Below are 57,671 nucleotides of genomic sequence, written 5' to 3'. Positions count from 1 at the left end.
CATTAATTTTAGCAATCGCCCCACCAAACGCGCATTACTTGCAAGCCCAGCCATCGCAGCGACTTGTCCATAACTTGCAACGCAGCCAAGGGGAATATTCGCCATTACGGTATAAATTTTATCTTCTTTGCTTGCTTGGCTGTCATCCATTTAAAAACTGCTCGCTTGCTTGCTTAAAACCCTGCCAGATTGCGCGTGCAACTGGCCCGTGATGCACTGAATACTGCCTAAACACTCTAATTTGAGCACTAAATGTATGCTCTCTATCAAATATTTCAACACGTTGTAATAGCCCTGAGTCAAGCTCTGTTTGGCAATGAGCTAAACTTATCATCGCCCAACCTGCGCCTGAAATTAAAAATGATTTTAACGTAGCGATGTCGTCTATTTTCATTATCGCAGAGCCTTTTGAATAAGATAACCGCTCGGAGTCAAAACTCATCTCGCTTTCAAACATAGCTAAACAAGGATAATGCTGAAGCTGTTGATAATTAAGTTGCTTAGGCATTAAGTTATTTGCACACACCAGACCAATATCGAGCTTTCCAATAGGCATACTTTCTAAGTCCCCTGTGGCATGAAATAAATCAAACCACGGACCAATACCTAAATCAGCCTGTGACTTATTCACTTGCTCCAAAGAAGCAAAGCGTTTTCCACTGCTTACGCTAAACTCTGTACTTTGGTACTGGGTAAAAGCATCACAAATAATATCGTTATACTGTGACGCATGACAAAGTTGTTCGTAACAAATTTTAAAGTTAGCTTCATTACCAAGCGCTAATTCACTGGCTAGCTGCGTTAAATGAGATTGCGCATTGAGCAACAGTTGTGCTTCTCGATGAAACAATCGACCTTTTTCTGTAAGTGCTAACCGATATTGGTTACGATCGAGCAATTCAAATCCAAGCTCTGCTTCTAATTTTTTGATTGCTAACGTCAACGCAGGTTGCGATTTATGTAATACACTCGCCGCTTTTGAAAGGCTTTGGGTACTTACAATGGCATCAAGCATCCTTAATTGAACAAGATTCATAGCGTACTCTCGCAAATTTCATAAATTTTATTTATGATCTTTTTAAAATTTAATAATTTTTATTTTATATGTTTGCGGCGTATGCTGCACTCAATTTATGTTTTCATAACCACGGAGAAGACCATGAAACTGTCGCCAGTTTTAATCATAACGACATTAATGCTGAGTTTAGTCGCCTGTAAGGAAGCAAATATTGATACAGAGGTCGAGCAACCAGTTCGCCCTGTAAAATTATTTGCCATAAATAGCAATTCCGACGAGACAATTCGTAGTTTTCCAGCCGAAGTAGTGGCAAATCAAGGCTCTTACTTAGCCTTTCGGGTCAATGGTGAGTTATTAAAGTTCCCTGCACTGTCAGGTCAACACGTTGAAAAAGATCAGTTACTCGCTAAGCTCGATCCTGAAGATTTTCAACTGCAATATGAAGAGCGTAAAGCGCGATTTGAATTAGCGCAATCGCAATTAGAGCGCGTGGCGACCCTATTTGATAAATCTATCACTAGTCAATCAGAGCTTGATCAAGCCCTCGCTAATAAACAGGTAGCAGAATCAGCCTTAAAAATAGCGAAAACAAACTTAGATAACAGCGAATTGCGCGCACCTTTTAGTGGCACCGTGGCAAAAGTATTTGTTAAAAACTATGAAAACATTCAAGCCAAGCAAAATATACTGCGCCTAGAAACCCGTGATTTAATGGATGTTATTATCCAAGTACCCGAAAAACTTATTGCTCGCATAGATAAAGATGCTATCTATCAACCAAGTGTTGTTTTTGACGGTTTCCCCAATAAATCTTATACATTAACAATCAAAGAATTCGATACACAAGCAGATCCTGCCACACTGACTTACAAGGTGGTTTTTTCATTACCTGTCCCAAAGGATTTTAATTTACTCGCAGGTATGACAGGACGTGTCGATATTGATTTGAGCAAAATAACCCATTCCCAATCACGCTATGTTTTATTGCCTGTTGAAGCGGTGTTTTCTGAGCCAACTGAATCTGCAAATAACAGTTATGTTTGGGTATATGACCCAGAAACGGGCAAAGTAAATAAGCAAGCTGTAGCTGTAGGCCAATTGCACCGTAGTGGCATTGAAGTACTCTCAGGTATTAAGCAAGGGCAAACTGTAGTTGCCGCTGGGGTTCACTATTTAGAAGAAGGTATGCAAGTTCGTCCATGGCAAAAAGAGCGAGGCTTATAACAATGAGTTTTGCAGAAATTGCCATTAAACAAAAAGTGGTTAGCTGGATGTTTGCACTGCTGTTATTAATCGGTGGTGCGGTGTCTTATTTTGGCCTTGGACAACTAGAGGATCCAGAGTTCACACTCAAAAAAGCCATGGTGATCACCTTGTACCCCGGTGCGTCACCTCAGCAAGTGGAAGAAGAAGTTACTTTCCCAATAGAAAATGCAATTCAACAATTACCCTACGTTGATTATGTAACCAGTATTTCATCTCCTGGTAAATCCCAAATCACCGTAGAAATGAAAAATACCTATCGTAAACAAGACTTACGACAAATTTGGGATGAGTTGCGCCGTAAGATTAACGATAATGCTGCAACACTGCCCAGCGGCGTTTACCCAAGTACTATCTTGGATGACTTTGGTGATGTATACGGAGTAATGTATGCGGTAACGGGTGATGGCTACTCATACGATGAATTAAAAGATTACGTGGATTTCTTAAAACGTGAGCTGGTGCTCGTTGAGGGGGTCAGTAAAGTGACTGTCAGCGGCGAACAACAAGCGCAAGTAATGGTAGAAATATCAACCCGCAAACTTGCCCAGCTAGGCATTGCACCCAATAGAATTTATCAATTATTACAATCACAAAACACGGTATCGAACGCAGGTAAAGTACGTGTCGGTGATGAATCAATCAGGCTACACCCAACGGGCGAATTTAAAGACGTAAAAGAGCTTGAAAACCTATTGATCTCAAAACCAGGTGCCAGTGAGCTTATTTACTTGGGTGATGTGGCAACGGTATACCGTGAATACGCAGAAGTGCCGAATAATGTAATGCGCTTTAATCAGCAGCAAGCATTAATGGTGGGTATTTCTTTTAGCACGGGCGTTAATGTGGTCGATGTTGGCGATAACATCCACACGCATTTAGCATCACTAGAATACCAGCGTCCTCATGGCATGGAAATAAACACAGTTTATAACCAACCCGTTGAAGTAGAAAAATCAGTCAGTGGCTTTATTGTTAGCTTGCTTGAAGCCGTTGCGATTGTGATCATTGTACTACTCGTATTTATGGGGTTTAAAAGTGGTGTACTGATTGGCGCAATTTTACTACTTACCGTACTCGGTACTTTCATATTCATGAAACTATTTGCCATAGATTTACAACGTATCTCGTTAGGCGCGCTGATCATCGCCTTAGGTATGCTGGTTGATAACGCTATCGTGGTCACCGAAGGTATACTAATAAACCTGAAACGAGGGCAAACAAAAGTCCAAGCTGCGACAAATATTGTACAGCAAACAAAATGGCCTTTACTTGGTGCAACCGTGATTGCGATAACCGCATTTGCACCTATTGGTTTAAGCTCTGATGCCAGTGGAGAGTTTGCGGGTAGTTTATTTTGGGTACTATTTATCTCGTTATTACTGAGCTGGATCACTGCTATTACGCTAACCCCATTCTTTGCTGATTTAATGTTTAAAGAATCTGAGTTAAAAGAGCAAAGTCACGCTGAAGATCCATACCAAGGCATCATATTTAACTGCTATAAAAGCCTATTAAGCACCGCAATGCGTTTTCGTAAAACCACTTTATTGCTGATGGTGGTACTACTTGTCAGTTCCGTGTTTGGTTTCAAGTTTATTAAGCAAGCCTTTTTTCCAGCCTCTAACACCCCGATGTTTTACGTAGATTATTGGCATACGCAAGGCGCTGATATTCACGCGACATTAGATGGCGTTGCCAAACTCGAGGCCTTTTTACAAAAAGATGAACTGGTCGAAGAAGTAACATCAACAATCGGCCAAGGCGCACCGCGCTTTATGTTGACCTACGCGCCCGAAAAATCATACCCCGCCTACGGCCAATTGATCATTCGGGTTAAAGACCGTGAAGCCGTTGCAACCATGATTGCCAAAGTAAGAGACTATGAGCACAGCCATGTTTTTGATGCCAAACTTAAAATTAAACGCATGGAAATTGGCCCATCTACTGATGCAAAGATAGAAGCCCGTTTTTCGGGAGCGGATCCAGTGGTGCTACGACAATTAGCAAAACAAGCCAAACAACTCTTTAGCCAAGATGCGGGAGCGTATAATGTTCGTGATGATTGGCGTGAACGCTCAAAACTTATTCGACCACAATTGAATGAGCAAAAAGCACGACGCTTGGGCATTGCTAAGACAGACTTAGATCAACTGTTGTTAACCAGTTTATCGGGTAAAAAAGTGGGGGTTTATAAAGATGGCACTCAACAATTACCGATCATAGCCCGCTCCCCTGCTGAAGAACGCTTAAATGTTGAAAGCCTGCGTGACTTACAAATCTACAGCCCTGTATTAGGTGTATTTGTGCCCGTTACTCAAGTGGTTGATGACTTTGTTGTTGAATGGGAAGACAGCCTAATAATGCGTCGTGACCGCAAGCGTACCATCACAGTGATGGCCGATCATGATGTCATTGGCGATGAAACACCCGCAAAGCTATTTGCTAGAGTAAGAGCTGGCGTTGAAGCGATTGAGCTTCCCCACGGTTATGAATTGCAATGGGGCGGCGAGTTTGAATCTTCCACTAAAGCGCAAAAAGCTATTTTTGGCTCTTTACCACTGGGCTATTTAGCGATGTTTGCTGTCACTGTGTTGTTATTTAACTCAGTTAAAAAGCCATTAGTGATTTGGGCAACCGTACCTCTTGCCATAATTGGTGTCAGTGCTGGCTTGTTATTAATGAATGCAGCTTTTAGCTTTATGGCACTGCTAGGCTTACTCAGTTTAAGCGGTATGCTTATTAAGAATGGAATTGTGTTAGTAGATCAAATAAACCTAGAACTTAGTGAAGGGAAAGCCCCCTACCAAGCGGTATTTGATTCAGGTGTCAGCCGTGTACGCCCTGTTGCCATGGCAGCCATAACCACTATTTTAGGCATGATCCCATTATTATTTGATGTGTTCTTCCAGTCTATGGCGGTAACAATTATGTTTGGATTAGGCTTTGCAACCGTGCTGACCTTAATCGTAGTGCCAGTGCTTTATACGGTACTATTTAAAATTGAAGTGCCTAAAAGGCAAGATACCTAAGGTTAAATATCACTAAGGAGCACAATGAGTACTCCTTAGTGATATGCTTAGTAGTTAATAGCATACAACTTTATTTAAATTACCGGCTAAGATATGACTGCAACCACTGAAAATAAGCACTAACCTTAATTTAATAGTTATAGCTTGTGTCTACTAGTACTGTTAGCAGATATATAATAAAGCAAACAATACCTAAAACTCACAGAAATGCCCCCTCCCTTAATTGCACCTTAGAGAAAATCCGCTACACTTGGAAATATATTGTAAATATACAATGCTTTGTAAGTATCGGGGCATTTGGAGAGCGTTAAATGATAGTAAAAATAAAATCTATTCTTAGTTTATCTATGCTTTTATTTTTCATAGTATTGATAGTGCTAACTATGACCATACTTAACAAACTTGTTACGCCAAAGCTTATTAAAATTGAGTCTAAATTGGTCGAAAATGAAATATCACAGATCAGTAATTATATACTTCGTGAGTTAGATCAAGTTAAAGCCCAGCAAAGAGCAATCACTCAGTTAACCCCTACTCTGCAAAGCTCTGAAATTGATAAATTACTTCCACATCTTTTAGATCAATACGGCGAGAAGAAAGTGTTCGGCGGCGGAATATGGCCTTTGCCCAATAAACGAGAAAAAGGAAAAATTAAATTCAGCACTTTTTTTCACAGAGATGACCAAGATAAAATGAGTAAAAACACTTATTGGAATTCTACTGAAGCTCCTAACTACTTCGAACAAGTTTGGTACAACAATGGTAGCAATGCACCAAAAGGTGAGTGCGCATGGGCTAAAGCGTATCGTGATGATGCGAGCATAGAAGCAAGAACTAATTGCGCTATGGGTATTTATAATAGCATGGATCTTTATGGCGTAGCGACAATAGATATCACACTCGGTTTCTTTAACATTCTTGCGGAAAATAGTGAAAAAAAATTAAATGCACAAGTCATGATTTTAGAACGCGATGGTACGATTGTCAGTAATTCTAGTGCTATCGACGGATCAATTCTACTTCATAATATTCAAGAATTTCAAGACTCCTCTAGCTTTGCTAGCCAACTCGTAAAAACTCAGTTGTCATCGGTTACTTCATTAATAAATGAATATAACGGTATTAATGATGAGGAACTGACCATACTTATTATGGAAGTTTCTGGTACACCATGGCTTGTGGCTGTAAACATCCCTAGTAGTGCCTTGAGACAACAAACGTCAGCATTAATGAGAATATTGCTCTCAATTCAGATCCCTCTATTGCTTTTATTATTTTTTATTGTCGCCATCGGCGCTTGGAAACTACTTGACAGGTTAGCTAGACTAAAACAAAGCATTGACGAGCTTTCTGCAGGGGAGGCAGATCTAACTCGGCGTTTAAATATTGGCAGAGGTGATGAGATTGATGAGATATCCATCTCAGTTAACCGCTTTATTGAGTACCTTCAATCCATGGTTGCTAATATTTCAGCATCAAGCGATGCTATTACCCAATCATTGAACCAATTGTATTCAGGATCCGAATACAGTAAACAAACATTACTTTCTCATGCTGAGGAAACGGACCAAATAGTGACTGCAATCACCGAAATGAGTGCAACTTCAGACGAAGTGGCGAACAATTCAAACAGCACAGCCGAATTTATAGAAAAAGTTAAAGAACAAGCATTGAGCTCTAAAGGTTTAGTCCGCAAGGCATCCGTCTCGGTTGATGAGTTATTTCAAACTGTGGAGTTAGCGACAAAGGAAGTAACGCAAATGAGCCAACATGTGCAAGACATTACCCCGATCCTAGATGGCATATCAAGCATTGCCGAGCAAACGAATTTACTGGCTTTAAACGCAGCAATAGAATCGGCTCGTGCTGGTGAACAAGGGAGAGGTTTTGCTGTTGTAGCCGATGAAGTCAGAGCCCTTGCAGCTCGAACACAAGAAAGCACAGAGGAAATTAATACGAAACTTAGTCAATTAAATGGTGGAGTAGCCTCGGTGGTCAGCTCTATTGAAAAAACCAGAAGCTGTACAGATATAACTGCCAAGCATACTTCATCCGTTAATCAAGGCTTGGATGATGTTGCTGAAGCAATTAACCACATACATGAACTTAGCTTTCAAATAGCAACAGCAGCAGAGGAGCAAAGTGCCGTCTCCAAGCAGATTGATAGCAGCATGGTCAATATCAGAGAAATCGTGAACACACTTGTTGAGCAAGACGGTACTAATTCACACTCTATGCAATGTTTGACTGATACAAACACACAATTAGTGCATATTATTAAAGGGTTCAAAGTCAAATGAGAATAATCTGGAGGTGTTTAAGAGCGATGGCACCTCTGACGACTGTATTCACCCTCAATGCAGCAGCACTTGAGCATGCTCTTGCAAACAATACGCAAGTTCTATCCCAACACAACGCTGCACTAATTGAATCAGTGCAGCGACAGTTACCACATACTTCTTTAGACAAAAATCAACAGTATGAAGAGTTAGCATGGTTTGTTGCAGCATCTAAATCATTGCGAGGCACGTCCATCCGTGTCGTAGCTGAAGATCTAGCCGTACATAGATACGAAGCGGATATTCTTACAAAATTATTTTATGAGCTAACTGGAATTAGGGTTAACTTTGAGATCACCGAAGAAGACGATTTAGTAAAAAAGCTTCAAGTACAAATGGATATGGGTCTTCATATTTATGATGCATACGTAAACGATGCGGACTTTCTTGGTACTCACTACCGTAGAGGTGTCACAGTTCCAATTTCAGACTACATATCTAACCAGTGGAAACAGTATACCCTTCCAACCTTAGATTTAGCTGACTTCATTGGTACAAAATACACAACGTCACCTAGTGGGGTGCTCTATCAGCTTCCAAGTCAACAATTTGCATCTCTATATTGGTATCGACATGACTGGTTTACCAGAGCCGAATTTAAAGAAAAGTTTATTGCTAAATATGGTTATCCGCTAGGTGTAGCAAAAGATTGGCAAAGCTATGAGGACATTGCAAATTTTTTTACTAACGATATTAAATATATTGATAGCATCAAAGTGTGGGGACACTCTGATTACGGTGGAGCAGACCCCTCAGTTGGTTGGCGGATCTCCGATGGATGGCTGAGTATGGCGGGGGCATCAGATATTGGGTTACCTAATGGCCAACCGGTAGATGACTGGGGAATAAGAGTCGAAGGTTGCCAGCCTGTCGGCGCTTCAGTTGAGCGCGGCGGTGCTTTGAACTCACCTGCCGCAATTTACTCACTAAAAAAGTATTTATCTTGGCTAAAACTATATGCTAACCCAAACACAATAAAAAATAGTTTTAAACACACTGCCATCACTTTAGGTCAAGGAGATGTTGCACAACAAATATTTTTCTATACGGCTTTTGTTCCTGAGCTAATGTCGAGAAGCAAATTAACTTCTCCCGACGGTGAACCTTTATGGAGACTCGCACCATCTCCTGTAAGCTCATATTGGAAAGCAGGGATGAAAAATGGTTATCAAGACATCGGGGCTTGGACGTTCTTAAAAAACACCCCTGAAGAAAAGCTTATTTCTGCATGGCTTTTTGCTCAATTCACCGTATCTAAATCTGTCACTACGGAAAAATTCTTAGTTAGCGGCAGTTTTATTAGACAGACAGATATTCAGAGCGATTTTGTTACAGAAAACGCACCTCGATTTGGTGGTTTAGTTGAATTTTATCGCAGTAAAATTAGTGACTTGTGGACACCAACTGGCACAAATGTACCAGAATATGCCTATCTTGCTAGTGCATGGTGGCAACATATTATCCCTGCTCTGAATAACTTAGTTACCCCCACTGAAGCCATGAATAATTTAGCTCATGAAATTGATGAACGACTTATACAAATTGCCGAAAAATACCCAAATATGGAATGCCCCCCGAAACTAAATAATATCCAAAAAGCCGAACTGTGGTTAAAAACAGATAGTGCACCTTGGCCAAAATTACCCGAGCAATACATAAAATGAATATTATCAGCGCACTCATTCTCACAAGTCATATTATAGCTACAACAATTACTACCCCTAACTCTGACCTCACGACTATTACATTAATAACTTATCCGGTTCCACCATTAGTTAATGTATCCAGTCATCACTCAGTAAATGGATACGCGGTCAATCTAATTAGGCGTTTATTTGAGATAGCTGAAATTAACTATAAAGTAGTCGTCTTTCCCCCTGGACGAGCAATGAAAACGGTCTTATCTTCACCACTGACATGTACATTTCCTATTGAAAGATCTCAGCAGCGCGAAACTGACTTCATTTGGATCAGCCCGATTAGCATCAGTAGATATGGCTTGTACAGTAATAAAAATAAAAATTACAATATACAAACACTTGAAGATGCTAAGGGGTATCGTATAGCCAGTTACATAGGTAGTGGGATCTCGGAATACTTAAGCTCGATGGGACACAATATATATTTAACTCCAAAGCTTGAAATGGGGTTGGGTATGCTTGCTAAAAATCGCGTCAATTTCACAGCTGCAGATATTAGTTTTTCTAGCACTGATAATGGGCTAAACATGAAAGAAAACATTCAATTAGAGCTAGTTTTTTTTACCATGATACGTTCTTTAGCATGTAATAAATCGCTTTCAAAACACCTATATCAAAAGCTGCTAAGAGCTTTGGACGTTTTAATAAAAAATGATGAGTTCAACCAAATTATGAATAATCTCAATACCGACTTAGATGCAAAATAATACAAAAATAAAACGCTTCATACTCCTTTTTATTAAATAAATAACCTGAACTTTATCTCAGCTTCTGTGTTATGGCCCAAGGAGTATTATTTCAGCGTTTTACTTTTTAAGGCTTAATGTGCCTGTGCGCGTGGTGCTATTTCTTCTAGCTGGCTTAGCAGCTGATTGACCATTTTTAGACACAAAACGACCTTGTTTGACATGCTTTGCAAACTCATTCTTTTTATCATTTTCTTTATAAGGCATGCGTGTTTGCTTTAGTTTGCTGGTATTCGTAGGCTGTTTGTTTTCATCCACAGATAACTCTTCTGTTTTACCTGAATCGGCAATCGAATTATTAATTTCTGCCATTTCTTGCTCAGTTAAATGACGCCACTGCCCTATTTTTAAGCCTTTTAATGTAACATTCATAATACGAGTACGCTTTAACGTCACCACTTCGTAGCCTAAATACTCACACATACGGCGAATTTGACGATTCAAACCTTGCGTTAATACAATAGTAAATTGCTGCGAGCCTGTTTGTGTAACTTTGCACTTTTTGGTCACGGTATCTAGAATTGGAATGCCACCAGCCATTTTATTTACAAACTGACGATTTAATGGTTTATCTACTGTTACAACATATTCTTTTTCGTGGTTATTGCCAGCACGTAGGATTTTATTAACGATATCGCCTTCATTGGTTAAAAATATTAACCCCTCTGATGGTCTATCTAGGCGACCAATTGGAAAAATACGGTCAGGGTAGTTAACCGCTTTAACAATATTACTTTGAATTTTACGCTCTGTCGTACAGGTGATGCCAACAGGTTTATTGTAAGCAATGTACGCACGCTTAGGCACATTTTTAAGTGCTTTACCATCAACTAAGACTATATCGCTACTTGCAACCTTTACACCCATTTCCGGACATATACCATTGACAGTAACACGACCATTTTCAATATATTTATCCGCTTCGCGTCGTGAACAAAAACCAGTGTCACTAATAAATTTATTTAATCGTTTTAAATCTGTCATTGTCATTTCATCTTAATTTCAAAGGCCAGTAGTTTAAACTAGTGCCACATTTTTTGCGCGGTTAATTTTGCCTTGTAAGCTAATCTTTGCGTAAATTTTTTACGTTAAACTGGTAGCTTACATTTCCTTTGCTTTGTAACCGATAGCGAGAAAAATCAATAAATGACCAATCCTGCACATCAATCAAATGCTCATACTGCGCAATATTTTTTGCGGTGATCACATCTAAGTCAATTGCGATGGCGGTGTGCCTTTGCCAATAATCAATACCGTCGTGCAAGTCAACTAGCGTTATTAGCGCCCACCCGCCCATCATAAAATGGCCGCCAACGCTTGCGGTGATTTTTCCTTGCTTGATCAAACGTAAATTATCATTTAGCCAATCAAATCCACCAATAATATAATTTTTTTGATCTGCATTTTTTACCGCAGAGTAGGCACCTAACGCCATTAAATCTGACGCGCTCCATATAATATTGGTTTGAGGGTAACGCTGAATGAGCTTGCGGGTTTTTTCCATCGCTTCTGGTTTTGACCAGCTGGCATACACAGTTTGACTCAGTTCAAGCTTATTTTCAGTTAAATACGACTTTAAGCCATCGCTACGGGCATCAGACTCTGAGCCATAGTGGCCATTTATAGCAATAACATGAGGTATTATATTACGTTGTTGAGCACTCGTAATCAGCGTTTGCGCTAATTTTTTACCTGCAATAAAATTGTCGTGATATATCTCTCCTAACCAAAACTTATAATGCTGCTTAGGATCACCGATAGTGTTACGTTCTTCACCGATAATGGTTTGCTCGAGCGTAATAAATTTCACTTTGTATTGCTCTAAAAGGTTCAGTGATTGTTCTGCGCCTCCGGGATAATTAAGCAGTACCACATAATCAGGCGACGCACGATACTGTAAATATTTCTTAAGTTCCGCTAGTTGTATATAGCGGTTTCCCTCACCATAAATCACATCCAAGGCAATGTTATTTTGTTTTGCTGCAACCGTCATGATGTTTTGTACTTTGCCCCAAAAAGGGTCACCTTCAACGGAGGGGTTTACAAAAAGTACTGAAAAAGATTTATCCTGCGCATTTAAATGGAATGTAAAGCCAACTAGAATAATGATCAGAAAATATTTCATATGTGACTCCGACTAAGCTGACTTATTAGAGAGCATAGCCCACTTAAAACTAGCGTGATAACTTTCTCCAAATAAATTCCATTGGACCTTGCTTAAAATAACATGAATAAATCACACTAAAACTAAGTTGAAAAATGACTAAACCACTCACTAATACATAATATTCTAAATGATTAAAACTTAACACCCAGTGTGGATAAAAAACTTTAAACAACAATAACAAGCAAATAGTTTGCATTAAATATAAAGTCAGTGCGAGCCTTCCTACACGCTGAAAAGTGATAAGTTGGAAGTTATATTTTGTTGTCAGCGTCACCACAAAATGAATAATTAGTAGAGCTGTGAATAATGCTGCAAACCAACTTACAGGTTCTTTTAATGCACTAATAAATAAGCTAGATTGATATTCAAAACTGATCCTTATAGCACTCAACAGCAGCGCAATTATCAATACTCTGATCTTGTATAATTTAGTTAAACCAGTCTCAAACAGTTTATTTTTATAGCCATAGATACCGAATAGCATTAATCCTGCTGTCATCCATAAAGTGATCAGCGGAAGCGCAATGAGCATCACGAGAAACATCACACTATTATTGACAAAAATAGCGAATGCAGATCCTCGTGAAGCATTGTAGCTTGCTAAAAAATCAGCCGAATCTCGATATATCGTCAATTTTGGTTCAACTAGGGCGATCAAAAAAGTTATCGCTGCGGCTAATAATAAAAATTGCCAACCGCGTTTTAATAACATCTCGTCACTCGCGTCAAGGTATCTTATAACCAACCAGCCCGCACACGCATAGATAAATAAAATATCACCGGCCCACAACAAAAAGCCGTGTAATAAGCCAAACACGGCTAATATTTTTAAGCGCTTTTTTAATTGCTCAACTTGCTGATAACGTTGCCACTGAATGTATAAACCAGCACCAAATAGTAAGCAAAATAAGCTGCGAAAGCGACCGTCAATGACACTAAGACTCAACCATTGAATAATATGATCAGAAAAAGGTGGGGACTGTAATGGTACATAACCAAATTCAAATAAACCAAAGAAATAGGCATTCATGTACATTAAGCCAAGCACAGCAAGACCACGAATAATATCCATATTTTGGTTACGCATTATTGATAAACTCGACTTATTTAATTGTGCTGATGTGTACTTGACCAGTCTAACGCATCCCGATAAAGCTTAGGCAGTAAATCGCTATTTAGATTAATAAATACAACTGCTTGCTCCATAGCCCACCAACTACCAGATTCATACGCTTTCACTGTTGCAAGGATATAATACAGGGTGTTTTTTTCTTCCATTAAAGCGTCCTTGATTGGTTCTGGGAACGGTAAGCGTATAAGTAATTGCTCCATTGGTCGATCTAATATTGCATCTAACAACGAAAAAAGACCGATTAAAAAGGCGCTATTTGCTTGTGAAGGCGCTATCTTTTTCGCTATCAGCTCACAAAATCGCGCGCGAATAATACACATTTTGATCAACTCGTTAGGTTTCGTTTGTGCAACATGAGCGGTAATAATCAAACTAACAAACTTCTTTATATGATCATGGCCTAAATAAACTAAAGCCTGTTTGAGTGACTCTATTTCTTTTTGGACAGGAAATACACCGCTGTTGATCAATCTTAATAACTTAAATGCTAACGCCGTATCTAATTGAAACAACCGCGAAATCGCATTGATATCAGGATGCTCTTTCATAACTTGTGCATAAAGCGTCAACGCGAGTGCGTAATTTATATTAATGTCTTTTTGTTGAATGACTACCGGCTTGGCAAAAAAGTAACCCTGAAAATAATCAAACCCCATCTGATGAGCTATTTTAAAATCATCGATAGTTTCAATTTTTTCAGCTAGCAACTTTAGCTTTTTATATTTTTGTAGCCTTTTTATTAGCGGTTCAATTTGCTGAAAAGGAGTTATTTGAATATCAAATTTGATTAATTTAACGAGTTTTAAAAACCTTTCCCATTTAGGCTCATATACAAAGTCATCAAGTGCTAACACAAAATTTTTTTGAAATAGCGCACGGCATAGCTGATAGTTTTCTTCAGTCGGCTCAATTGTTTCGAGCAGCTCAAGTACCACATCTTGCGAAGGTAAAAATGCACATAAGTCCATCTTTAAGGAATCAGGACCAATGTTAATCAGTGCTTTTTTACCTGATGTAATATGACGCGTGCCAAAATTAAGCTGATTTTCCATGATCAGTTTTGCTGTTGCGACACTTTCATCAATATCCGGAAAATAATTATCACTGCTATTACGAAACAACAATTCGTAGGCAACAACATGTTGACGACGATTAAATATTGCTTGGCGCGCAACAAATACTTGCACTTTTTCACCCTTAAACTCGACTATTGATGGTTAGTTACAAATAGAAAATAATACTAAGTAACTAAATCATAATGTTATTTCAATCCATTATAGCTAGTAAGATGATAAATAGTAGTATTAATTATAAAGTTTACTGATATAGTCCTTTGCTACGAGAGACCATGTAAAGCGAGTAGCCTTAGCATTACTGACAATTTCATCCCATTGTTTGGGTTGTTTTTGTCTGAGAGTTAGAGTATCGACAAAACACGCTACTAGTGCCTCGCTTTGTGTTTGTAATGTATCACCACTAAAGCTAAAACCATTTTCCAAATGAGTAATAGTGTCTTTTAAACCACCAACTTGGTGTACTAAGCAAGGCTGCCCTACTCGCATAGCAAGCATTTGGCTAATACCACACGGTTCAAAAGAGCTAGGCATCAAGAATAAGTCCCCTAACTCATACAGTAGTTCGCCAACTTTATTACCATAACCCTTTAAAAATAATAGGTTACTATTTCGTGCCATGGCGGCCGTGATAACATTTTCAAGCGCGGTATCACCGGAACCTAAAATAATCATACGCCCTTGCTGATCATTTAACTTTTCACACAATGCATCAAGCACTTGCAGGTTTTCATAGGGTTGGCGCAGTAACAAAGCTTTTTGATCAGTTAGGCGTCCAACACTGGTGACTAAAGGACCTTTAACTGGCTGCTCAATAAACTGCTGTAACCGTTGATGAGCTATATAGTAACTGCTTTGCAAATTGATATCTTTAGCCATCCAAGCAAACAATGCCTGCTCTATCTCAAAGTATAATTGTGATAATATACTGGTTGTTTGCGTATTGTGATCCGTGTACTCACAACCATTTAATATTCCAACGACTTTATTGTTCGTCATCGCATCATTCAAATCCCGCTCTAAGCTTTCACCACCAAAAAAACCATTATGCGGCTGACTGGCTTGCAATACTTCTTGTGCATAGCTTGGAGATACTAAATGTATCTTATCAACTAAATTGATAGCGCTGCGCATCGGATTAAAGCAATGAGGATAACGCGGATCGCATAATATCTCGCCGTTATAACTTAACGCCGGAAACCATGCTTCCAAACTTGAATCATCGCCTTTGAATGGGCGGATCCCTTGCAGTGCAATATTGTGTACTGTAAATACGCTGCGCAAAGAAGAAAAAGATGCAAACCGATGATCAAACTTTAACAATACCGCCACACACGCGCTGTGCCAATCATGCAAATGCAACACATCGGGACGGGTGATCACACCTTGCAATAGCGCTTCACACACTGCAGCATTAAATAATGCAAACTTAGTGGCATCGGTGGCAAAAGGTCGGTCACCATCATCATTACAGTATACAGCGCCATGGTGCTGATTAAATAACGGATGTGATAGAACTAATTGCCTGACTTGCTGCTGATCAACATATACTTGCCACACTTGAACATCATAGATATATCCGGCAAAGGGCACATGGAGCGTGCCTAATTGCACACGCTCTAACGCGGAAAAACCATAATCTGGAATAACCACATCAACGGTTAAGCCAAGCTCCGCTAATGCTTTGGGACAATCTCGTAGTACATCTGCAACACCACCCACTTTGGCATTTGGTAAAGCGTCATTTTCGGCCGCAACCATTAATACATGCATCTTTATCTTACTTCCTACAACTGTATGATATTTTAAGCTAATTGTTTACTCTCACGCTCTTGGCGCTCAAGTTTTTTGGAAAGTTCTGTGAGCATTTCACGGGTCACTAACACAATACCCTTTTTAGATACTCTGAAACCATTTTCTTCGTCTGCTTTGCGATCAAAACCAATTTCAACGCCCGCAGGCACTTCACAACCACGGTCGATAATAGCACGACGAATGCGGCAATTACGTTGAATAATCGCACCCGGTAATATTACCGACTCTTCAATGACGCAGTATGAACGAATATGTACATTAGAAAATAACAGTGATTTACGAACCACCGAACCTGAAATAATACAGCCGCCTGATACGGTTGAATCGACAGCCATGCCGCGTCTGTCATCATTATCAAAAATAAACTTTGCTGGCGGTAGTTGCTCTTGATAGGTCCAAATAGGCCAAGTTGGATCGTATAAATCCAGCTGTGGCTCTGGCATCACCAGCTCCATGTTTGCTTCCCAAAATGAGTCTAGTGTGCCCACATCGCGCCAATAAGGTTGGCCGTCATGACCCGGCTCTCGAAATGGAAAAGCGAATACATTATGCTCCTCAATAATTGCCGGAATGATATCATGGCCAAAGTCACGTCCTGAACCTTCATTCTCTGCGTCTTTTTTTAGCTGTTCAAATAGAAACTCAGTATTAAATATGTAATTCCCCATTGACGCTAAACAAGTTCCAGGACGACCAGGAATTGAACTGGGTATTATCGGTTTTTCGTCAAAACGACGCACTCGTTTTTCTTCATCAACAGTCATCACACCAAACGTCTCTGCGGCTTCTTCGCAAGGAACTTCAATGCAGCACACCGTCATGTCTGCACCTGTTTCTACATGTTTTGCCAATAGGCCGCCGTAATCCATACGGTACACATGATCGCCAGATAAAATCATTACATACTTAGGTAACTCATGACGAATGATATCCATATTTTGAAACACTGCATCGGCTGTGCCGCAATACCATTCTTCACCATAACGCTGTGATGCTGGTAATATCTCTACCGATTCACCCAGTTCTTTTTTAAAGTGGCCCCAAGCGCGGTTTACATGGCGGATCAGTGAGTGCGATTTATACTGTGTGGCAATCCCAACACGACGAATACCTGAATTAATACAGTTTGATAGCGGAAAATCGATAATACGATGCTTGCCACCAAAATAAACCGCAGGTTTGGCCCGCCAATTTGTTAATTCATGTAAGCGTGAACCTCTGCCTCCTGCTAAAATCAGTGCGTAGGTTTCTCGTGTCAGACTACTTATGTAGCGATTTGCATAACTTGGCATAATTTATCTCCCTATTAATCTTTGCTATTGCTTGAGGCTGTGTCGGCCGAACTAGATGTTGTTAATGCTTCCAAATGCCAAATATCTTCACTGTATTGGCTGATCGTTCTATCACTTGAAAAAGTACCACTGGCTGCGGTATTTAAAATACTCATCTGCGTCCAATGTTGTTGATTTTGATAAGCGTGTTCAACCGCCTTTTGTGCTTGTACAAAGCTATCAAAATCGTGGGCAACCAACCAAGGATCATGTGGGCTTTTGATTGCACCAATAATATCGTCAAATAAACCCGGTTCGAATAAATTAAAGTGCCCACTTTCAAGTAATTGCATAACACTCAGTAAGTCAGCCGTATTATGAATAATATGTAATGGGTTATAGCTTTGTTTGATCCCCTCAATTAGTTCAGCTTGTGCGCCGAATAAGAAAAAGTTATCAGCCCCTACTGCATCGCGGATCTCTATATTTGCACCATCTAAAGTGCCAATCGTCAGCGCACCATTCATCATAAACTTCATATTTCCGGTGCCAGATGCTTCTTTACCTGCGGTTGAAATTTGTTCTGATAAGTCCGTTGCAGGGCAAATAGTTTCCATTGCTGTAACATTATAATTTGGTAAAAATGCCACGCGTAAATAAGGCTGAGCGAGCGGATCTTTATTGATCACATCAGCAACATTATTAATTAGTTTAATAATGCGTTTAGCCATGTAATACCCCGGTGCAGCTTTTCCTCCTAGTAATACACAGCGTGGCACTAAATTGGCAGTATCGCCACGACGAATACGGTCATACAGGTGAATAATGTGTAACACATTCAGTAATTGGCGTTTATACTCATGAATTCGTTTAACTTGCACATCAAATAACATGCTAGTGTCAAATTCAACACCACAACGCGCTTTGACTAAATCAACTAAGCGTTGTTTGTTTTCAAGTTTGACGCTTTGCCATTGTTTATGGAATTTAACATCATCATAATAGCGACGCAGCTGGCTAATTTGCGCAAAATCTCCCACCCAATCTTGACCAATTTTCTCACTAATCAACTGGGTGAGTTTGGGATTACAATGAGCTATCCACCGTCTTGGCGTTACCCCATTGGTTTTATTGTTGAATTTTTCAGGCCACAATTCATAAAAAGTTTTAAACAAACCTTCTTTAAGTAATTCTGTATGCAATGCAGCTACGCCATTAACGGAAAAGCTGCCGACAATCGCTAAGTACGCCATCCGTACTTGTGGCTCTGAGCCTTCCTCAATTAAAGACAATGCTTGTTGTTTCGCAACATCACCCGGCCACGCCAACGCAACTTGAGCAAGAAAACGCGCATTTATTTCATAAATTATCTCAAGAATACGCGGTAATAAACGCGCAAATAACGATACAGACCATTTTTCTAGCGCTTCTGGAAGCAGCGTGTGATTGGTATACGCCATGGTTTTTGTGGTGATCTGCCATGCCGCATCCCAATCTAAGTCATAATCATCAATCAGCAATCGCATTAACTCTGCAACAGCAATACTTGGGTGGGTATCATTAAGTTGAAAAACATGAAAATCAGCAAAATCACTAAAGCTTTCACCATGCTGTGATACCCATAGAGCAACAATATCTTGTAAGCTCGCCGACGATAAAAAGTATTGCTGCCTTAAACGTAGTTCTTTGCCATTTTCGCTGCTGTCATTAGGATAAAGGACCATGGTAATTTGTTCGGCAAGGTTTTTATGCGCGACGGCTTCTGAGTAACTACCGGCGTTAAACTCACCTAAATCAAACTCATCAGTGGCTTCTGATTTCCAGAGTCTGAGGGTGTTAACTATGTCATTTTTATAGCCTGGAATAGGTACATCGTAAGGGACAGCTAATACATCTTCAGTATCTAGCCACTGGCGATGAATGCGTCCGTTCTTATCAGTATAACTTTCAACATGGCCAAAAAACTTAACACGCTTGGCTTGCTCTGGTGCGCTCAGCTCCCACGGGTGGCCTTCACGTAACCAATTATCAGGCTGCTCTATTTGATGGCCATTTTCAATTGACTGATTAAACATGCCGTATTCATAACGAATACCATACCCTATTACAGGTAACGCTAAACTCGCACAACTATCTAAAAAACACGCAGCCAAGCGACCTAAACCACCATTACCTAATCCTGCGTCATGCTCTGCTTGTGCAACATGCTCAATGTGAGCGCAATAATTAGTAAGTGCAAGTTTAACTTGCTCGTCTAAGTCTAAATTTAAAATGGCATTACCTAGTGCTCGGCCCATTAAAAACTCAAGTGATATATAAGCTGCTTTACGACGTTTTTCACTATGCATTTGCTGTTTTGTCGCTCGACAACGGGCGACTAATCGATCGCGAATTGTCAACGCTAATGCGTTGTACAAATACAGTTGAGACTTGCCGACTTTATCGCGCCCAAGGGTATAATAGAAATGGCGTGATAAATCATCTTCAAGCGTACTTTTATCTATCAAAGGGGCATCTTGCCAACCTTTAGCAACACACATTTGTTCACCATTATTAGCCATTACATTCGTCCTCTAAATTGGCTGTAAAAACCCAGCTGCTTTGTGCAGCAACCTCGAATTGCTCGGTATTTTTAACTATTGCATGCTCAACACTGCTAAGCGCTAAACGCCATACCGATAAATTGTTATTAGCAGGTAGTTGACATTTAACCGCCACATTACTGGCGTTCAAAATAATGAGTAATACCGTATTTAATTGTGTATCTCTTAAGCTATACATCAAAAACTGTTTTGAGCCATCATGCCAGTCACTTTCTTGCATAACTTGGCTTTGCTCGGTATACCAATCAACACTGAACCGCTTATCGCTATCATGTAAAAATACACAGTGTTCAAATACACAGTGCTGCTTTCGTAAGGTCAATACATCATCAATAAAACGAATGAGGCTGTGGCTACGCTGCGAGTCTTTCCATGCCAGCCAACTGGTGCGGTTATTCTGACAATACGCATTATTATTTCCACCTTGCGAGTGCCCCATTTCACTGCCTGATGACAGCATAGGCACCCCTTTGGAAAGTAGTAAGGTAATTAAAAAGTTTTTTTGTTGTTGCAACCTTATGGAGGTCACGTTTAGATCATCAGTAAAGCCTTCAATACCACAATTGAACGAATAATTGGCACTGTGACCATCGCGGTTTTGTTCACCATTTGCTTCGTTATGCTTTTGTTCGTAACTCACTAAATCTGTTAGAGTAAAACCATCATGACTGGTTATAAAATTAATACTATTCAATGGCCCACGGTGATTATGATCAAACAAATCAAAAGAGCCATGTAAACGTTTAGCAAGATCAGCCAGCATATTGTGCTGTCCTTGCCAAAAACGCCTAACAACATCACGGTATTTATCATTCCACTCACGCCAAGGCGCTGGAAATGCTCCCAATTGATAACCACCAGGGCCTATGTCCCAGGGCTCAGCAATTAATTTCACTTGACTTAACACAGGATCTTGATTGATTGCTTGTAAAAAACTATGGGTTTGACTAAAGCCATGCGGCGTACGCCCAAGAATGGTTGCTAAATCAAACCTAAAACCATCAACCCCCATTATTTCTACCCAATAACGTAGGCTATCGAGTACCATTTTCAAACTAAATGGGTCGTCTATATTTAAGGTATTACCACACCCAGTGTCATTGATATACACTTCAGGATTATCGTTAATACTGCGGTAGTAGCCTGGATTATTTAAACCGCGCCAAGATAACACTGGGCCATCGCTGCCAGCCTCTGCGGTGTGGTTATAAACCACATCTAGAATCACTTCGATACCCGCTTGATGTAGTTTAGTAACCATTTGCTGAAATTCGCCAATTTCATCAGTTACTAAGTAATCTTTATTTGGTGTAAAAAAATTTAATGTATTGTAACCCCAGTAGTTTTGCAGACCTTTCGCGGTTAAAAACTGTTCACTAATAAAACTATGTACCGGTAATAATTCTAAAGTGGTTATACCAAGTGTACGTAAATGCTCTATAAAGCTGGGATGACTCAAGCCCAAATATGTACCTTGTAGCTGACTTGGAATAGAGGGATGTCGTGCTGTGGCACCTTTAACGTGGCATTCATAAATAACTGTTTTCCCCCAGCTATGGTCCGGTTTTTTACCTTGATAAGGCTGCAACTGAGTAACTTTAGATTTAGGGATATCAATAGCGTTATTGACCGCACTCACAGTACCTTTTGGCATTTGCCCGTAGTGGCGTTCACTCCAAGTAAACTCGCCAAATAAATCTTTTGCATAGGGGTCAATTAACAATTTTTGGCTATTAAAAAACACCCCTTTTTTAGGTTGATATTCTCCTTCTGCGCGATAACCATATAGCGTACCCACAGCAAGTGGGGTTATATGCAAACTCCATATCCCCCCTTCATTATTATTCATTGCTAACTTTAAAACTTCGGTATGACCACTGGCATCAAATAAACACACATACAGCTGTTTCGCCAATGGTGCATAAACGGCAAAATTTACACCGTTTGTCAGTACACTGGCTCCCAGAGGAAAAGTTTGCCCTTTATTTAATTCAATCGATAAACTCATCAGCGACCCTTCTTAAATAAACCGTAGCAAGCGCTGGCAGTGAGAGTTTAATACTATGTTGATGCCCGTGGCACGGAGTTGCCGTACTGGTTGGTTTAGCTGATTGCCCACACACTTGTACTCCAGAACCAAATAGCTGTTCGTCATCGGTATTTAAAATGACTTCAAATTCACCTGAGTTTGGCACACCAATATAATAATCATGATAAACCGTTGGCGTGAGGTTACTTATCACCACTACATAATCACTGGCTTTCTTAGCAAAGCGAATAAAACTAAAAATACTCTGTTGGGCATTTTGATTATCAATCCAACTAAAACCTGACGGTTCAGTATCTAGCTGATGTAAAGCTGGCACATCACGATATACTTTATTGAGCTGCGCGATAGTTCGTTGTACACCTTGATGCGATAGATGCTCAAGCAAATGCCAATCAATTGATTGATCATGATCCCACTCACTACGCTGGGCAATCTCACTGCCCATAAATAGTAATTTTTTGCCTGGATGTGCCCACATAAATGCATAGTACGCGCGTAAATTTGCAAATTTTTGCCAATCATCACCCGGCATTTTTTCAATTAATGAGCCTTTACCATGCACCACTTCATCATGGCTCAAAGGTAAAATATAATTTTCACTGTAAGCATATACCATCGAAAACGTTAATTCGTGATGATGATGTTGACGATACAAAGGGTCGCGTTGCATGTAATGAAGGCTGTCGTTCATCCAGCCCATATTCCACTTGTAGCCAAACCCTAAGCCATCATGATTCACCTGACGGGTAACACCAGGCCACGCCGTTGACTCTTCAGCCACCATCATAATGCCGGGGTTATTAGCATAACAACGTAAGTTAACTTGCTTTAAACACTCAATAGCACCGAGGTTCTCACGTCCTCCATACTTATTGGGGATCCACTGCCCATTTTCACGACTGTAATCAAGGTACAGCATTGAGGCTACCGCATCGACGCGTAGCCCATCAATGGCAAATTCTTCTAACCAATACATTGCATTAGCAACTAAAAAGCTACGAACCTCTGGGCGATCATAGTTATAGATATAGGTATTCCAATCTGGATGGAAACCTTGACGCACATCAGCATGTTCAAATAAATGTGTACCATCAAAACGATGTAAGCCATGCGGATCACTTGGAAAGTGGCCTGGAACCCAATCAATAAGTAAACCAATGTCAGCTCGGTGGCATTGCTCTACAAAATAACGAAAATCATCCAAACCACCAAAACGACTCGTAGGAGCAAATAAGCCAACTGGCTGATACCCCCACGAACCATCATATGGAAATTCACTGATCGGCATAAGTTGGATATGCGTAAAGCCTTGTTCAGTGACATAACTAATTAATCGCTGTGCTAGTTCTTGATAAGTTAAGTAACGATCTCCCTCTTCTCGCTGCCACGAACCTAAATGCACTTCATAGATAGAAATAGGTGCATCAATCGCGTTGCGTTTAACACGCTGACATTGCATTTTATCCGTTAGTTTAATTGCAGCTGGGCGCCTTTGAAGAACAGAAGCCGTGCCCGGCGCTTGCTGCATTTTAAATGCAAAGGGGTCAGCCTTTTCGAGCACTTCACCACTGACTGTTGTTATCGAAAACTTATAACACTGACCTTCTTTAAGCTCTGGAATAAACAAATCCCAGACCCCCGAAGCCGGATTCAAACGCATAAAGTGCTGGTTTTGCTGCCAGTGATTAAACTCACCAATAACGGAAACACTGCTAGCATTAGGTGCCCAAACACTAAAACGTACACCTGCAACACCTCTAAAATCAATAAAGTGGGCACCAAGATGGCGATATGCATGCTCTAATGTGCCTTCGTTAAACAAATACATGGCGCTGTTATCAAGGCTACTTTCAAAGCGATAAACATCTTCACAGGTAACCTGGCAGTCGCTGTAATCAACCACTAATTTATATGCCGAGATAGCCTTATTACTCAGTTGTAAAATAAATAAATCAGAGTCAGGATAACGTGTACAACTAAGCGTTTGCTTTGCCAGTTTTATACTTAAATTTGTGGCGCCAGGCATGTAACAGCGGATCTCACTGTGGGTATCTGAAATTGCATGTAACCCTAAAAAACTAAATGGGTCTTTAAAGCAGCCACGCTTTAACGCATTAACTTGTTGATCATAGTGCTGTGACTTTGCGGTTTTACGAACAATACTGTTCATTTAATTAGTCCTTATAGAATTAATAGCACTGAGCAATGCACTGTGACATGTTAAGATTTGTTCACTTGAATGCGTTAATACCCGACGCCAATTCGGGTATTCTTGATCTGTTCCAGGAATGTTTACAGGTAACGTTTGCTCATCTAGATCATCGAGCTGAATAGTAAATAAGCGCGCTGGTGCTGCGGCCAAGCCTAATGTCAGCGCCTGATAAACATCACTTGCTGCACTGTCCATAAGCAAAGTGTGCGCTGCACATCCCGACAAAAAACGCAGTAGTCGTTGTTTTTCAATATCTCGGTCTGCACGCAGTTGAATTAATTGCTGTTCATCAACTAATTGATATTCTAGTTTCAAGGTAAGATCAAGCCCTTGCCACCAACCAAAAAAAGGCGGTACATCATGATTTGCAACCATTAATAATGATTGTGCTGCAAATGACTGGGCCGCTAAAAACTCACCATGAAAATCTTTTTCAAAATAGAATAAGCCATTTGAAAATATTGCTTTATCCGCCAATGCAGCTTTCACCTCTGGTGGAACGACCCCAAGATCTTCACCAATGACAATGCATTGATTCAAATGGGATTCTATTGTCAGTACCGCTAATAAATGCTCAAACGGATAATACACATAGCAACCATCTTGTTGCTGTTGATGCTCAAAACACCACCATAAACGACGGATCGCCATAACATGATCAATACGCAAACCACCGACGCTTTCCATGTTGGCACGGATCAATGCTCGGTAGTAGCTAAAGTTATTATCACTGAGCTTGATGGGATTTAGTGCTGGCAATCCCCAGTTTTGACCATGTTCCGCCCATGGATCAGGCGGTGCGCCTACATAAGCAGAATCGGTAAATAACGATTGCTGATTAAGGAACTCACTACCATCACCGGCGCAACCCACCGCTAAGTCATTGATCAATCCAATACTCATCCCCTGCTCTCGGGCGGTAGTTTGGCATAACTTTAATTGCACATATGCTTGCCATTGCAAATAGTAAGCAAAGTCGTCGTCAGTAACTTTTAAGGTCGCAAGTGTCGCGCCATGCTGTTTACAAAAATCACTAAAGCATTGTTTGCGATACTCACTCCCATGCATACAAAAATGCTGGTATAGCAAGTTAAAGGCTGCGTATTTGAATTCACTCACTGCACTGTAATTAATATACTGAGACTGCTGAATCTGCTTTTTAAAGTCCCTCGCATTGCGGTTTTGTAAATAGTCACTAATATGGGGGTTATTAATGCTGTCATCGCATAAATCAATCGATATATAGAGTGGGTTTAATAACGCGCGATTATTTGGACTATAAGGACTTGCTCGCTCTGGTTGCTCAGAAAATAATAAATGCAGTGGATTGAGTAAAATATAATCCAATTTATGACTTGCTGCTTGCTCGGTCAACGCTAATAAATCGGCAAAATCACCAATCCCTAATCCTGCATTATTTTTTAAACTATAAAGTTGAATTGAAAGCCCGCTTTGCTTGTTATCTGTCACTTGAAAACTATATTTGGGTGTCACCCACAGTTGAGTTTCAGATGTTAAATCTGCAATGCTAATGTGCGCATCATGATAACCAATTGGCAATAATGGAAGCGGAAAAATAAGCTCTAAATATATGACACCATTAAATAAATAATCGCCACTGCATTGTAAATCAGCTAATTGGTGAGTGATGCTGGGTAAATCAAGCTGCGCACAGGAGACGGTACATTGTTGCCCTAGCATACGCTTATCAATACGTACTTTAACGGCTGGTTGTTCAGCACACACCAAACTACACTCTGGTACTATTTGCAGCCACTTCTTAGCATCCAAGCTAATATTTAAATGCGCAATTTGGGCATGATCTGTAACATCAACACCGCAACAACTGAGTGCAGCACTGCGGGTTGCATCGCTAAAAACCACATGTTCACCGGTATACTTGGTGTATTCATAGCCAATACCATGCAGATAAAACAGCTGCGAAAGAGACTCCATTTACCACGCCTTAAATACGTTGCGTATTGACTATGCTATTTTCTGTACCAAAGCTGTTTGCTATGTATCCATCTGCATGATGGTCATTATCCCAAATAGTGCCATTAACTAAATATCGAAAATGAAACTGTTGATCATTCGGTAAGCGCTGTTTTAACTTAAAACATTGCTCTTTTTTATTAAACTTCATCGCTACAGGTTGCCAACCAGTAAATTCAGCAACTAACTGAACTTGCTCTGCCTGAGGATGCTGAAATTCAAATGTAACTTCAGCTTCATTTTTAGTTTTAAAAAATCGTTTACTTAACATAGTGGGCTCCAAACTAAACCTTAAGGTTAATTAATCCTTGCCACAGAAGTGCGTTCAACTACTCAACATACGCGGGGCTGTAAAATATATTATTAGGGCGTGTTGGCCTTTCAAAGTGAAATTTTCAACCTTAAAGCAGTGTGTTTGATTGACATACTACGCTTTAACATGATTTTTCTTATAAAACAGTGGCATACACTCTACCTAGCATAGAATCAAACATACTGCGGTAAAAGTAACCACAAAAACACGCTCAAGTTAAACAAAGTTATATTAATGCTTTATGACAGTGCAATTAAATAAATTTTGCACCAAACTCATGCAAATAAAGCAAAAACACTCGCTTTATAATTACCAACTAAATGACAGCAAGAACTAAACCAAGTTAATCACTGCCTAAATTATGACCTTTAAAGTAGTTAACAAATAGACTTTGGTAAAGTGAATTTATTTAATAATTGAATTAAATAAGCATTCAAAAACACTGATAAAATAACACTTAACAGAAAAAGGTTCCCATATAAGACTATTTAAAGAAATATTTGTCAGTTAGCATAGCAAACTATATACTGATAAAACGATAGAACACCTAATAATAAACTCATATAATTGGATTAAAATGGTTCAATGGAATGACTAAACTTTTTCGCTTATTCAGCAGTGCTTTTATTGCTGTATTTATTTTTTGCTACTGCATGAATATTTTATTGACGAAGCAAGTCAATACCATCAACCCACAACAATCGAGTATTGCCACTCGCGCTTTTGATGCGACTGCCACCCAACTAACGATGCCATCTTGGTATAACCCTATATTAAATGGTCACTACATAGTTAACAAAGACGGCACTGATTACTTACTAATTAAAGCAACTGATACACAGTTTATCACCGCTCAAACATCCGCCTTGATCAATGCCACTCTTTTATCACCTGTAAACTTTATTTTATTAATTTTAATAGGTTTATTTTCAATATGGTATTTTGGTAAACAATTAAACATTAAACGCGAAAAACAGCAGATAGAACAACTTAATACACAAACAAAAAAAGTAATCGAGTCATTTAATATTTACCTTCCTGAACTTGAGCATGCGACAGAAGTCACTCGTTTAAGTCAAGCAATTAATGCATTAACAAGCCATGTAGCCAATTATGCTCGCGAAACTCAAACCAGCATTTGTCAAGATAAGTTGACCTTGTTAATTGACCGTCACGCTTATATCGAGCACCTAGAACGCCAACTCAACGGTGCTGAATTAACGAATATTCACTGTGCTTTGTTATTTATTGATTTAGATGGCTTTAAGCAAGTAAATGACTCTTTTGGCCACAGTTTTGGTGATGAAGTATTGATTCAAGTGGCTGAACGCCTTAGCTGCGTATTGCGCCATCATAAACTTAATGATATCAACCCCACTAGCTTGCTTGAACAAAATTTATCGCGTTTAGGAGGCGATGAATTCTCTATTTTCATTAATAACATTGATTACACCTCTAAAAGCTTAGATATTGCACAACATGTGCTAAACGAAATAGAGCGAGACTTTGTTCTAGGCAATAAACTGATTAAGATAAGTGCCAGTGTCGGCATTGCAGTTTACCCTGAAAGTGCCTCAACGCCCCATGCTTTGTTGCAAATGGCGGATGTTGCTATGTATCGTGCTAAAACCGATGGACGTGGTATTTTTAAAGTCTACTCTCCAGAAATGGGTAATAAAATGCGCCGCTATCATTATTTACTCGAAGAGCTACGCTTAGCGATTGCCTGTCATAACTTCCATTTATCGTTTCAGCCTATAGTGCATGTTGAAGATTGCGCAATTGATTACTTCGAAGCGTTAGTCCGCTGGGAACACTCTGTTGAAGGGGCTATTTCTCCAGTAGAGTTTATTCCCATTGCCGAGGAATCAAACCTTATATTAGAGTTAGGTGATTGGATAATGCTAGAGTCATGTCGACAAATGGCGGCATGGCATAATGCAGGTATGCGCAAAGTTAAAATCTCAGTTAATGTCTCAGGTATTCAGCTCAAACATCGCCCCGTTCACGAATGGGTTATGAAAAAACTCGCCAAAACGGGTCTACCGCCCACTTCTTTGATGTTAGAGATCACCGAATCAACATTGATCACCGCAAGCCACACTATCATTAATGCATTAGAAAAATTGCGAAATGAAGGCGTCACTATCGCAATTGATGATTTTGGAACCGGTTTTAGCTCGTTAAGTACTTTAGCTGATCTACCAATTGACGTGATCAAGATTGATAGATTATTCATAACACAAGCTAATGAAAACCCAAAATATAACAAAATATTAAATTCAATCAGTGAATTAGGTACTAAGCTTGGACTTAAAATCGTTGCTGAAGGGGTGGAAGAAATAGCCCAATTTGAATTAGTAAAACGTATGGGCATCAGCTGTGTGCAAGGGTATTTAGTCAGTCGTCCGCAATCATCTATGAATGTTGGCAGTAAAGTACTACAGGGGAATATTAATCATATCGCGGCAACAGGCACTGGGGTTTGGAACCTCGAAACCTAACGATTAGTGATTTATAATTTTATTACCATGGAAATTTAGCTAAAAATAGATAATAATACTTAATAACTTAGTATCAAATCCCCCATCTTACATGCTTAAAAAAAGTCTATTTTCGTTAATCTCACTCGCAATTTTAGTGAGTATTGTGCTTACTAGCATGTCAATTTATACCTTATATAGCAAAAAAAAACTCAGTGTTGATCCTAAACTAAAAGAAATATCGGGGATCGAATTTGATAAATTCAAGCGTTTGTGGGCAATAAATGATGGCGGTAATGAAGCAAAACTTTATCGCCTCAACGAAAATGGCTCTATAGCCAAAGAAGTCCTAGTTACTAATGCGAAAAATATTGATTGGGAGGATATGACTCAGAATGATTTTGGACACTTCTTTTTAGGTGATTTTGGTAATAATAATCAAGAACGTAAATGGCTCACTATTTATAAAATAGAAAATCCCATCGACATTAAAACTGATACCACCGAGGCTGAAATTATCAAGTTCACTTACCCAGAACTCGACGGTAGTCCTATCACTCCAGATAAACGAAATTTTGATCTTGAAGCATTTGTAGCCTTTGGTCGTCACTTATATTTGTTTACAAAAAACCGAACTGAACCGTTCGATGGGATCACCAATGTATATAAAGTTGGCGATCATGCGGCGAACTTTGATGCGCAATTAATCGATTCATTTAAGACCTGTACAACAATGGAAAAGCTCTGTTGGATAACTTCAGCGGCATTGAGTCCTGATCGTACAAAATTAGTATTATTGGATTCAACAAGCATTTGGTTATTTGAAAACTTTACTGGTGATAAATTTTTCTCTGGGGACGTATCACGGATAGATTTAGGGATTGTGACTCAAAAAGAAGCGATTACTTTCTATGATGAAAATACCATTGTATTCACCGATGAAGAATTTAAAGGAATTGGCGGTAACGCCTATGTAATTAAACTTGATAAGGTAACAAAAACCATCATTAAGAAAGTAGTAAAGGCGTCAGATTAAAATAAATCTATATCCGTGCTTTTATCATTTGAGTCAATCAAATTATTTTCCATTAACTCCTCATAAAAACACAACCTATTGCGACCATTTTCCTTCGCGTAATAAAGTGCCTTATCTGCATTTTCTAATACATTTATAGGAAAGTCGTAAGGACTAATGCGACACATACCTATACTAACGGTCATATTTGTCACAAATGGAAAGCGAGTCTCTCTGATCATATCCATAAACTCGTTCATTTTCTTTTCAATAGACTCAAAATTGGTAGGTTCAAACACTACCACAAACTCCTCTCCACCAAAGCGGAAAATCAAATCTGTTGAACGCAGAAAGTACCGCATTTTTTGCGCAAGCAATAGTAAAACTTCATCTCCACAGACATGACCAAAACTGTCATTTATTTTTTTAAAATGATCAATATCAAGCATTGCCAACCAAGATGTTGAACTAAGTCTACGCTTGCGATTATCATCCGCTTTAACCGTTTTATGTTGTTTTATTACTTGCTTTTCAATTAGCTGTTTAATTTTTTTATCAAATGTTTGCCGATTCAGCAAACCAGTCAATTGATCCCGTTCATTTTCATGCAGGATAAACAAATAGTTTTCATAAATACGGCAAAAGGCATTTAACAACACCTGATCCGCACTTTCTAAACCTTTGCATACAACGGCAATAGCGCCTATCGGCTTATCTTGTAAAGATATTGGTAACCAACGCTTCTCAATACCATCTGCGGACTGCACAGTAATAATGCACGCTGAGCGCAAACATGACAACAGCTCAGATTCTGGTGAGTCAACCACTTTGCGTTGCGCCCATTCAAACTGATTACCATTAACAACTCTTAACGATATACTGCGCTCAATTGTTAAATCACATTGCACGTCTAAATCCTTATAAACCACAATTTCTGTGCAACCAACAAATTCCTGGATCGTCGTGATCAAGCTATATTCTAATGAATCTACATCACGATTTTTAGTTATTTTAATTAGTGAGTTTAATAAGTTTTCTTCCATGGGGATCCTGCATTCAAGTAACTGAACATTCTTAATTATGATTTATTACCCGTGTAAACGCGATAAAAACATAAATAAAATAAAAACGCTAATAAAGTTCGGTATCATAATTACATTAACGAGTAAGAAAACCCTGTGCTAGTAGTAAGTGTAGCGGGTAAATACTGTTTAGTCACAATAAAAAGTATGACATTCTGTATTGATCGTCAACTTAGCGTTTAAATTTTGTTTCAAGAATAACAGAAGACGTTGTACGTTCAACGCCATCTAAGTTACCAATATCGTCGAGTAAATGGCTGAGCTTTTCTAAATTTTGTGCTTGCACAACGGCTATTAAATCAAACTCACCACTGATAGCAAACAACTGAGTAATAGCATCAATCTGCTTGAGTTCAAGGTTAGTTTTAGTGGTTAGCTTTTGCTTTACCTTTATTGATACATGGGCCGATACCATCGCGCTTAAATACGCATCACCATAGTCAACACTGTAGCCCTTTATTACCCCTGTCTCTTCTAGCTTTAACATTCTACTTTGTACCGTCGAGCGTGATAAATTAAGTGCTCTGGCAAGATCTGAAATACTCGCTCTGGCGTTAGTGCGTAGTATAGAAAGTAGCTTTTCGTCTTGTGTAGTTATCATATTGAGTATTAACCTCGTCATTTTGTATTTTATTTTAATCACTTTTCACAAAATAGCACTGCAAATTTAAGCTTTGAACTCAGATAATAGCAGTAGTAAATAAAAAAAATTATTAGAGCACACCATTGCAGGGTAATAACGGCTTGATTCACCCATTAGATGCAATTTATTTTTCACTTCAAGCCAGATTTAGGTGTAACAAATGCAAGTAACAAGAGAATTATTCAACAGCGTAATGGTGCCAAACTATAATCCATCAGAGGTGATCCCTGTGCGTGGTCAAGGCTCTCGCGTATGGGATCAAAACGACAAAGAATATATCGATTTTGCAGGGGGAATTGCAGTTAACTGTTTAGGTCATTGTCACCCCGCACTTGTGGACGCACTTAAAGAGCAAGGCGACAAAATTTGGCATTTATCAAATGTGATGACTAATGAGCCAGCACTTCGATTAGCTAAAAAAATCACCGACGCAACATTTGCAGACAAAGTTTACTTTGCCAACTCTGGAGCAGAGGCAAACGAAGCGGCACTTAAACTAGCGCGCCGTTTCGCATTGGATGTACATGATACTGATAAAAGCCAAATCATCGCATTTAATAAAAGCTTTCATGGTCGTACATTCTTTACGGTAACAGTAGGTGGACAAGCAGCCTACTCTGATGGTTTTGGTCCTAAACCGGCCGCAATTGATCATTGTGACTACAATGATTTAGCTGCTTTTGAAGCACTGATCAGCGATAAAACTTGTGCCGTCATGATGGAACCTCTGCAAGGTGAAGGCGGTATTATCTCTGCAAGTAATGACTTTATCAAAGGCGTGCGTGCTTTATGTGATAAACACAATGCGTTGCTTATTTTTGATGAAGTGCAAACGGGTGTAGGCCGTACAGGTTCACTGTATGCATACCAAGAATTAGGCGTGACACCAGATATTTTAACAACAGCAAAAGCGCTGGGGGGCGGTTTCCCTATTGCTGCGATGATCACCACGACTAATATTGCCGCACATCTTAAAGTGGGCACACATGGTTCAACCTATGGTGGTAACCCGTTAGCGTGTGCAGTGGCGGAAGCGGCATTTGATACAGTGAATACCGAACAAGTGCTAAGCGGCGTTAAACAGCGCGAACAGCTTTTCCGTGATGGTTTTGCAGCGATCAACGCAAAATACGACGTATTTAGTGAAGTGCGCGGTAAAGGCCTATTATTAGGTGCAGTACTTAACAGCAAATTTGAAGGGCGTGCGCGAGACTTTTTAGTTGCCAGTACCAAACACGGCTTAATGAGCTTAGTTGCAGGAACCAATGTAATTCGCTTTACACCTTCATTAGTGATCCCAATTGAAGACATTAAAGAAGGCTTAACACGCTTTGAAAAAGCAGTTGCGGATGTTATAAACGGTTAATCTAATTTAGCGCCCTCGCTGGGCGCTAATGGAGCTCTTTTAAATGCACGTATTACGTCCTATTACAGCCACAGACTTTGATGCACTCAAGCAAATAGCCATTGAATCTGGTCATGGCTTTACTTCCTTACCTGTTAATGATGCCCTATTACTTGATAAAATTGAGCGCGCTGAACGCAGCTTTGCGAAAAACATTAATCAACCTCAAGATGAAAGCTATTTATTTGTTTTAGAAGATAGTGAGACGGGTGAGGTAGTTGGCACAACCGCTATTGAAGCGGCTGTTGGCCTTAATGTTCCTTTGTATCATTATCACCTTGGTAAAACCGTTCACCACTCACGCACTTTAAACGTATACAACACAGTTGATATTTTAAGCATGTGTAATGATTACACTGGTTGTTCTGAAATATGCACATTGTTTTTACGTGAAGCTAGCCGTAAAGGGCTAACCGGACGTTTCTTATCACGCTCACGGTTTTTGTTTATGGCCCAGCACAGTGAGCGTTTTGCCGATACCATCATCGCAGAAATGCGTGGTGTGAGCGACGAACATGGCCACTCTCCTTTTTGGCAATGGTTAGAAGAGCACTTTTTTAGTATCGAATTTCCACAAGCTGATCACCTTGTCGGGTTAGGCGATAAAGTGTTTATCAGTGAGTTGATGCCAAAATACCCAATTTACGCCAATCTATTGAGTAAAAAAGCGCAAGCCGTAATTGGTAAAGTGCATGACAAAACTAAACCGGCACTCAAACTACTCGAAAAAGAAGGCTTTGAGCACCGTGGCTACGTTGATTTATTTGATGCAGGGCCAACTGTCGAAGCCAAACTTGGCAATATTCGAAGTGTTCGTGAATCACTCGTATGCCCTATTTCTATTGGTGAGCTCGATTACGTTGACGAACAAAGCTCAGATACTTTGGCAATATGTAATCAAGGCGTCAGCGATTTTAGAGCCACATTTACCAAACACGCACATTACAATCATGCCAAGCATACCTTGATAATCAGCCAAGAGGTCGCCCACGCACTTAAATTACAGCAAGGGGATGCAGCACGATTCTTTCGTCTGTAACTTTCTTAAGGAATCATCTTATGAGTACAACAACTCAACTTATTAATAACCAATGGCAAAGCGGCCTTGGTCACGCCTTTACATCAGTTAACCCAAGTAATGGTGAAACGATTTGGCAAGGTAAAACTGCCAGTAAAGAGCAAGTAAATGAGGCTATTACAGCAGCACGTAAAGCGCAATTTGATTGGGCACAAACGTCTATTAGTGATCGCATTACCGTGCTAGAAAACTTTGTTGCTCAGTTAAAAGAGCACAGCGAAGAGTTTGCGAGTATTATCGCACGTGAAACCGGTAAACCACTGTGGGAAACACGTACAGAAGTGGGTGCAATGACCGGTAAAGTGGCTATTTCAATTAAAGCCCACAATGAACGCACCGGCACCACTGAAAACCCAATGCCTGGCGCCAAAGCGTTTATTCGCCATAAGCCGCATGGTGTTGTCGCAATATTTGGCCCTTATAACTTCCCGGGTCATCTACCAAACGGTCACATAGTACCTGCAATATTGGCGGGGAATACCGTGGTATTTAAACCCTCTGAACTAACGCCACATGTTGCGCAGTTCACGCTGGAGTTGTGGCTAAAAGCAGGTTTACCTGCAGGTGTGATCAACCTCATTCAAGGTGAGGTTGAAACGGGCATTGCGCTTGCCAGCCACCAAGATATTGATGGCTTATTTTTTACTGGCAGTTCAAATACAGGCCATCTGCTGCATAAGCAATTTGCAGGGCATCCAGGAAAAATTCTCGCGCTTGAAATGGGCGGCAATAATCCGCTTATTATCAAAGGTGTCGCCGATATTAACGCTGCGGTGCACGATATTATTCAATCAAGCTTTATTACATCAGGACAACGTTGCACCTGTGCCCGCCGTGTATTTATTGAAAACACAGCAAACGGTGATGCTATTTTAGCCAAACTCATTAGCACCACAAAAAATATTAAAGTTGCAGATAGCTTTGCCCAAGAGCAACCATTTATGGGCGCAATGATCAGTGAAAAAGCCGCCCTTGGTATGGTTAACGCACAACAGCAACTACTCGATGTGGGTGCTAAATCACTGGTTGAGCTTAAGCACTTAAAACTAGGCACTGGCTTTGTAAGCCCAGGTATCATTGATGTAAGTAATGTTACAAACATGCCCGATGAAGAACACTTTGGGCCACTAATTAAAGTTTATCGTTATACTGAATTTAACAGTGCCATTGATGAGGCTAACAATACCTCGTTTGGTTTGTCAGCAGGCCTGTTAAGCGACTCAAGTGATGATTACCAACACTTTTTGAAGCATATTCGTGCTGGCATTGTTAATTGGAATCGCCCTATCACAGGTGCATCGAGCGCAGCCCCATTTGGTGGCATTGGTGCCAGTGGTAATCACAGAGCAAGCGCCTATTACGCTGCTGATTACTGCTCATACCCTGTTGCTTCAGTTGAAGCGGACAAAGTAAATTTACCTGATACCCTCGCGCCAGGCTTAATCATTAAATAATGACAAAATGGCTACACACCATTTAAACCAAATTAAGGAATTAAAAATGCACACAGATGTAAATGCCCTATTTGACAACCTATGGCAAAACTACTTGGCGGTAACGCCGTCAGCTGTAAAAGTTCATGAGCTATTAGGCTCGACACAACAAGATGATGTGATCAACGACCATATTGCACTACGCACTTTCAATCATGAAAAAATTGGTCTGGAAAAGTTAGCCGCGCATTTTTTAGCAGTCGGTTATAAAGAATGTGGTGAATATCATTTTGAAGCTAAAAAATTGTATGCTAAACATTATGAGCATAGTGATCCAAAGCAACCAAAAGTGTTTATTTCCGAATTACTTGTAGAGCAGTGTTCTGAACAACTGCAAAAAATAGTTAATGAGCTGGTTGCCAGCATAGATGCAGATGCCGTAACCGCAGAAGACTTCTTATATTCAGGCACCCATTGGCAAGTAAGTTCTGAAACTTATAAACAGTTACTCGCTGAAAGCGAATATGCAGCATGGATGTCAGCATGGGGTTACCGTGCTAATCATTTCACCGTGAACATTAATGAACTTGCCAAATTTGATAAAATTGAAGATGTTAACCAAGCACTTAAAGATGCTGGTTTTGCCCTTAATATTTCTGGCGGTGAAGTAAAAGGCTCACCAGAGGTATTACTTGAGCAATCATCAACCCTTGCCGACGACTTTGCCGTAGAGTTTAGTGACACGACGATGAGCGTACCTAGTTGTTTTTATGAGTTTGCCCTGCGCTATGCAAAAGCTGATGGCGAACTTTACACTGGTTTTGTTGCAGCCTCTGCCGATAAAATTTTCGAAAGTACTAACGCTCGTTAGTCCATTTTAATACATCACTTAAGGTTGCAAACTATCAACCTTAAGTGTCTGTATTAAAGCAAAAAGAACAGTAAAATACTTGCTGACTAAGTATTTATTTTTTCACTATTGATATGAAGGCTTCCTCAGTTACTCATTCAAACTGCGTTTTTTATTTCGTTACTAATAACAAATAATCACTATAAAAATAGTGGTTTATAATCGTTTTCTAGCTGCTCAAAAGACAGGTTGCCAATAAAACGGCCAAAGCTAAGCCAGGTTGCTAAACCACGTAAATCTTTAAAATGTGGCGGAACAAACTTAGGGTCTTCAATTACACCTAAATCATGTAATTGTGATATTAGTCTAAAGTCATCAATCGAGATTTTACCCACTAACAGCAAAGGTAATTGATCGATGCGACCAAGTTGTATAGCAACCCGAATTAAATTGTAAACCAATACAAACCCTTTGATATAAGCGATATCCTTTGTAAACGGTAAACCTGTCGCTGTACTGCCACGAAAAACTCGTTGCGCAAGCGTATAACTTTCATCTTTACTTAATCCTTGTGCCACATAATCTCGGTAAATATCCACAAATTCTGCGCCGTCTATTACTTTTGTCACTGCCTGAATACGATTAACAAGTTTTGATAAACGCCGTGGTGTTGATTTAAGGGTGATGATTTCAGTCAGCACCGCTAGCCCTTCTTGGGTTACTGTGGAACTTGGCGTGCCTTTACTCAAACAGGTTAAATAAGGTTGCGCTAAACCATTTTGCGTGGTGCCGACATGGATCCAGCCTTCATGGACTTCTAGAATATCGAGTTCACGCTGAGAAAATTTAACATCTTGATTTAGCTTTATATTATTAGCACCAGCAGCTGCATCACTGACAATACCGTCACTAATGATCACTTCAACATCGATACCAGTCATGCTAGCCCTCACTTGCTCCGCAAGAATTTTAACCGCAGCATCGGCATCAATATTTTTTGGATCATCAGGTAAAATATCCGCAGCAAGCAGGTTTTTAAGTGGTAGTTCGAGCATATTAGCAAGCTCTGACAGCGATGGCTCACCGGCATGAAATAAATCTTTTGGGTGACCAAACAATTCCACCGATAAATCGTGAAACTCAGCGGTGCCTCGGTATTCAAGCATATTGAGTACTGTTTTATATTCAGCACACATTTTACTCATATACTGCGTGATTGGATTGAGTTGCCCAAGCTGGCTAATGATATTACGGTTTAAATCAGAGAACGCTTGGCGTAACTCACTGGGTACAAACCCTAGATCCCGTTGCTGATAATAGGCTTTATCAACCAGTGGATTTTTTTGGCATTTATGCCTAAAAAACTCTTCTTTTATACTTTTATCCCAATTTATCGCATCTAAGATTCGTATCGGGGTTTGTAGGGCGATTAATCGATCTGATAACTCGCGAGTTTTAAGTAATAACGCCTTATCTATCATGCTCTAAGCTCACTGATGAATGAGCCTAGAGCATAGGCTAGATTTGCGCGTTTTCAAAGCTAATTATGGTGTGTTTTGTAGATTTACTGGACTTGAAAAATCAGTAATTCTATTTGTTATTTTGCCATCTTTATAAATCAATAATGCTGGCACTTTGTTAATCTCATTATCAATAAATAGATCATTACCGTGATCAATATACACTGGATGTATGACTTTAAATTTTTCGATGTATTCATCAACAGCCGCTTGATCTGTCCATAATTGGCTAACCCTCGCTTCAATATCAATCCCCTGGTTGGTTAATATATTGATTTGCTTTTGAGCTGCAGCACAGTTTGTTGCCATTTTCGGGCGAGTATCAGCTAAATACCAATCGCACCACGTTGCCGTATATAACACAGCCTTTAAGCCATACTCTGGAATAACTAAAGCAGTCGCAGCTTGCTTATTACCTTCATCTAACAAGTGGGCCTTTGCCACCACGCCATCATGTGATAATAATCGCAGTGTATTATCAAGTGCTTTATCGGCTTCATGACCTTGAAAAATTACTTTGCCCGTTTTATCGAGTAACACATGAAAAGGAGTGCCTATAAATTGATAATGCTGAGCAACTTTTGCGGTATGATCACTCATGATTGGCATAGTTAAATTAAACTGTTTTTTAACCGCTGCAACAGCTCTAGGATCATCATTTAGATCAATGTTTATTGCTATTGTATCGATTGTATCTCCATACTGTTTATAGGCATGCTGAAAGTGTGGCATTTGCTCAATACACGGTTTACACCAAGTTGCCCAAAATTTTAAATAAACAGGCTTTTTGCCAACGATGTTACTCAGCTCGAACAGCTCGCCCTGTTGGTTTTTTAAAACCAAATCAGACTCATTTGCTAACAAATGTTGACTACTTGAAAAGCATAAACAGACCCACAGCAGCATAATATATTTAGATTTCATCATTGTTATCCCTAAAATAAATATACTCTAGCATGGTTGTTTTCTCGGCTGATTGTAATTTTGCGACAACGGTGAACTTTTCGGTTCATTTATCATCACATGGTATAAACTAAATAGAGTTAGGTTTCGTATTAGTTTAATTATCAAAACGACATTGGAGTAGTGATGAAAAATGACATCGAAGGAAAACAAATATTAGCCGTCTATGAGCAGATCATCCAACATGGAGAAATAAATAATGAAGGAAAACACTACAAAGGGTTAACCGCATTCTCAGATATTGATGGTTATACCATTTATCTTAAAGGCAGTGGTGTATTGCTTAAATTTGGTTTTCACAACACCTATCACCTTGATTATCAACATGAAAAACATAAGGATGATTTCCTTAAAAAGCTGGGAAATATAATCCATGAGATGTAAGTATACATAGCAGTCCCCCCCACATTCTCGCAACTAATAAGCACAACCCTGGCTTTTAATGCCAAGGTTGTGCAGCAATTACGTGGCGATGAAAATAAGCTTGCCATAATTTTGCAAAGACAGAGCTATAGCCTAATTAACAATTTTTCGTACCCAGATTGGTAAACCACCGTTTATTAATGATAATCATGCTTAAAAATGATAGATTGCGGAAATTTTTCAATTTTAAGAGCCTTGCTATGTCAAAAGCCGTCGACACTGCCGACTCATCGAGCGAAGAAAAACAATCGGGGTTATTTAACCGATTTTTAGCCTCGGTTGAGTTTTTGGGGAACATGTTACCCCACCCAATTACCTTGTTTGCCCTATTTTGTGTGGCCATTATCGTTTTCAGTGGTATTGCTGATTGGTTTGGATTAAGTGCAATTGATCCTCGTCCAATTGGCTCCGCAGGTCGTGAACCTGACGGCGTAATTGAAGTTGTCAGCCTGCTAAGTGCTGAGGGTTTACAACGTATAGTAACGGGCCTCGTTACTAATTTTACCAGTTTTGCCCCTTTAGGCACGGTACTTGTTGCACTATTAGGTGTCAGCGTTGCCGAACATTCAGGGCTATTATCTGCTGCAATGCGGGGCATGGTAATGGGGGCATCTAAACGCTTAGTTACCTTTATGGTAGTATTTGCCGCTATTTTATCTAATACCGCATCTGAACTTGGTTATGTTGTATTAATTCCTTTAGCCGCAATGATCTTCCATAGTTTAGGCCGTCATCCATTAGCGGGCTTAGCCGCAGCTTTTGCCGGTGTATCGGGCGGTTACAGTGCTAACCTATTACTTGGCACCATAGATCCGCTACTTGCAGGTATCACGACACCTGCAGCACAAATGATTGACCCCAACTATCAAGTAGGTGCCGAAGCGAATTGGTATTTTATGATGATATCGGTATTGTTAATCGCAGTATTAGGCACTTGGGTCACTGAAAGAATTGTTGAACCCCGTCTTGGTAAATATAACCCCGATGATGCCACAGCTGATCTAGCGCAAAATAATATTGAAGGCCTCACAACCAAAGAAAGGTCAGGCCTAAAATGGGCTGGAGTATCATTATTATTAGTATCACTACTACTTGCTTGGACAATCGTACCTGCAGATGGCATTTTGCGCCATCCTGAAACAGGCTTATTTGCCCACTCACCTTTTTCTAAAGGGATTGTGGTATTTATTTTTATTACCTTTGGTATACCAGGTTTCGTTTATGGCCGTGTAGTAGGCACCATGAAAAACGATAAAGACGTGATCAACGCGATGAGCAAAAGTATGAGCTCAATGGGTATGTACATTGTATTAGTATTTTTTGCCGCGCAGTTTGTCGCCTTTTTTAAGTGGACTAACTTAGGGACTATTTTAGCCATAAATGGCGCTGCTATGCTACAAGCTCTCAATCTGACCGGTCCTGAAGTATTTGTATTATTTATATTGATGTGTGCATTAGTTAATCTAAGCTTAGGTTCTTCATCTGCACAATGGGCAATCACTGCGCCTATCTTTGTCCCAATGCTCATGTTGATTGGCTATGCGCCAGAAACCATTCAGGCGGCTTATCGAATTGGTGATTCTGTCACCAACTTGATCACCCCAATGATGAGTTACTTTGGCTTGATCCTCGCCGTTGCCACTAAATATAAAAAAGACATGGGAATAGGCACTTTAGTCGCCACCATGCTGCCTTATAGTATGATCTTTTTTGTCGGCTGGGTTGCTCTATTTTATTTGTGGGTGTTTGTATTTGGTTTGCCAGTAGGACCTGGCTCACCAATTTATTACACACCTTAATGAACGATAAATAATGCCAGCTATTGCTGGCATTATTATTGACTGGCTCTAACCTGTTTGAAAAACTAAACTATCTAGTTTAACCATAGTAGCAACTTCAACAAGGTCTAAAATTATGAAAAGAGTATGTTTTATTATCACCTTAGTATGTTTTTCGAACAGTATAACAAGTTATGCGCAGCCACCTGCATCAGCTAATATAAAGTCCATTGCTTTAACCTATTATGCGAATCCGCAACAACACATTTATACCGCAGGACAACCTTCTAAAGAACAATTTCAGCAGCTGGCAGAGCAAGGCATAAAGTATGTAATCAATTTACGCGCAGATGGAGAAAATAATTGGGATGAGCAAGCTTTAGTGTCCAATTTAGGACTGCAATACTTTTCCCTGCCCATTTCATCAAGAGCCGATATCAATATTGAAAATGCAAAAAAGCTGCAGCAATTATTAGCGCAAGCATCTGAGAGCCCAACATTACTGCATTGTGCAAGTGGTAACCGAGTTGGAGCACTGATTGCACTTTATAACGCAACAGAGCTTAACCAGCCAATTGAAAAAGCGATTGAGACCGGTAAACAGTGGGGATTGAAAGGTCTTGAACCTGTGGTAAGAGACGCCATAGCAACCTATAAAATAACTCTGCATTAAAATGTAATTTAAAGCTGCCATGCATAACTTAATTTAGTAAAGAAAGTACGTTGATCGCGTTCTATACTTTTTAATGAGTCATCTTGATAGCCTTTATCTGAATAACCCAAATAAAATAATGTTTGTGCATTAATTTTATATGAGTAAACAAGCTGGCTGCCATAATCTCGGTTGATGTGATTTACAGCATAGTAATAAGCATTTTGATTTCTGTCGATATCTTCAAACTGTAAAATCAGTTTCAGCATCGAGCGCATATTAAATTTATAGTAAATTCGTAAATCGGTTAGATTCGCTGTAAATACATTGTCACCTTGTGGGTTATCTAAACGGCTATAACTGTGTTCAAGCTGTAGTTGCCAATGATCATTGATGTCCCAGGTAAGTTCTGGCTCTAGGGTAAATAAATCACCTAACTGCTCATTACTGTAATCTATTTTACTACCAAACTCACTATAGAGCGTAATACGTAAATCTTTGCTTGGGTTAAAACCACCATAGATAAAGCCGATATTTTGATTATAGAAATCATCTTTATAGCTCTCATTACGATGGATCAAACCAAACTCTAAGGATGACTGTAATTGGCCTTTTAAAAAAATATACCCTTCGTACTCTTCTTCAAGCACGCTACCATCTTGCGCCCAGGTTTTGTCCCAATCAACATTATAAGAATATTCGGTTATCATCTCATTTGCGTCTAAGTACCAAGTTTGCCCGCCGCCTAGTAACGCTTTTTTATAATCCACTTTTTCTTGATAGCCAACATCGGTACGATAATCCTCACCAATATCTTCGTAACTGGCAAGTAGCTTATAATCCCTTTTCTCGCGAGAAAACTCGAGCTTATAAGCTTGATCAGATTGATTTTTCTCCAAGCCATAGTTATCAGTTAAAAAGGCGGAGTTTTTAGTATCAGAGCTAGCAACTTGATACAACACACTATCTGTTTGATTAAACCAATAACTACCATCTACAGACAGTACGGTATTGTGATAGTCATTCGCTTCACGGTGGGTACTCATCACCCCTATAGTGCCCTGCTCGCCAATGTCGTATTGATACCGGCCAACCGCTGACTTTGATTTTTCAGCTAAATTAGCAAAGCCAGAACCTTGGTTAGTCGGTAAAAAAAGACTGGTATTTTCATCATCCGCATACATAAAGGCATAACTATGTGCATCTGTTTTACCTGTTATTTTGGCGCCAATTTCAGGCTCGGCAATTGTACGAGTATATAAAAGCTCAAATAAACTGCTTTTGAAATACGATGCACCATCTAAAAAGAACGGACGTTTCTCAGCATAATAAATAGAGTATGTCGTATTGACATCCAACTCTAAACTATCTGTTTCTACTTGCGAAAAATCTGGGTTAATGGTGGCATTGATAACCGCATCTTGGCTAATACCCCAACGTAAATCGAGTCCAGCTTCAGTCTCAATATCACCATTTTGCCAGTCCCCTGGTACAGCCTCTTTTACATCATTGCGAAGAGCAGTCAAGGTCGGTGTTAATTGAATATTTTTGCTCGGCTCCATGGCATTAAAGCCAGTTATTTTATCAAACTGGCAAAAACTGCATTTCACGTCGCGGTCAAAACCTACATTGGATAATTGATATAAAACATCTCGAGGATAATTACGCCACAGCGCAAATCCCCATGTCATATCGGCTTTATTTTTAGGAAACCTTAATGCTGTAAATGGTATACGCATTTCAACCACATAACCTTGCTCAGTTATTTGCCCTGCACTGTCCCAAATCGCATCCCACGATGAGTCTTCACTCCAGCCATCGGTATCGGTCATGCGCATATCACCCTGTGCACCGAGTGGGTTTACGTAGAACTCATAACCTGTTCGCTCATCGTTAAAAGTATCAATCATCAATGCGATATTATCATCCGACCATAATGTATCGCGATCTCGAAGTGATGCACGTATTTGACCGGGATCATTATCATAAGCAACAAAACCAAGATATAAATAGTTGCCATCTTCATATATATAAGCGTCTGTTTTTACAGGTGGTGTGCCTTTTTCGTTGGGTTCATTTTGATAGCGTAAAGGAATTAAAGTGGCTTGTTGCCAGTGCGGTTCGCTCAACTGCCCATCAAGCTCAATACCTTGCTCAATATGCGCTAAACTAAAATTTTGTTGCGCAGCGTGTGCAAACGTACTACATAAAGCAAAAACCCAGACAGGTAACGTTATTAATTTTATATACTGCATAAACATCCATTTAATACTCAGTTACTCGGATGAGTAAGTTAAGTAGCAACTGTAACTCACGCAGGTACATTTGTTAATAGTTTAATTGCAAAAATGTTATTTTAATTAACTAATCAAGAAAAAAGCTGAGATTTTAGGTCTCAATTAACTTTAATTTATCGGCCACACCATTCCAGGTATCGGCATCTTCAGGGGCTGGTTTTACATCAGTGATACGCGGCCAAATAAGAGCAAGTTCGGCATTCAGTTCGGTGAATTCTTGTTGCGAATCAGGTAATTCATCTTCTTGATAAATTGCTTCAGCGGGGCATTCTGGAACACATAAACCACAATCAATACAATCAATCGGACTGATCGCCAAGAAATTAGGGCCTTCATAAAACGCATCTGCTGGACACACTGCTACACAGTCAGTGTATTTACACTTTATACAGTTTTCAGTGACTACAAATGCCATTTTAACGTTTGCCTAACATATCTTAATACAGCTGGAGATCATACCCAACCACAGCCAAAATACAATAAATAATCGCTGCCATCGAGGCTTAAATTAACGTAAAATAGCTCGCTATTGTGAGCAACTCGCGTCAGCGACTGCTAAGACACCTAACAGAGACTAAATATGATACGTTTAACAGAAATTAAGCTGCCACTTGATCATGGCGAAGATGCCATAAAGCAAGCAATTATAACTAAACTTGGCATTGATAACAGCCAACTCCATAGCTTTAATGTCTTTAAACGTGGTTACGATGCCCGTAAAAAAACCGCCATTTTACTTATTTATACCCTCGACATTGAGGTTGATAATGAAGCGCAATTATTAATTCAGTTTGCTAAAGACCAACATGTAAAACCAGCCCCTGACACCAGCTATAAATTTGTTGCTCAAGCACCAGCTACGATTCAAGAACGTCCTGTGGTAATAGGCTTTGGCCCTTGTGGACTGTTTGCTGGTTTAATACTGGCGCAAATGGGGTTTAAACCCATTATTTTAGAACGTGGTAAAGAAGTACGTGAACGTACCAAAGACACTTTCGGTTTTTGGCGAAAACGTACTCTAAATACCGAGTCAAACGTGCAATTTGGTGAAGGCGGCGCAGGAACATTCTCTGACGGAAAACTTTATAGCCAAGTTAAAGATCCAAACCATTATGGTCGTAAAGTGATCACTGAATTTGTAGCTGCGGGCGCACCAGAAGAAATTATGTATGTCAGCAAACCGCACATTGGTACTTTTAAGCTGGTGACTATGATTGAAAAAATGCGTGCAAGTATTGAAGCGCTCGGCGGTGAAATTCGTTTTAGCACCCGCGTTAATGACATCCTACTTGATGATGGCCAAGTAACAGGACTGAAATTATCCACCGGTGAACAACTTGATACCCGTCATGTTGTGCTTGCGGTAGGTCACAGCGCACGTGATACATTTAAAATGGTACACGATAAAGGGATTTACGTTGAAGCAAAACCGTTTTCAGTTGGTTTTAGAATTGAGCACAAACAATCTATGATCGATGAATGCCGTTTTGGTAATAATGCTGGTAACCCGATCCTTGGCTCTGCAGATTACAAACTGGTTCACCATTGTCACAGCGGCCGTACTGTTTACAGTTTTTGTATGTGCCCAGGCGGTACTGTGGTTGCAGCAACCTCTGAAGAAGGTCGCGTGGTAACGAATGGCATGAGTCAATATTCTCGCAGCGAACGCAACGCTAACAGTGCCATTGTTGTGGGGATTTCTCCTGAAGAAGATTTCCCAGGTCACCCATTAGCTGGTATTGATCTGCAGCGAAAACTAGAAGAGCAAGCCTTTGAACTAGGTGGTAGTAATTACGATGCACCAGCACAGTTAATTGGCGATTTCTTAAAAGGTAAAGATTCAAGTGACTTAGGCGATGTAAAGCCTTCATACACACCAGGTATCAAACTTACTGATCTAGCAAACGTATTACCTAACTATGCAATTGATGCCATTCGTGAAGCAATTCCTGCATTTAATAAGCAAATTCGTGGTTTTTCATCAAACGATGGCTTATTAACGGGCGTTGAAACCCGTACTTCATCACCAATTTGCATTAAACGTGATAAAAGCATGCAAAGTATTAATACTCTAGGTTTATACCCTGCAGGTGAAGGCGCGGGTTATGCAGGTGGTATTTTATCCGCAGGTATTGATGGTATAAAAGCCGCTGAAGCATTAGCGTTATCTATGCTTGAGAAAAATAGCTAAGTATTTTTTCACTGTTCACAAAAAAGCCTCATTTATTGAGGCTTTTTGGTATTAATAACTTAACTTATACCATTACTTCTTTAACGAAAGTTTGGCACCTTTTAAGGTTTTACGTACGTTTGAGATACGTGAACGGTTTTTAGCTCGTGCTTCACCAGTTGCTTGACCTGATGGTTTATTTGAATGGCTACGACGTAAATGCGACGGTTTTTTGCCAATTTTATCAATCAATACTTCACGGTTACTTACTTCATAACCAGGTAAATATTCACGCTGAATTTTTTGACCAATTAAGGTTTCAATTTCAAACAACATGTTTTCTTCTTCGCGGCTAACAAATGAGATTGCTTGGCCTTGTTTACCGGCACGACCTGTACGACCAATACGGTGTACGTAATCTTCAGCAAGCCATGGTAAGTCAATATTAATTACACGTGGTAAATCATCAATATCAATCCCGCGAGCGGCAACTTCTGTAGCCACGAGTACGCGTACTTTACCCGCTTTAAAATCACTTAATGCACGACGACGATTACCTTGGGTTTTATCACCATGGCACACAGCAGCCGGGATACCATCTAAGTTTAATTCTTTAACTAGCTCATCAGCGGTTTCTTTCATGTTGACGAACACTAACACTTGCTGCCAGTTTTTCTTACCGATCAATTCAGAAAGTAGCTCTTGTTTACGGCGCTCTTCAACTGGATAAACCACGTGATGAACGGTTGCAGCAGTGCTGTTGGTTTGATCAACACGGACAATTTCAGCTTGCTTGAGTACTTTGCTAGCAAACTGTTTAATTGCCGCTGGGAATGTTGCAGAGAACAACAAAATTTGGCGATCTTCAGCACAGCCATTGATCACGGTTTGCATATCACCAATAAAGCCCATATCAAGCATACGGTCAGCTTCATCGAGCACCAGATGTTGTACGTCAGCAAGGCTTAGATTACCTAAACGAATATGATCCAGTAAACGACCCGGTGTTGCGACTACGATATCGACACCCGCTTTTAAGCCATTAGCTTGACCTACCGTACTAACACCGCCAAATAAACTCACAGTTTTAAGCTTGGTGTACTTCGCAAAATCAGTAAAATTATTTGCAATTTGCTCTGCAAGCTCACGGGTTGGTGCTAGCACTACGGCACGTGGTGCATTAGTTTTTGTGTATTCAACTTCAGATAATTTTTGAATAATTGGTAAAGCAAAAGCAGCTGTCTTACCGGTGCCTGTTTGGGCACTGGCTAAAACATCTTTGCCTTTACGTACTGCTGGAATAGCATTACGTTGAATGGGCGTAAGGGTGTGATAGTTAAGTTCATCTAACGCCTGAAGAAGTTCAGGGGCAAAACTAAAAGATTTAAAATTCATGCTGTATAACCTGCGGCCACATTATCAAGGGTCGCAAATTATACAGTAATTTAAGGCAAACAGTTAGTTTTTAAATATATAAACCAACTAGAATTACCTTTTCTCTTCTACAGCCATTTTTGTGTTTGACCTTTTCAAAGCATACTTTGCTAAGCAATAACAACAATGGTTGGCGATCTTTTAAAGCCCAAACTAAATTATGGCAGAATAATTGTATTGTCTAAATTTAATGGTGTGGCTTTAGAGCCACCTACAACAGCAACATCATCAAGTTGATTGATCAACGTAACCCCTTGCGCTTGCTGCAGCTCATTTAATGGCACATACGGCAGTCTAAATACAGGCTTGACTGCACCTGTCATCATCAAGGCAGTATTAATCGCGATAGGATTTGGCTCGCAGAATAACCAATTCATTAATGGCTGTAACGAGCTGTTTAACTCATCATTTTTTGTATCCATTAATTGGCGATACAAGCCTGGGATTAAATTAGAGGTTACCGAGATCACCCCATGCGCTTTATAAGTATGGCGAGCATCATGTGCTTCATCGTCATTACCTGACCAACACGCAATGCCTTGTTGCTCGTAATGATTAATACGCTCATTCCCATCACACTCTTTAACACCAATAAAGTTTTCATGCTCTGCTAAGGGCTCAATAATATCAGGGGTTAAATCTTGTCCTGTACGCCCTGCTACGTTGTAAATAAAAGCAGGACCAATTGCCAGCACTCGTTTGAAGTGTTCAAGCACACCGGCAATCGATGTGCGGCCATAATAAGGGTTAATTTGTAGTGCTGCGTCCATACCGCTGGCAAAGCCATACTCTGTCGCTTTAACGGCTTCGCGGGTATTGTTACTGCCAGTGTTACCAACAATCACCAACTGTTCTGAATACTTATTAACGCTGTGCGCAATCAGCATTAAATGCTCTTCCCAGTTCATTAACTGGCCTTCACCTGTAGTACCACCAACCACAATACCGTCGACACCTGCGGAAATTTGTTGTTCAACTAAAAAATCATAGGTGGCTAAGTCAATTTCACCACTGGCTAAATAAGGCGTTTTAATAGCTGTGATGAGGCTTGCTTGTTTAATTTGTTCTAGGGTGCGCATAAAAAATTAATCTTAAAAAAACTTGCTGTAGTTGTAACATAAAAACAGACATTTTCCGAGTCTTGCATAGCTAATTAATTAAATTACTTGTGTTGTTAAGGAGCTTAGTCCAAAATAAAAGCTGTATAAATAAACAGTATATTTATTTTCTAACCTTGAGTGCACTTTTATGCGTTTATCACGATTTTTAGCAACCCATTTTTATCACAGCGAAGAGCTTTGTCATGCCTTAGCAATCGATGAAGATACTCTTGCAATTTGGCAACAAAACGGGTTATTTCCAAAACCCAGTTACTGTATTAAAAATCAGCTTAGTTGTAGCTCTTACTCTGGTTTATATGAATGCGAAGAATACGACGACTTCTATCCAAGAGGATGCGTTAACTGGGGACAAGGCTTAGCCAAGCAAAAAATTGATTCATCCAGTCAAGCCTTCAACTACTTTGCACAGCAATACAGTGCAAGTTTAACGAAGTTAGCTCAACAAGGATTTGAATTTAACGAAGAGCTATTTGGTTGTGAATTAGAAGAGCACCTGCAACAAGTGTGGCAACAATTTTTATGCAGTAAATACGGGGTGCTAACTCAAAATGGCTTAATTGAAGAAATCGCCGCCGTTGATATTGGTCGCTTAGTTGTAGATGATATAACCGAATTACGCACAAAGCCAAACCTCACACAAGCAGAGCGAAGCAAATTACACCCTGCTTTAAAACTATTAAATCGCGCGCTTAGTCATGGTGCCGAACACGAAAAACAACATACCCTTCGTGCCCGTTATATTGATGCACTGGTGCTTAAATATGATTTGTCGGTTAAGTAAAGAAGAAAAGGTGCGAGGTTTTAGGTTTTAGGTTTTAGGAAAAACAATAGTGCTGTATCACAGTTTTGCATAAATGTAACCGCAATATAATGATTTTTAAGAGTAGTGTAACCAAACTTACTGAATGAGTACTTTGAGCGCGAGGCAGATGGCCACTCTAGCGCGTTTTTGGACATTTATGAGTTAGCAAAAGGCGAACTATTTGGTTCGCCTTTTTAGTATTAGACTAGCTAGATTGTCACAGATTTCATTCCCAATTATCGCTTATCTAACTTTCGTACTTTAATGAATTTTGTGAATCTACCAATAGTTCAGTCATTTTTTCCTGCCCAACTTTAATAGAGTTTGTGACTCAAACCCTATTTAATTTAAGAAACTCGTATTCTGGGATCTTTATTCGACAAAATTAGTCTGGTTCATCAGACATTGTTTTCAGAAAATCTTCAAAATCAAATTCAGGGGTAATTCGTTTACTTCCCTCTACGGATTTCTACCCCGGATATTTTAAGTTAACAGTAAAACTACCCTCAACTGAGTTACCACATAGATAGTAAACCCCTGAAATATCGATCCAATTGTTGACTGGCCATGAACCCAAAGTTTGCTTTTCACCGAGCACCGTCCACAAAATTTTTAAACCATTCTTATTTAAAAATTCTTCCAAAAGGTTACGATTTACCAGCAGCTCAGATTTTTCTTCACCAAATACATGAGGATCAAAGCAAGCTAGTTGACCTCTATCATTAAACCAACAACTTGGTATTTCTGACGCACATAACCCCATACCGTCAAACATTTCAATCCGTGGAGCTAAAAACGAAGTGCTATCTTCATCCTCCCATCGGTGTTCTTCAGCAGTAGGCAAAACATCGGCAATAATCTCTTCATTTCTATGGTCAAGTCGATTTTTCCCTATAGGTTGCCAACGAGTTTCTTCAGTATCTTCGTCTCTATCGTGATATGCGGGAGACCAATAGTGTTCTTTACTAAATATAGAATAATTTTCACTACTTTCTGGCATCCATCGCCCCATGAAATCTTGATCTTTTAACCATTCTTTTAGGTTTTCATATTCAGATTCTTTAACTAAATAACTTCTAACTTGATACCACAAACTTTTTTTATCACTAGTATCACGGTCAACACCTAATCGTTCTGGTTCAGACCAAGAAAAGTCACCTTCTAATGATAAAAATTCACCATTTAAAATCATCTCTTTTGGGTCTAGTAAACCATTCTCAGAAGTAAGCCAGCCCTGTTCTTCATCATCCCAATGTTCATAAGAAACATGATTGATTTGAGCAGGAAGTTCAGTTCTGATAGTTCTTTGAGGTGAGAACGTTGGATCAATGTTCCTCAAATAGTTTTGCCATGGACCTTGAAAGTAACCAACTTCATTCCCATCCCAATCTGTTAATTGAGCATTGTCAGCAACGCGAGCTACAACTTCATATAGTGCTAACCATTGATATTTCTTCCCGATGCGCTCAACTTTGTTTTCAAATCTATCCCCACTACCAGCATAACGATCAAATTGACCATGCATATCAACATTGTATCCAAATTTTTCAAAGATAAGCTTACATGCGTAATTGCTTAAAAGGTTAGGGTCTAAATTCTTCCATGATCTCAATGCATATTGAAATGTATATCTACCAAAATCACCATAACTACTCATTCCTCGTCTATACTGAGTAACCATCGAGCTTAATATTCTATTTTGAGAGCCATATATTTGTTTAAATCCCTTACCATCCCAATCAAATTTATATGAATCAATTTCTTCATTGCTAGGGTAATTATCCGGAAGGGTACTGTTATATGGGGGACGAATAATTTCAGGATCAGTTAATTCAATTTTTTCCTTGTATAGCGCGTATTCCACAATATTTCGAGCATAGTCCCTAACCAAAACATTTGGGTAAACCTCTTCTTTAAGGAAAATATGTTCAACAATATAATGCGCTAAGTTAGATAGCTCATTTAATTGAACTGTATTCAATGTTGCGCCATAGACTGCGGCTAAGATTCTTTCATAAACATATAGATCATTTATTAATTCAAACTTTCTTAATAATTCGCCCCCAATGTGGAGCTTGTTTATCAAAATATTTGAAAGTGCTTTGGTAGCTTTATTTCTCAATTCAAGAGTGGTAGAAGTTAATAGCCAAGATACTGAGATGGATACCAGTAACGCAGACTCATCAGATAAAGTTTTGTGTATATCAGATTGAAGAAGCCATTCGAGCATTTTGTCAATCGAACCTTCAGGTTCATATACGTATCGCAAATGTATAGTCCACTCTGCATCTCGATCAGCCAGTGGCATACCAACTAAAAAGTTGTGCAACTTGTTAGCATTGTATGGGTGCTTCACATCACCAGCTACCGTATACATAAACTCTAAAAAGCTATGAAACGAATCTTCATACTGAAGTACAGTGTTATTAATATAATCATTACAGTTGCTTTTTATCGTGTCCAAATCTCGCCATATCAAACTATTAATAAATGCATCAATAATTGTTTGTTCTTCATGGTCTACAAGTTCAAAAAGATCTTTGCCGTGTAACTCTGGTAGGAGTATCGATAGAGCCTCAATGACACCTTGGTATCTATATTCATTTTGGATTAGATAAAATAGCTCCCCACCTACTTTAAATATCTTACTTATATTTTTTGAAGTAATAATTGTTCGAGCTATAAGGTCTGCCAAGAAATGATCATCGAGTCTTTCATAAGCGAAATATATTCCTTCTTCATCATCTCCGCCATCAAGCCAATAGAGGTTTTTAGATAGCAACCCTTCATGGACTAAGTCTTCTATAATCCCTCTCTTGCTTGTGTATCTTTCTACAACATTATTCGCAATATCACATGCATCATCGTATGGAATATAGCTCAAGTCATTCTCTTGTTTGTGTTTAATTAGACCATTTACTATTTTTCGACATACCTTTGCCGAACTATCGTAATCATAATATTTCGAGCCACCTAACTTCATATCGATATTATCAATGAAGTAATTCATCACACTTGAAATACCACCATATCCTTCTGGCACTTCATGTAATCCCCTTTTGCATAGCCCTTCACAAAACAGTTTTAAAAATAAGGGGTTGGAAAAATCTGCTTTTAGATAAGGAATCTTTGGCAAATTAATCTCATAGTAATGGAAAAATACTTTGATAGCTTCATACTCGCGACCAACAAACCCTCTATGAGTAGCAGTTTTCAAATGAGTATTCTCATCAAATTTCGCAGGTATCAACTTTGGAAAATAAGTATCTCTAACAGAGACAATCAAACTAATCCATGGATAGTTTTCAAAGTCATTTACAAAAGATATAAAGTGCTCAGCCCAGAAGAACTTACCTCTTCCTTCATTGATAGCATCAATGCAAAAAAGCACCCTTTGTCCCCTTTCTTCACCTATCTCGTTTAAGGCTTCAAGAAATTGATTTTCAGTGCAGTCCAACCTTAAAATATCCGATAAGATCTGGGTCCAAGGGGATTTATCTGTTGTAAAGTGCTGACCTAGCAACAAAATAGCAGGAACGTCTTTTCCTTGTTGAGCTGCAACAGCATCTGCTAACAAGTGAGACTTCCCAGTTCCAGCCTTTCCTTTTAGAAGCAAATAAGGTTTGTTGGCAAGTAAAATATTACTGTCAGGATTATCTAAAAAAGCAATGAACCTTGCTGAGGCTGTTTTGGCATCCGCTATTTTCTCATCAGCAGCCGCATTATCTAGATACAGTCTTGCTAAGCTATCTACTAACTTACTGACATTCTTTGCTTTGTTGACTAATTCTACGAAATCAAAAGCAACACCTATGTTTTCGCTAAAGTTTTCAAAGTGCTTTTGTATCGACTGTTTGATTATAGTTATTTCATTAATTAGGTTTAACTGCGTTGAATGTTCACTCGATGTCTTTTCAAAAGGAGAAAATGAAGAAAAGTTACCAATTAAGCTATTAACTGATAACAAGTATCTATGAAATTCAGCCCTCGCTTCCTCACAAAACCCTTCATTTTTAAGTAAAGCATCTATTTTTTGGGTTACACCAAGCTTAACATTAACTTCAGGCGTATACCGTACCCCTAAATCTCGAATTGCTCTATTTATGTGGCGTTCAAACCATTGAGGTGAGAGAACTTTACGTAAAGGATTTAATTGAGAGGAGTTCTTCTCTATAATTTCAATACCTTCTGAAATCAATAAATCTCTAAAATGCTTTACTGATAGTGCTGTTAACTCTTTTGACTCTCCATTTTCTAACAATTCTTGGTTAATGATTCCAGCTATGGTGTTATTAATAACCAGCGGTGAACCAGAGTAGCCCGCATATGTAGATAACTTTTTAGAATGTTCTAACTCAATATCAACTTTATTATTTCTTAAAGAACTTAGTTGTTGATTAACAACGTTGTTATCACCTAATAAAATATTATCTCCAGAAACCCCTTTTGCAGAAGGAAAGCCTCTTGAAATCCAGTTAGTTCCAGATTTAATTTCCTTATAATCGGTAAAGCTTAATTCCTGAGGAATATTCACAGTCTCTTCAAAGACCAATAGTGCAACATCCAGTTTTTTGTAGTGTTCGTTTATTTGGTCACTGACTTTTGCCTTAACTTGGAGTCCTGAATTGTTAGTACAAATAATTTCATTATCTTCGGCTTCGGTGACATTATGGTACGCAGTCAAGGCTCTGTTAATACTTACAAAAAAAGCTGTGCCACTTTTAGTTCCGCACTCAACTTTAATTACTAATTCTCTTAAATCCATTTGATTACTCAACTATAATTTGATTTGTTGTTTTGAAACTTACGTTTTGACTTTGCTTGGCTATTGACGCTCTAAAAGTTTCAAGTTTATCGTGAGGGTAATTTGTAATAATTTCCGCCCTCATGCCGCTATCTACTACTTTTGCAATAGCACCTAAGTCTGGATGAAAATGTCTACCGTTTGTGGAAATTAAAAATCGTTTTGATGAAATTAAACCTAATAGTCTTTTGGAGATATTATTATTACTTCCGTGATGAGAAACTTTTACAAGCTCGAAATCCAATTCGTACCCATTGGCGTTCAACCTAGATAGTTCTTCATATACGTTATCTTCATGCGCATCGCCTAAAAATAATAATTTATGTTCCTTATGTTCGATGATAAATGCAATCGATGAGCCGTTAGTCGCAGAATTATCCTTACCAACCAGATTAACTAATTCTCCAAAATTAAGTTGTTGATCATTTTTAGATATATCTTGAACACTTGAGTGAAGCTCTGGCATTTTCATATATTGCTCAAATGCATCATCGAATAGCTCATCATCATTCATAGTAAAGTCGTATTTTTCTGATTCTAATTTTGACTTCCAACTTTGAGCTAGTTTTTCAAGCTTGTTTACATCTGGAGAAATGAGCCTAATTGCTACATCATCGGCTATTTTTACCACTTCATTTTGTTTAATTACTGCGTTGCTACCTAATTTTATATTCCATGGATAATTGTACCCATACAACAGGCCAGCTAATGTTACCCCTTCCTCAATGCTTACATTTTGTAATCCAACCTGTTCAGTTCTAAGGTTATTTTGAGAACAAATTTGTTTTAAAGTCGTTATCTCGTCATGTTCCAAGGCTTTAGCGTTTTTAGAGAACTGCAAGTGCCTATATGAGTTATGCCAAATTTCCTTAACTTCTATAATCTCGCTGTTCCCTGCATTTTCTTTAACAAATTTAATAGCTCCTTCGATATGATCGTTATCGACATGGGTCACCACTAACAAATCAATACTAGAGCCACGATGCTTTAGAGCTGTTAAATCTGGTTTAATAAAGTCGGTATAAGTCTTTCCTAGACCCATATCGATAATTATATTAGTGCTTTCATTATTAAAACTGACAAGAAAAGCATCTCCCTGACAAGCGGGATACATTTTTATTTTTATCATCTACAATTTTCCGCTTTAGTTTATTTTTGACTACAACTATATCGCGCTAATTTATTCTTTGGGCTCTTCTAAAATAAATTTTAGTCTCTGCAAGTAATTTCAAAATCGACATGATAGTGCTCATCATGCCTTACCAATAAACGCTTCTTTGAAAACTGAGTGTTCTCTTTTTTTGTTCATAAGAGTGAATTTACCCCCTGAAGATTGGAAGAGTGTAAACACAGGTTCAGTGATTAAATTAAATTCCAGTCTAACAAATAAAACTCGAAAAATGGAAATGAAATTCGCGCCTTAAACGTCTCAATTGCCAATTAATTAACCAATCACAATAATGTTTTTTTCCACTGTAGTGTCGTGTTTATGTTATTAATAATGGAAAAAAGCACGATTGAGAATCATAAGCCTCCAACTCATTGAAGATGACTGTAGTGGATTAACAAAATTGGGTAGGCGGTTAGATAGGAAAAAGTATGTCAAATTACTAGGTTTGAAATAAACTTCAATGTCACCCTAGCTTACTTTGGGGCATAAACGAGTTAGTACCACCGTCCCCTCATGGCACTGAGCCCAAATTCGGCAAAGAGCGAGGAACGGACATTCACTTTAGCTTGTTTTTGGACAGAAACAGTTTAGATTAAAATTTCTTGTGGGTTGTAACCACAATCTTTCAATTCCTTATAAACTTGTAACTTCCATGCACCTGAAGGGTCAAAATCAGTATAAACCACGCCACTAATATCATTTGGAATCTCAATATCTCCTTGAACAAGCGCACATACGTTATTTCTTCCCAACTTAGCCATTAAATATCCGTGTTCAAAAACTACGTTTTGTCTTGCTCTCTGTCTCGGCGGAACTTTTGGTTCATGCGCCCCCCGACCAAAATCGCAAGCAGTATATAAAATCAAAGCGAATTGTGTCACCGAAGCATAATGCTCTATCTTTTCAATAATGGTTTTGCCGCCACTTACCTGTTCATGGAGAATTATTGCTTCCAACCCTAAGCTTTCAATATACCTAGAAACTTCATACTTGATAGCATCGTTTCGGCCATGAACTATAAATACTTTCTTCAACTCCCTTTTATTTGGCAAAGAGTTTTCAAATGGTTTGTCACTCGATGATTTTCCAAATTCTATTGAGTTAAATGCGTCAGAAAATTCTTCATCTACAAACGAGCGCCTTTCTGCATAAGTAGAATATTTCGGCTGTATAAACCCCCATAATGACTTTAATGTTCGATATTTCTTTAGCCAACTAGGAGTCAAATCAAATAGCTCTTTGTTCGCTAGAATAATCTTGCGCACATCAGAAAATTCTTTTTCATCAACTGTTTCACCTGTTAAGTAACCTGTTATCAAATTTACGAGTTGATTAAGCTTCTCTACAAGATTTATTTTTTGCTCGTTACCGAATGAAAGAGCTGGGGTGCTATTTGTAATATTCTGACGCCAATTAGTATCATTGATGGCTATAGGTGTTATTTTCGAATTTATCCAATGTCCACTGTCTGGCACAAACGGCTCTATAACTTTATCTATAAACTTTTCTATAACTTGACGCTCTTCGTCATCTATAGAAATATATTCTGGGTACGGTAACGCGATAACCAATTTCCAAACTGAAGTGCCACCATTCCATCCATCATACGAATCAAACTCAATCGATGTATTCGATTTGGCAAAAAACGTCGCAAACTTATTATTTCCCTTGTTTACTAGGGCGTGTCCAATAGAAGCCAAAACATGCTCTAAATCTTCGAACAGTTCACCTTCCAATCCCTTGTCTTCATTATTCATACGTATCGACTGATAAAGTTATTTACTATTATCGCAATGTAACACACGACATTTAATTATT

Annotated in this window: 40 protein-coding genes (1 of these 40 running past the window's edge); 16 read left to right on the top strand and 24 right to left on the bottom strand. The window is 39.2% G+C overall.

Annotated elements, in window-relative coordinates; translation table 11 throughout:
• Nucleotides 1-150, bottom strand: partial view of an MGMT family protein gene (locus tag J7338_RS14405; protein WP_210797704.1) — the 5' portion only. The gene continues 165 nt to the left of window position 1, outside the view; 150 of the gene's 315 nt are visible here — the first part of the coding sequence; its start codon is at nt 148-150; its stop codon lies beyond the left edge, outside the window.
• Entirely contained in the window at nt 143-1,036 is an 894-nt protein-coding gene (locus J7338_RS14400; RefSeq protein ID WP_210797703.1) for a LysR family transcriptional regulator, read from the bottom strand. The genes J7338_RS14405 and J7338_RS14400 overlap by 8 nt, the downstream gene beginning before the upstream one ends.
• A gap of 123 nt (nt 1,037-1,159) precedes the next feature.
• Between J7338_RS14400 and J7338_RS14395 the strand changes: the two genes are divergently transcribed.
• The 5 genes from J7338_RS14395 to J7338_RS14375 all read left to right on the top strand — a co-directional run bounded on the left by J7338_RS14395 (nt 1,160) and on the right by J7338_RS14375 (nt 10,059).
• Entirely contained in the window at nt 1,160-2,242 is a 1,083-nt protein-coding gene (locus tag J7338_RS14395) for an efflux RND transporter periplasmic adaptor subunit (protein ID WP_210797702.1), read from the top strand.
• A 2-nt stretch (nt 2,243-2,244) separates the two neighbouring features.
• Nucleotides 2,245-5,313 carry an efflux RND transporter permease subunit gene (locus J7338_RS14390; protein ID WP_210797701.1) on the top strand — a complete coding sequence of 1,023 codons (3,069 nt, stop codon included), beginning with the start codon at nt 2,245-2,247 and terminating at the stop codon, nt 5,311-5,313.
• A gap of 311 nt (nt 5,314-5,624) precedes the next feature.
• Nucleotides 5,625-7,613: a methyl-accepting chemotaxis protein gene (locus J7338_RS14385; protein WP_210797700.1), complete on the top strand. Its 1,989-nt coding sequence runs from the start codon at nt 5,625-5,627 to the stop codon at nt 7,611-7,613.
• 26 nt (nt 7,614-7,639) lie between these two features.
• On the top strand, nt 7,640-9,316 hold the full coding sequence (locus J7338_RS14380; RefSeq protein ID WP_210797699.1) for an ABC transporter substrate-binding protein: 1,677 nt from the start codon (nt 7,640-7,642) through the stop codon (nt 9,314-9,316).
• Complete coding sequence (locus J7338_RS14375; protein ID WP_210797698.1) at nt 9,313-10,059, top strand: substrate-binding periplasmic protein; 747 nt, start codon at nt 9,313-9,315, stop codon at nt 10,057-10,059. The genes J7338_RS14380 and J7338_RS14375 overlap by 4 nt, the downstream gene beginning before the upstream one ends.
• Nucleotides 10,060-10,158: 99 nt before the next feature.
• Here J7338_RS14375 and rluF read toward each other — a convergent pair whose 3' ends face one another.
• From rluF to J7338_RS14320, 11 genes are all read right to left on the bottom strand, one after another.
• Nucleotides 10,159-11,082, bottom strand: coding sequence for a 23S rRNA pseudouridine(2604) synthase RluF (gene rluF / locus J7338_RS14370; protein ID WP_210797697.1), 924 nt, complete (start codon nt 11,080-11,082; stop codon nt 10,159-10,161).
• 79 nt (nt 11,083-11,161) lie between these two features.
• The gene (locus J7338_RS14365; RefSeq protein ID WP_210797696.1) at nt 11,162-12,223 is read right to left on the bottom strand and encodes an ABC transporter substrate-binding protein; all 1,062 of its coding nucleotides are present in this window, start codon (nt 12,221-12,223) and stop codon (nt 11,162-11,164) included.
• Between the two features lie 49 nt (nt 12,224-12,272).
• Complete coding sequence (locus tag J7338_RS14360; protein ID WP_228732999.1) at nt 12,273-13,352, bottom strand: DUF418 domain-containing protein; 1,080 nt, start codon at nt 13,350-13,352, stop codon at nt 12,273-12,275.
• 20 nt (nt 13,353-13,372) lie between these two features.
• Nucleotides 13,373-14,584 (bottom strand): EAL and HDOD domain-containing protein, encoded by a 1,212-nt coding sequence (locus tag J7338_RS14355; protein ID WP_210797695.1) that lies wholly within the window; start codon nt 14,582-14,584, stop codon nt 13,373-13,375.
• A 117-nt stretch (nt 14,585-14,701) separates the two neighbouring features.
• Nucleotides 14,702-16,243 (bottom strand): glycogen synthase, encoded by a 1,542-nt coding sequence (locus J7338_RS14350; RefSeq protein WP_210797694.1) that lies wholly within the window; start codon nt 16,241-16,243, stop codon nt 14,702-14,704.
• Between the two features lie 32 nt (nt 16,244-16,275).
• Nucleotides 16,276-17,577 carry a glucose-1-phosphate adenylyltransferase gene (glgC, locus tag J7338_RS14345; protein WP_210797693.1) on the bottom strand — a complete coding sequence of 434 codons (1,302 nt, stop codon included), beginning with the start codon at nt 17,575-17,577 and terminating at the stop codon, nt 16,276-16,278.
• 14 nt (nt 17,578-17,591) lie between these two features.
• Nucleotides 17,592-20,117 carry a glycogen/starch/alpha-glucan phosphorylase gene (locus J7338_RS14340; RefSeq protein ID WP_210797692.1) on the bottom strand — a complete coding sequence of 842 codons (2,526 nt, stop codon included), beginning with the start codon at nt 20,115-20,117 and terminating at the stop codon, nt 17,592-17,594.
• Nucleotides 20,110-22,167 (bottom strand): glycogen debranching protein GlgX, encoded by a 2,058-nt coding sequence (gene glgX, locus J7338_RS14335; protein WP_210797691.1) that lies wholly within the window; start codon nt 22,165-22,167, stop codon nt 20,110-20,112. The genes J7338_RS14340 and glgX overlap by 8 nt, the downstream gene beginning before the upstream one ends.
• Nucleotides 22,151-24,379 carry a 1,4-alpha-glucan branching protein GlgB gene (glgB, locus tag J7338_RS14330; RefSeq protein WP_210797690.1) on the bottom strand — a complete coding sequence of 743 codons (2,229 nt, stop codon included), beginning with the start codon at nt 24,377-24,379 and terminating at the stop codon, nt 22,151-22,153. The genes glgX and glgB overlap by 17 nt, the downstream gene beginning before the upstream one ends.
• Nucleotides 24,380-26,377 carry a 4-alpha-glucanotransferase gene (malQ, locus tag J7338_RS14325; RefSeq protein WP_210797689.1) on the bottom strand — a complete coding sequence of 666 codons (1,998 nt, stop codon included), beginning with the start codon at nt 26,375-26,377 and terminating at the stop codon, nt 24,380-24,382.
• A gap of 10 nt (nt 26,378-26,387) precedes the next feature.
• Nucleotides 26,388-26,687 (bottom strand): isoamylase early set domain-containing protein, encoded by a 300-nt coding sequence (locus J7338_RS14320; protein WP_210797688.1) that lies wholly within the window; start codon nt 26,685-26,687, stop codon nt 26,388-26,390.
• 632 nt (nt 26,688-27,319) lie between these two features.
• On the opposite strand from J7338_RS14320, the gene J7338_RS14315 reads away from it, so the two are divergent.
• Both J7338_RS14315 and J7338_RS14310 read left to right on the top strand, forming a co-directional pair.
• Nucleotides 27,320-29,233 (top strand): putative bifunctional diguanylate cyclase/phosphodiesterase, encoded by a 1,914-nt coding sequence (locus J7338_RS14315; RefSeq protein WP_210797687.1) that lies wholly within the window; start codon nt 27,320-27,322, stop codon nt 29,231-29,233.
• 91 nt (nt 29,234-29,324) lie between these two features.
• Nucleotides 29,325-30,248: a hypothetical protein gene (locus J7338_RS14310; RefSeq protein WP_210797686.1), complete on the top strand. Its 924-nt coding sequence runs from the start codon at nt 29,325-29,327 to the stop codon at nt 30,246-30,248.
• Here J7338_RS14310 and J7338_RS14305 read toward each other — a convergent pair.
• Together J7338_RS14305 and J7338_RS14300 are read right to left on the bottom strand one after the other, a co-directional pair.
• The gene (locus J7338_RS14305) at nt 30,245-31,270 is read right to left on the bottom strand and encodes a GGDEF domain-containing protein (protein WP_210797685.1); all 1,026 of its coding nucleotides are present in this window, start codon (nt 31,268-31,270) and stop codon (nt 30,245-30,247) included. The two genes, J7338_RS14310 and J7338_RS14305, sit on opposite strands and share 4 nt — an antisense overlap.
• A gap of 211 nt (nt 31,271-31,481) precedes the next feature.
• The gene (locus J7338_RS14300; RefSeq protein ID WP_210797684.1) at nt 31,482-31,910 is read right to left on the bottom strand and encodes an Lrp/AsnC family transcriptional regulator; all 429 of its coding nucleotides are present in this window, start codon (nt 31,908-31,910) and stop codon (nt 31,482-31,484) included.
• 202 nt (nt 31,911-32,112) lie between these two features.
• Here J7338_RS14300 and J7338_RS14295 point away from each other — a divergent pair, with 202 nt between their 5' ends.
• From J7338_RS14295 to J7338_RS14280, 4 genes are read left to right on the top strand one after another with little or no spacing between them, the layout of a single operon-like run.
• On the top strand, nt 32,113-33,318 hold the full coding sequence (locus tag J7338_RS14295) for an aspartate aminotransferase family protein (protein WP_210797683.1): 1,206 nt from the start codon (nt 32,113-32,115) through the stop codon (nt 33,316-33,318).
• Nucleotides 33,319-33,361: 43 nt separating this feature from the next.
• Nucleotides 33,362-34,396, top strand: coding sequence for an arginine N-succinyltransferase (gene astA, locus J7338_RS14290; RefSeq protein WP_210797682.1), 1,035 nt, complete (start codon nt 33,362-33,364; stop codon nt 34,394-34,396).
• Between the two features lie 20 nt (nt 34,397-34,416).
• Nucleotides 34,417-35,889: a succinylglutamate-semialdehyde dehydrogenase gene (gene astD, locus J7338_RS14285; RefSeq protein ID WP_210797681.1), complete on the top strand. Its 1,473-nt coding sequence runs from the start codon at nt 34,417-34,419 to the stop codon at nt 35,887-35,889.
• 46 nt (nt 35,890-35,935) lie between these two features.
• Nucleotides 35,936-36,739, top strand: coding sequence for a DUF1338 domain-containing protein (locus J7338_RS14280; RefSeq protein ID WP_210797680.1), 804 nt, complete (start codon nt 35,936-35,938; stop codon nt 36,737-36,739).
• Between the two features lie 179 nt (nt 36,740-36,918).
• Here J7338_RS14280 and J7338_RS14275 read toward each other — a convergent pair whose 3' ends face one another.
• Together J7338_RS14275 and J7338_RS14270 are read right to left on the bottom strand one after the other, a co-directional pair.
• Nucleotides 36,919-38,199, bottom strand: coding sequence for a flavohemoglobin expression-modulating QEGLA motif protein (locus J7338_RS14275; protein ID WP_210797679.1), 1,281 nt, complete (start codon nt 38,197-38,199; stop codon nt 36,919-36,921).
• A 63-nt stretch (nt 38,200-38,262) separates the two neighbouring features.
• Complete coding sequence (locus J7338_RS14270) at nt 38,263-39,165, bottom strand: TlpA family protein disulfide reductase (RefSeq protein WP_210797678.1); 903 nt, start codon at nt 39,163-39,165, stop codon at nt 38,263-38,265.
• Nucleotides 39,166-39,327: 162 nt separating this feature from the next.
• Between J7338_RS14270 and J7338_RS14265 the strand changes: the two genes are divergently transcribed.
• The 3 genes from J7338_RS14265 (at nt 39,328) to J7338_RS14255 (ending at nt 42,075) form a co-directional block, all read left to right on the top strand.
• Nucleotides 39,328-39,585 (top strand): DUF3081 family protein, encoded by a 258-nt coding sequence (locus J7338_RS14265; protein ID WP_210797677.1) that lies wholly within the window; start codon nt 39,328-39,330, stop codon nt 39,583-39,585.
• Between the two features lie 239 nt (nt 39,586-39,824).
• Nucleotides 39,825-41,423, top strand: coding sequence for an AbgT family transporter (locus J7338_RS14260; protein ID WP_210797676.1), 1,599 nt, complete (start codon nt 39,825-39,827; stop codon nt 41,421-41,423).
• A 115-nt stretch (nt 41,424-41,538) separates the two neighbouring features.
• Entirely contained in the window at nt 41,539-42,075 is a 537-nt protein-coding gene (locus tag J7338_RS14255) for a protein tyrosine phosphatase family protein (protein WP_210797675.1), read from the top strand.
• A gap of 8 nt (nt 42,076-42,083) precedes the next feature.
• Here the strand turns inward: J7338_RS14255 and J7338_RS14250 are convergent, their stop codons facing one another.
• Nucleotides 42,084-44,309 (bottom strand): carbohydrate binding family 9 domain-containing protein, encoded by a 2,226-nt coding sequence (locus J7338_RS14250; protein ID WP_210797674.1) that lies wholly within the window; start codon nt 44,307-44,309, stop codon nt 42,084-42,086.
• Nucleotides 44,310-44,442: 133 nt separating this feature from the next.
• The gene (gene fdxA, locus J7338_RS14245; RefSeq protein ID WP_145235999.1) at nt 44,443-44,766 is read right to left on the bottom strand and encodes a ferredoxin FdxA; all 324 of its coding nucleotides are present in this window, start codon (nt 44,764-44,766) and stop codon (nt 44,443-44,445) included.
• Between the two features lie 165 nt (nt 44,767-44,931).
• On the opposite strand from fdxA, the gene J7338_RS14240 reads away from it, so the two are divergent.
• On the top strand, nt 44,932-46,542 hold the full coding sequence (locus tag J7338_RS14240) for an NAD(P)/FAD-dependent oxidoreductase (protein ID WP_210797673.1): 1,611 nt from the start codon (nt 44,932-44,934) through the stop codon (nt 46,540-46,542).
• A gap of 72 nt (nt 46,543-46,614) precedes the next feature.
• Here the strand turns inward: J7338_RS14240 and J7338_RS14235 are convergent, their stop codons facing one another.
• Entirely contained in the window at nt 46,615-47,916 is a 1,302-nt protein-coding gene (locus J7338_RS14235) for a DEAD/DEAH box helicase (protein WP_210797672.1), read from the bottom strand.
• A 197-nt stretch (nt 47,917-48,113) separates the two neighbouring features.
• A complete protein-coding gene (gene dapA / locus J7338_RS14230) occupies nt 48,114-49,034 on the bottom strand; it encodes a 4-hydroxy-tetrahydrodipicolinate synthase (protein ID WP_210797671.1) in 921 nt (306 codons plus the stop codon).
• 169 nt (nt 49,035-49,203) lie between these two features.
• Between dapA and J7338_RS14225 the strand changes: the two genes are divergently transcribed.
• Nucleotides 49,204-49,857 (top strand): DUF6058 family natural product biosynthesis protein, encoded by a 654-nt coding sequence (locus tag J7338_RS14225; RefSeq protein ID WP_145236013.1) that lies wholly within the window; start codon nt 49,204-49,206, stop codon nt 49,855-49,857.
• Nucleotides 49,858-50,347: 490 nt separating this feature from the next.
• Here the strand turns inward: J7338_RS14225 and J7338_RS14220 are convergent, their stop codons facing one another.
• The 3 genes from J7338_RS14220 to J7338_RS14210 form a co-directional block, all read right to left on the bottom strand.
• On the bottom strand, nt 50,348-54,643 hold the full coding sequence (locus J7338_RS14220) for a serine protease (RefSeq protein WP_210797670.1): 4,296 nt from the start codon (nt 54,641-54,643) through the stop codon (nt 50,348-50,350).
• Nucleotides 54,644-54,647: 4 nt separating this feature from the next.
• Nucleotides 54,648-55,811 carry an MBL fold metallo-hydrolase gene (locus J7338_RS14215; protein ID WP_210797669.1) on the bottom strand — a complete coding sequence of 388 codons (1,164 nt, stop codon included), beginning with the start codon at nt 55,809-55,811 and terminating at the stop codon, nt 54,648-54,650.
• Between the two features lie 629 nt (nt 55,812-56,440).
• Nucleotides 56,441-57,610 (bottom strand): TIR domain-containing protein, encoded by a 1,170-nt coding sequence (locus J7338_RS14210; RefSeq protein ID WP_210797668.1) that lies wholly within the window; start codon nt 57,608-57,610, stop codon nt 56,441-56,443.
• Nucleotides 57,611-57,671 lie beyond the last annotated feature (61 nt).

It is taken from the genome of Pseudoalteromonas ostreae, from assembly GCF_018069805.1.
Taxonomy (GTDB): Bacteria; Pseudomonadota; Gammaproteobacteria; order Enterobacterales; family Alteromonadaceae; genus Pseudoalteromonas; species Pseudoalteromonas ostreae.
This window is presented reverse-complemented; position numbering and strand designations above follow the sequence as displayed.

Coding starts and splice junctions, on each gene's coding strand:
- J7338_RS14400 (WP_210797703.1), bottom strand. CDS start 1,036: ATGAATCTTGTTCAATTAAGGATGCTTGATGCCATTGTAAGTACCCAA.
- J7338_RS14395 (WP_210797702.1), top strand. CDS start 1,160: ATGAAACTGTCGCCAGTTTTAATCATAACGACATTAATGCTGAGTTTA.
- J7338_RS14390 (WP_210797701.1), top strand. CDS start 2,245: ATGAGTTTTGCAGAAATTGCCATTAAACAAAAAGTGGTTAGCTGGATG.
- J7338_RS14385 (WP_210797700.1), top strand. CDS start 5,625: ATGATAGTAAAAATAAAATCTATTCTTAGTTTATCTATGCTTTTATTT.
- J7338_RS14380 (WP_210797699.1), top strand. CDS start 7,640: ATGGCACCTCTGACGACTGTATTCACCCTCAATGCAGCAGCACTTGAG.
- J7338_RS14375 (WP_210797698.1), top strand. CDS start 9,313: ATGAATATTATCAGCGCACTCATTCTCACAAGTCATATTATAGCTACA.
- rluF (WP_210797697.1), bottom strand. CDS start 11,082: ATGACAGATTTAAAACGATTAAATAAATTTATTAGTGACACTGGTTTT.
- J7338_RS14365 (WP_210797696.1), bottom strand. CDS start 12,223: ATGAAATATTTTCTGATCATTATTCTAGTTGGCTTTACATTCCATTTA.
- J7338_RS14360 (WP_228732999.1), bottom strand. CDS start 13,352: ATGCGTAACCAAAATATGGATATTATTCGTGGTCTTGCTGTGCTTGGC.
- J7338_RS14350 (WP_210797694.1), bottom strand. CDS start 16,243: ATGCATGTATTAATGGTTGCGGCCGAAAATGACGCTTTACCAAATGCC.
- glgC (WP_210797693.1), bottom strand. CDS start 17,577: ATGCCAAGTTATGCAAATCGCTACATAAGTAGTCTGACACGAGAAACC.
- J7338_RS14340 (WP_210797692.1), bottom strand. CDS start 20,117: ATGGCTAATAATGGTGAACAAATGTGTGTTGCTAAAGGTTGGCAAGAT.
- glgX (WP_210797691.1), bottom strand. CDS start 22,167: ATGAGTTTATCGATTGAATTAAATAAAGGGCAAACTTTTCCTCTGGGA.
- glgB (WP_210797690.1), bottom strand. CDS start 24,379: ATGAACAGTATTGTTCGTAAAACCGCAAAGTCACAGCACTATGATCAA.
- malQ (WP_210797689.1), bottom strand. CDS start 26,377: ATGGAGTCTCTTTCGCAGCTGTTTTATCTGCATGGTATTGGCTATGAA.
- J7338_RS14320 (WP_210797688.1), bottom strand. CDS start 26,687: ATGTTAAGTAAACGATTTTTTAAAACTAAAAATGAAGCTGAAGTTACA.
- J7338_RS14315 (WP_210797687.1), top strand. CDS start 27,320: ATGACTAAACTTTTTCGCTTATTCAGCAGTGCTTTTATTGCTGTATTT.
- J7338_RS14310 (WP_210797686.1), top strand. CDS start 29,325: ATGCTTAAAAAAAGTCTATTTTCGTTAATCTCACTCGCAATTTTAGTG.
- J7338_RS14305 (WP_210797685.1), bottom strand. CDS start 31,270: ATGGAAGAAAACTTATTAAACTCACTAATTAAAATAACTAAAAATCGT.
- J7338_RS14300 (WP_210797684.1), bottom strand. CDS start 31,910: ATGATAACTACACAAGACGAAAAGCTACTTTCTATACTACGCACTAAC.
- J7338_RS14295 (WP_210797683.1), top strand. CDS start 32,113: ATGCAAGTAACAAGAGAATTATTCAACAGCGTAATGGTGCCAAACTAT.
- astA (WP_210797682.1), top strand. CDS start 33,362: ATGCACGTATTACGTCCTATTACAGCCACAGACTTTGATGCACTCAAG.
- astD (WP_210797681.1), top strand. CDS start 34,417: ATGAGTACAACAACTCAACTTATTAATAACCAATGGCAAAGCGGCCTT.
- J7338_RS14280 (WP_210797680.1), top strand. CDS start 35,936: ATGCACACAGATGTAAATGCCCTATTTGACAACCTATGGCAAAACTAC.
- J7338_RS14275 (WP_210797679.1), bottom strand. CDS start 38,199: ATGATAGATAAGGCGTTATTACTTAAAACTCGCGAGTTATCAGATCGA.
- J7338_RS14270 (WP_210797678.1), bottom strand. CDS start 39,165: ATGATGAAATCTAAATATATTATGCTGCTGTGGGTCTGTTTATGCTTT.
- J7338_RS14265 (WP_210797677.1), top strand. CDS start 39,328: ATGAAAAATGACATCGAAGGAAAACAAATATTAGCCGTCTATGAGCAG.
- J7338_RS14260 (WP_210797676.1), top strand. CDS start 39,825: ATGTCAAAAGCCGTCGACACTGCCGACTCATCGAGCGAAGAAAAACAA.
- J7338_RS14255 (WP_210797675.1), top strand. CDS start 41,539: ATGAAAAGAGTATGTTTTATTATCACCTTAGTATGTTTTTCGAACAGT.
- J7338_RS14250 (WP_210797674.1), bottom strand. CDS start 44,309: ATGCAGTATATAAAATTAATAACGTTACCTGTCTGGGTTTTTGCTTTA.
- fdxA (WP_145235999.1), bottom strand. CDS start 44,766: ATGGCATTTGTAGTCACTGAAAACTGTATAAAGTGTAAATACACTGAC.
- J7338_RS14240 (WP_210797673.1), top strand. CDS start 44,932: ATGATACGTTTAACAGAAATTAAGCTGCCACTTGATCATGGCGAAGAT.
- J7338_RS14235 (WP_210797672.1), bottom strand. CDS start 47,916: ATGAATTTTAAATCTTTTAGTTTTGCCCCTGAACTTCTTCAGGCGTTA.
- dapA (WP_210797671.1), bottom strand. CDS start 49,034: ATGCGCACCCTAGAACAAATTAAACAAGCAAGCCTCATCACAGCTATT.
- J7338_RS14225 (WP_145236013.1), top strand. CDS start 49,204: ATGCGTTTATCACGATTTTTAGCAACCCATTTTTATCACAGCGAAGAG.
- J7338_RS14220 (WP_210797670.1), bottom strand. CDS start 54,643: ATGGATTTAAGAGAATTAGTAATTAAAGTTGAGTGCGGAACTAAAAGT.
- J7338_RS14215 (WP_210797669.1), bottom strand. CDS start 55,811: ATGATAAAAATAAAAATGTATCCCGCTTGTCAGGGAGATGCTTTTCTT.
- J7338_RS14210 (WP_210797668.1), bottom strand. CDS start 57,610: ATGAATAATGAAGACAAGGGATTGGAAGGTGAACTGTTCGAAGATTTA.